Origin of the sequence: Kribbella sp. VKM Ac-2568 (assembly GCF_004345365.1) — a bacterium.
GTDB lineage: Bacteria > Actinomycetota > Actinomycetes > Propionibacteriales > Kribbellaceae > Kribbella > Kribbella orskensis.
In genome coordinates this window covers 55,428-112,243 of sequence record NZ_SLVF01000004.1, presented here as the reverse complement: position 1 = coordinate 112,243, position 56,816 = coordinate 55,428, and the positions used below count along the sequence as shown (strand labels likewise).

Sequence of the window (56,816 nt, the reverse complement as noted above, 5' to 3'; positions counted from 1 at the left end):
GCCGGGGCGGACGTCCGCGGTGTCACCTTCGAGTGCGACTATCCGGCCGACGCACGGACCCGCCGGATCGTGTCGACCAGCAACCTGCCCGAGAACCTCGACCCGGCCGGGATCGACGCCGCGGTCCGGGCCCGGGTGGCCGCCGGCGAGGACCTCTACAAGCTCGACCGCGACGCGCTGCGCGACCTCGATCCCGACCTGGTGATCACCCAGGACCTGTGCGCGGTGTGCGCCCTCGATGTGGCCGACGTCGAGGAGGCGCTGTCCTACCTGGGCTGCACCGCCGAGGTGCTGACGACCGACCCGCACGACCTGGACGAGGTGTTCGACTCCATCGAACTGATCGGGAAGGCCGTCAAGCGCCCGGCCGGTCCCCTGGTCGACGGGCTCCGCCGGCGCCTCGCCGCCGCCCGCACCGAAGGTGACACCCGGGTGATGCTGCTCGAGTGGACCGACCCGCCCTTCGCGCCGGGGCACTGGATCCCCGAGATGATCGAGCTCGCCGGCGGGGTGAGTGTGCTCGGCAGCACCGGTCTGCGCTCCGTCCGGACCACCTGGCCCACGATCGAAGGCGCGCGGCCCGACGTGATCGTGTCCGCGCCCTGCGGATTCGACCTCGAGGGAGCCACCTCGCTGACCCTGGATCTGCTCGATCGCGGCGTGCTGCCCAGCGGCGTACCGGTGTGGGCTGTGGATGCGAACGGGTGCTTCGCGAGGCCGGGGCCGCGGCTGGTGGATGGTGTGGAGGCGCTCGCCGGGCTACTTCACGACGGGACTGTGGATCCCGGAGTGGCCCGGCGTCTCCGCTAAATTCGCCAGATGTCCGCTCTCTTGATGCTGGCCTTCTTCGGGGTGCCGTTCGCCGCGATCATCGGCCTGGTCCTCTGGGTCGCCGGGCGGCGGCGGGACTTCCTCAGGGCCCGAGCGCACGCGGCCGCGCAGTACGGCTGGTTCCATGTGCCGCCGAGCCCGTGGCTGTCCGAGGTGGCGGGCCGGGTGTACCAGCGGGGCAGGCCGGGCGAGATGGTCGCCGGAGACTTCCGCGGCCGCGGGATGTGCGCGCTGGACTACACGTATACGACGACCAGCAGCAACGGGGAGACCACCACCACGACCACCCACCAGGTCCACCTGGTCGCCCTCAACCTGCCGGTGGCGCTGCCGCCGCTGACGCTGACGAAGGACTCTGGGTTCAAGCGGATGGTCGGCGGCCGCGACCTCGAACTGGAGAGCAAGGTGTTCAACGACACCTTCCGGATCAGCTGCGCCGACGACCGGTACGCGCACGCCGTGCTGCATCCCCGGATGATGGAGTGGATGCTCTACAACCCCGGCCTGGAGTGGCAGTTCGCCGGTAATGCGCTGGTCAGCTGGGGCACCGGCTCCTGGACTGTGCCGGACGCCCTGGCCCGGCTGGAGGCGATGAACAGGCTGATCGACCTGATCCCGCCGTTCGTCCTCAGGGACTACGGCCGCATGGTCAGCTGAGCCTGGTCCACACCTGACGCAGCCCGCGGGCGGCGTCACCTTCGAGGCCGGCGGCGTCGAGGGTCTCGGCGAGCTCGTCGAACTCGGGTCCCCAGCGCCAGGCCACGCTCGTGAGGTTCTCGGGCAGCGCGGGGTCCTTCAGCGATTCGGCGTCCTGACGGACCTGCTGAGCCGTCAACGCGTCCGTCACGCCGTGCTTCGCCGCCAGTTCGAAGGCCAGTACGGCGAGCGCCGCCTTGCCCTTGTTGTAGAGCGCATACGCTGATTTGGCTGCGCTCGCGGCGCCGACCTGGTCCCCGACGACCATCGGAGTCACGGCGGTTCCCACCCAAAGGTCAGCGGCCTGCTGCGCGGCGGAGCCCGACAACATCAGATGCGTCGGGCTCGGTCCACCTTTGGGCGGCGGCCCGACCACGCCGGCGTCGATGAACGTCGCCTCGGGCAGTACGGCCTGGGCTTCCTCGAGCGACTTCGGCGACAGCGGGTTGGCCTCGATGTAGAGCCCGGCGAACCCCGCGGCGCCCACCTGCTTGGCGACGTCCACCGCGCCCTGAGGAGCACACGAACACAGCACGACCTCGGCGGATCCCACCGCCTCGGCGAACGGCGTACCGATCAGGCCGGCGGCCTCCGCCCGCTCCACGGACGCCGTACTGCGGCCCTCCGGCACCCAGTGGACTTCATGGCCGGCGGCAACCAACTGCGCCGCGAGCTGGGACCCCATCGCGCCAGGGTGGAAGACAGCGATCCGCATCAGGACATCCGATCCTCGGGACACTAGGTCTGACCAAGATAGGCCAGTACGGCGAGCACCCGGCGGTGGTCCTCGGCGTTCGAGACCAGGCCGAGCTTGGCCATGATGTTGCCGACGTGGGTCTCCACGGTCCGCTCGTTGAGCCAGAGCCGGCGGCCGATCCCGACGTTGGTGCACCCCTCGGCCATCAGCGCCAGTACCTCGCGCTCCCGCGGCGTCAGCGGCCCGAGCCGGTCGTCGGCGTGCGGGCGGCCGATCAGCCGGCCCACCACCTCCGGGTCCAGCGCGGACCCGCCGGCCGCGACCCTGCTCAGCGCGTCGAGGAACTGGTCCACGTCCAGCACTCTGTCCTTGAGCAGGTAGCCGAACCCGCCGGAGCTGACCAGCTCGACCGAATGGCGGGTCTCGATGTGCTGGGAGAGCAGCACGATCCCCATCCGCGGATGGCTGACCCGCAGCCGCCGGGCGGCACGGGCGCCGTCGTCGGTGTGATCGGGTGGCATCCGGATGTCGATCACGGCGAGGTCGGGACCGGTTTCGCCGACCACCGTCAGCAGGGTCTCGGCGTCACCCGCGCGGCCGACGACGTCGTGCCCCGCGTCCACCAGCAAGCGCGCGAGGCCCTCGCGGAAGAGCGCCGAGTCCTCGCCGATCACGATCCGCACGGCAGCACCGCCTCGATCGTCGTACCGCGTCCGGCCGGGCTGTGCATCGACAGGGAGCCGCCGACCGCGGCGACCCGGTCGACCAGGCCGCTCAGCCCGGAACCGGGTCTCGGCGTCGCGCCGCCGCACCCGTCGTCCTCGACCCGGACCCGTACGTCGTCGTCCGACTGCGCCACGCGGACCGCGATCGAGGTCGCCTGCGAGTATTTCGCCGCGTTGGTGACCGCCTCCGCGGCGACGAAGTACGCGGTGGTCGCCAGGTCGTCCGGGAGCCGGCCAGGGCAGATGTGGAGCTGGACCGGGATCGGCAGGGTCTGTGTGATCGCGCTCAGCGCCGCGTGCAGGCCGTCGTCGAGGCTCGTCGGCCGCAGCCCGTGTGCGATCTGCCGCAGCTCGGCGATCGCGGTGGCCAGTTCGGCGACGCCCTGGTCCAGCAGGCCGTTCACGTCGACCGTGCCGTCGTCCAGATGCCGCTGAGCCAGCCGCATCGCCATACCGAGGGACACGAGCCGCTGCTGAGCACCGTCGTGCAGATCGCGCTCCAGCCGTCGCCGCTCCTCGTCCCCCGCCTGGACGAGCCGCGACCGGCTGGCCTCGACCTCCCGCAATGCCCCGGCCAACTCTGCCCGCAACCTGGTCACCTCGACCAGGCTCGCCGCCCCGATCGCAACAGCCTTCAGTACTGCGGGACCGCTCGCCCCGGACGACGCCAGTACTCCGATCTGTACTCCGCCGAGCATGACTGGCACGGCGCCGGTGGTTCCCACGGGGGCGCCGGTGGCGTCGATGAAGCCGGACGAGCCGGGCACGAGCAGACCGACCCGGAGCGACGGATCCCTCAGTGCGATCTGCAGGGCCTTCTCCAGCTCTTCCGGCTGGGCTTGCTCGCTGTGGATCCGCCACTGAAGGTCTTCGATCGCCAGGAGAGCGGCACGACGCGGCGGGTAGAGCCGGCGATCCACCACGCGTTGCAGACGTGCTCGCAACGGTGAAAGGACCAGCGCGCACGCCGCGGTGGCAGCCGCTGCGGCCGTCGCCGAGCCCTTGCCTAGGAACAACCCGAGAGTCAGCGCGGTCACCGCGTAGGTGCCGAGGAGAACCACCATCACGATCCCGTAGGTGACGGTGTCCGCCAGCACGCGGTCCACGTCGTACAGGTCGTGGCGCAGCATGGCGACGGCAACCGACGCGGGCAAGGCGATCAGGGTGGCGATGCCGAAGACGGTGGAGACCAGGCCGGTGTCACCCGTGACCACGATCTCGGTGAGACAGACAAAGGGGTAGACGACGGCGGCGAGACCTGCGAGCGAGAGCCACTTCAGCTGGGCCCTCGGCGCACCGGTGGAGCGGCGGAAGCGCACGAAGAGCGAGATGCCCGACGCCACCAGCAGCGCGATCATCAGGCAGAAGCAGACCAGGCCCAGCGCCTCCACGAGTGGCGAGGGCGGACCGAACGGCCTGGGCAGATCTTGCAGAGGCGCGAGGAACGGGGTGGTCGCCACAGCGCCAAACGCCTGCTGCGCGATGCCGAGCGCCACCATGGCGACCGCGACCACCCGCCAGCGCTTGCTCGGCAGACGGCCGTCCGGGAAGTGCAGCAGGACCATGGCAACCACGATCGGCAGCCACCAACCGCTCTCGTCGAGCACGGCCACCACGCGGCTGTCGAGCGGCAACGCGCCTGGATCGGCGAGCACCACGTTGTAGTAGACGTCCCGGGCCGCGAGGTACATCGCTATCGCGCCGACCAAGGTCAACAGCGGTCCGACGACGTTGTCTGGAACCCGTCGGCTGATCACCAGCCCTAGAACCGCGATCGCAGTACTGATCGCGCCGAGAACGGCGAAGTTCCGGGCGGTGTGCTGGCCGGTCTCATGGGTCATCAGCAGCCAGATGCTGCCCGCCAGCATCGCCAGAACGAGCAGGAAGGTGCCGAGCGTCGCCCATCGCGGCCACCGCATGTCGTCAGGGTAAGACCGTTTGCTGTCGGGCGGCTCCGAGTCAGCACGGAGATGGAAGCCCGGGCTCGCTCCGATGTGCCGGCAGGGTCTCCCGGGCTTTGCTGAGCAGGTCAGATCGAATCCCCGGAGGAGGTTCCCGATGTCCGTCGATACCGTTCGCACCCAGACCGTCACAGACCCGGTCACACGCAACCGTGTGGGGCTGGTCGCGGTCCTGTTCTCCGCAACATCGCTCATCGCTGTGGGCGGCGGGCTGCTGTGGCCCGAACCGGCCGCCGGAGGCGATACCTACGCCTATTCCGACATCCAGCCGGACCGAGCAATGTGGTGGGGGCTGCTGCTGGCCCTCAGCTCGATGCTGGTCCTCAACGTGCCGGCCCAGGCCCTGCTCACGACGTTCCTGGTCCGCCGCCGCGGCGCCCGGTGGGCCACCGTCGGCGGCGTGATGATGTGGATCGGTACCGCGCTGTACGCCACCGGGGTGGCGGGGTGGGCCGCCGCGTACTACTTCGCGACGGCGCCAGGCGTGGATGCCGGCCTGATCGAGAAGATCAACGACGACTGGGCGCACCTGTTCGTGCCGTTGATGATCGGCTCGTTGCTCGTTGCCCTGGGCACCGTCGTCCAGGTGGTCGGGCTGTGGCGCTCCCGGGCCGTGCCGCGGTGGATCCCGCTGCTCTGGCTGACGATCGTGGCGACCTTCGTCGTCCCCGGCAACGGAATCGCCGGGCTGGCCACCGCGGTACCAATGACTGCCGCGGCGCTCGGCACCAGCTACTACGCGTGGCGCCGAGCAGGTCAGTGAGGGTCAGGCGCGGCCGTCGAAGAGCTTGGTGACGGAGCCGTCCTCGAAGACCTCGCGGATCGCCTGGCTGATCAGCGGGGCGATGGACAGGATGTTCAGCTTGTCGAACCGGCGTTCGGGCGGGATCGGCAGCGTGTTGGTGACGATCACTTCGCTGGCCTGGCAGTTCTTCAGCCGGTCGACCGCCGGGCCGGACAGGATCGCATGGGTCGCGGCGATCACGACGCCCGCGGCGCCGGCGTCCATCAGCGCGTCGGCGGCCTTGCAGATGGTGCCACCCGTGTCGATCATGTCGTCGACCAGGATGCAGACCCTGCCCTCGACCTCACCGACGACGCGGTTCGCGACGGTCTCGTTCGGCCGGTCGATGTCGCGGGTCTTGTGGATGAAGGCCAGCGGCGCGTTGTTCAGCCGGGCCGACCACTGCTCGGCCACCTTGATCCGGCCGGCGTCCGGCGAGACCACGGCCAGCTGCTGGTCGCCGTACTTGTCCCGGACGTAGCCGCTCAGGATCGGCAGCGCCATCAGGTGGTCCACCGGGCCGTCGAAGAAGCCCTGGATCTGCGAGGTGTGCAGGTCGACGCAGATCAGCCGGTTCGCGCCCGCGGTCTTGAACAGGTCCGCCATCAGCCGGGCCGAGATCGGCTCCCGGCCGCGGTGCTTCTTGTCCTGCCTGGCGTACCCGTAGAACGGCAGCACCACCGTAATCCGCTTGGCCGACGCCCGCTTCAGCGCGTCGACCATGATCAGCTGCTCCATGATCCACTCGTTGATCGGCGAGGTGTGGCTCTGGATCACGAACGCGTCGCTGCCCCGGACCGACTCCTCGAACCGGACGTAGATCTCCCCGTTGGCGAAGTCGTACGCCGACGTCGGCACCAGGCCGGCGCCGAGCTGCTCGGCGACCTCCTCGGCCAGGCCCGGGTGGGCCCGCCCGGAGAACACCATCAGGTTCTTCTCGGTGGTCCGTTTCATGCCGCTCATGACCGCGCCTCCCGTTGTGCCTCCCCGCCAGTGTCACCCGGCGAGCCGTCCTGCGCAGCCGCTTGCGCATCTTCGGCGGCCTTGGCGGTCTTGGTGCCGGCGCGCTTGCGAGCCACCCAGCCGGCGATGTTGCGCTGCTTGCCACGCGCCACGGCGATCTCGCCCGGGCCGACGGCCTCGGTCAGCGCCGTACCAGCCGCGATGTACGCGCCGTCGGCGATGTTCGCGGGCGCGACCAGCACCGAGTTGCTGCCGATGAAGGAGTGCTTCCCGACGATGCTGCGGTGCTTCGCGACCCCGTCGTAGTTGGCGAAGATGGTGCCGGCGCCGACGTTCGCGCCCTCGCCGATGGTGGCGTCACCGGCGTACGTGAGGTGCGGAACCTTGGCGCCGTCCGCGATCGAGGTGTTCTTGGTCTCGACGAAGGTGCCGATCTTCGCGGCGACGCCCAGCGACGTACCGGGCCTGAGGTAGGCGAACGGACCGACGGAGGCGCCCGCGCCGATCACCGAGCTCGAGCCGTGGCACCGGATGATCGTCGCGCCTTCACCGATCTGTACGTCGGTCAGCGTCGTGTCCGGGCCGATCCGGGCGCCGGAGGCGACGGTGGTCGCGCCGTGCAGCTGGGTGTTCGGCAGCAGGGTGACGTCGCGCTCGATGGTGACGGTCTGGTCGACCCAGGTGGTGTTCGGGTCGACCACGGTCACGCCGTCGCGCATCAGCTGGTCGAGCGTGCGACGGTTCAGCTCGGCGCGGAGGGTGGCGAGCTGAACCCGGTCGTTCACGCCCTCGGTCTGCATCGCGTCCTCGGTGACGTACGCGCCGACGCGCTTGCCGTCGCCTCCGGCGATCGCCAGCACGTCGGTCAGGTACAGCTCACCCTGCGCGTTGTCGGTGGTGATCCGGCTCAGACCGTCGCGCAGGGTCGCCGCGTCGAAGGCGTAGATGCCGGCGTTGATCTCGTCGATCTGGCGCTGATCGGGCGTCGCGTCCTTGTGCTCGACGATGCCCGCCACGCTGCCGTCGTCCGCGGGGATGATCCGGCCGTAGCCGGTCGGGTCCGGGACGCGGGCGGTCAGCACGGTGACCGCGTTGCCGCTGCGGTCGTGCTCGGCGACGAGCTCCTGCAGCGTCTCCGGCTGGAGCAGCGGGACGTCACCCGACGTGACGATGACCGCCCCCTCGAAGCCTTCCGGTACGGCGGTGAGCCCGGAGCGGACGGCGTCGCCCGTGCCCAGCTGCTGCTCCTGGACGGCGGTCCGCACGTCCGGGTCGATCTCGGCCAGGTGTGCCTCGACCAGTTCCCGGCCGGTGCCGACCACCACGACCAGATGCTCGGGCACGAGTGCACGGGCGGTGACCACCGCGTGCCCGACGAGGCTGCGCCCGCCGATCTCGTGCAGAACCTTGGGGGTCGCGGATTTCATCCGAGTCCCCTGACCGGCGGCCATGATGATGACCGCCGCAGGACGGTGGGAAGTCACGCGGTCTTCTCCTCGAGTTCCCGGCGAGTTCGGGTGGAACTTCTGTCAGTGCAACTCTCAGGGCACTCGAAACGGTGCCTGCGCAAGCCTACTTGCTCAGCTCGCGAGGCTTCGCAGTGACTCCACCAGCCGCGCCTCGGTGAAGCCGGTGTACTCCTTCATCAGGCGGTCCCGGGCCGCCTCGTTGTACCCGCGCCGGGCGACCTGCCGGTAGTACTCCGTGACGGGCTTGATGCCGACCAGCTTGATCAGCTGCTCGACCGCGAGCCAGCTGATCCCGTAACTGTCCGTAGCGGTGAACTCGTGACCTGTGGGCAACCTGGTGAGCTCCCCGAGCACCCGGGTGCTGATCTCCTGGCGTTCGCGGGCGACACCGGTGGAATGCCCGGCTCTGACGAGTGCCAGCTTCCCGGCGTACTCGGCCATGCCTTCCGCGAGCCAGCGCGGCGCGCCGTCGCCTAGGCGGACCGGGAGGAGGTGCATCAGGACGTGCTCCATCTGGGCCGAGTCGAAACTGCGCTGAGCGCCCGGCCGGATCACCACCCAGCCACCGGAGGGCCGCTCGTTCCCGATCAGCGAACTCGGCATCGGGCGGACGCTGGCCGGCTCGTTGCCCGCGGCGTTCGAGGTCGCGGTCGCGGTCGTCGTCGCGGGGAGGTCGGTCAGCACCTCCGGGGTCTTCATCGCGACGACGAACGGGACGGTCTGCAGAAGGCCGGGCCACAGCTTGCGGACCTGCTGCGCCGATCGGACGGTCTCCTCGGCCAGCCTCAGGGCGAGTGCGCGCTGCCCTCGGTCCACGATGACGACGACGTTGGTCCGGCGGACCACCTGAATACGGCCGAAGTCCCAGGGCTGCCGGTTGGACCCGATCGCCTCGTCGAGGTCGTTGTCGGCGACCAGGTAGAGGCGGCCGCGCTTCAGCGTGTACGTATACCCGACATCCGTCGACGCCTGCGGCAACCTGCTTCCGGTCAGGACGTACCGCATGGTGACGCGGAACGTGCCGGTCGCGGGACCGAACCGGCGTACGGCCTCGTAGTTGCTCCAAGGCTCGGCTCGGCGGTAGATCGCGCTCATGCCGACGGCCTGGAGGTTCTGGAAGAGCCGCGCCTGCTTCGCCTTCAACGCGGGCGTCACATCCCGCAGGAACAGCGGCAGGTTGTTCGTCTGCACTGCGATCCCCCGCCGCGCCAGACTCGCGTCCACCGCTGCCGCGAGGGTGGGATTCACCTCGCCGGTCCGGCTGGGTCGCACGTCACGCAGGGTGCTGCCGTGCAGGGCCGCGCTGGTCAGGTCGATGTCCCTGCCGACCGGCGTGATGGCAAGGGACAAGCTCCCGACCACTACAGCCACGGCGACCAGAACCGGCCACAAGTCGGGCCCCACAGACGCCACCCAGCGACGTACCGCCGCCCAGACCTCAGGCATCCCACCGCCCTCTCCACGAACGCGGGCCCATCCTCACCCACCTCCACCCCGCTGACAAACTCAGCTGACGGGGAGGGTTCGCTGCCAGCCCTCGAACACGAGGGTCGGGGTGAAGCCGACGGAGAGGTAGAGGTCCAGGGCCGGGGTGGGGTTGTTGGTGTCGACGAGGAGGATCGTGCCGTCGCGGCCGGCTGCCGCGTCGAGGGCGAAGGCGTCCCGCAAGAGGAACTTCGCGAGGCCGCGGCCCCGGAACTCCTCGAGTACGCCGAGCATGCCGACGTGTCCGCAGTTCTCGCCGAGGAAGTCGTCGCTGCAGTCGCGGACGGCGACCGCCCGGCCGTCGATCTCCAGCAGGGTGAGCTGGGACCAACTGGAACTGGCGTCGCGCATCTCCACCCACTCGTCGTGCGGCCTGGGGCTGAAGCCGTACTGGCCGCGGAAAGTGTCGATGATGAGCTCGTGCGCGACCCATTGGGTAGCCGCGTCGGGCGCTCCCCGACGAACCACGACGCCGTCCGGCACCTCCGGAGCCTCGACCGGTCCGGTGTGATCGACCCGCATCCGGTGGTACGTCGTACCGGTGGTGAAGGCATGTTCCGACAGCAGGGCCCGCAAGCTCTCGTCGTCGCGGTAGACGAAGGTGTCGACGGTGATCTCGGCATGCCCGGCCTCACGTCCCATCTCGTCGGCCCGCAGCATCGTGCGATCGAACAACCAGGCCGCGACGCCGGGCACCGTTGAGGTCAGCTGGATCTCGATCGACTGGCGACCGACCCGGCCGAACGTCGTCCCGTAACCCACCGGCGCCCCATCCTCGGCGATCACCAGCCACCCGTCGGCCGCGCAGTCGAACCCAGGATCCGCGATGCCTTCTCCGACCTGCGCCAGGGTGCAGTCGGGCAACCCGACCAGCCCCGTGTTGTACGCCGAGACCAGTCCGAAGATCGCCTCGGCATCACCAACCTCCGGCGCCCGAACCGTCAACCCCTCAGGCAGTACAGCGGTGGTCTGCATGCCTCATGGTGGTCGCGCCCCAGCCTGCTGGCCAGGGCTCGGCTACGGTTTCCGGGTGGCTGTGTTCGAGCGGAGTGTGCAGGTAGAGCAGACGTTGGACTATCAGCTGATGGCCAACGGGTCCGTGACTCTGTTCTGGCAGCCGGAGGTGTTGAACAAGACGACGGGCTGGCTGGCCAAACACGGCTACCAGGTCGTCCGGGTGGACACCTCCGGATGGCGGAGCGACGACGACCTTCACGACGGGTTGTCTCTTGCCCTCGACTTCCCCGAGTACTACGGACGCAACCTCGCGGCGCTGAACGACAGCCTCAGCGACGTTGCCGCCGGCGATCTCGGCTGGACCGACGACGACACCGGCCTCGTCCTGGTCCTGGAGCACTACGACGCCTTCGCGACCGCGGACCCGGCCCTCGCCCACCATCTCCTGGACGTCTTCGCCGTCCAGGCCCGCCACGCCCTCCTGATCGGCCACCGCCTCCTCTGCCTGGTCCAATCAGACAACCCCGACCTGGTGCTCACCCCGGTAGGAGCTACCCCCATCCCCTGGAACCCCATCGAGTGGCTCGACTCCGCCCGGCACCCGTAGTACAGGCCTTATTTGGGGCGGTCGTGGCGGATGTCGTTGATTACTGCGCCTATTACTACTGCGCCGCCTAGGAAGGTGATGAGAGCAAGGACGGCGATCAGAGCGCGCGGGCTGTCGAGGGTGTCGCGGAAGAGCTTGGTGGCAGCGCTGACGCCGATGACGCAGAGAGCCAGGCCACCGAGCAGGAGAACGACCCGCAGAACCCATCTCATCGCCTGCTCCTGACCCCGGACACAACCCAAGCCTTGAGTATCCGCGCTCCCGCTCCCACCCGCCACGACCTCAGGTGCCGGTGACTCCGCAGATTGTGATGCCTGACCAACCGCTGCCAGGCACTCCTCCAGGCCTTCATGACGACAGGCACTCGAGCGGGCGCCACCAAGATGTTCCTGACAACCGGCGCCGAAAATATCGCCGCCCGATCCCTGTACGAAGCAATGGGCGGCGGGCTCGCGTCGCAGGGCCCGACAGTCAACTACTGGTTTTGCTGAACGATCAATAAGTCGCCATCGCGACCTTTGTGAGAGACCTTTCGGATTTACCGGAGAAATGCAGTTGCCAGCGCGACGGCTTATAGCAAAAATGGGACAACAGTGCAAGACTTCAGAAGGGACGACGGGTTCCGCGTCGTCGGCTCCGCCCCTGCCGTCCGGCCCAGCAACCATAGGCCCGCCGTTGATCGCGCACCCGGCAGACAGCAACTTGGGGGAGAGACAGGATGTCCGACGATCCTAGAAATCGGGAAGAATTACTGACGCAGATCGAAGACCGGCGGGCAGGCATCACCGCCTTCCTGCACGAGGTCCGGCCGCGCCGCAACCGGCTCACCAACGTCAGCATCGTCAGCAGTGCGCTGGCGGCCGTATTCGTCGCGGGCCCGGCCCTGGGCGGTGTGGGGTTCACCGACACCATGAAGCAGGAACTGTCCTTGAGCACTGCGGCAGGCGTATGGCGACCACTCTGCATTGCCGCCTTGATCGTTTCACTGGTGTCGGTCATTTCGGCCAATCTGAGCAAGACGCACGACTTGACCGCCCGCATCGCCGCCGCGGAGGTGTGCAATACCGAACTGGAAGCGGTGATGACGTCGCTCCATTACGGCCACCTCTCGATAGACGAAGCCGTCGAGCAATACCACCACTGCGTCAGCAAGGTCCCCTTCGTAGAGGAGGACCACGAAAGAACCGCCGGGCACGCTGCGCACTGACTTGCCGGGAGATTGAGCTGCCGCTGGGGCGGATGAGCTCGCCGAGGTGGAGGCACAGCTCAAGGTCGAGCTGCCCAGCGAGTACCACGCAGTACGACGCAATCGTCTACAAGCCTGCGCATTCGGTCGGGCTGCTGTACCTGAGCCGCCCGCTGCTCGACAACGGGCGGCCGCTCGGATTCGCCCGCTGGTACCGCCGCTGGCTGGACGCGGCCGACGGCCTTCAGCTGTCAACTCAGGCGCCGAGTACACCGAGGAAGCCGGCCAGACCGCCCTGGCCGAAGCCGTCAACCTCGCCCACTCCCTCGGCGGCACCCTCGCCGGCCCTCAAGACCGCCCCGACCTCCGAGTAATCCTCGACCCCGCCGGCCACCCACTCTGCCTCTTCCTGGATTGAGAATGCCAAGTTCAACAGGCGGTGCGCTTGTCCACATCAATCCGATTCTGAACGTCTCTGATCTCCAGGCCAGCATCAGGTTCTATACAGAGGTGCTCGACTTCGAACTGCTTGACACCTTCGGGGATCCGGCCGACTTCGTCATCATCCGCTGGGGCGAGCAGCATACGGGGAGCCCAGCCGATCCCGGGGTTGGCGAGAGGCTTACGAGGGTTCGGTTCTGGGTTCCAGGACTACTACTGCGGTTTCGGTCGAGCGGAGGGAGGCGTAGGCGTCTAGTTTGGTGTCGATTTCGCGCCACTTGGACCACAGGCGGGAGCGTTCTTCGCCCTCGGCGGCGCGGGCTCGTACCTGGCGGGTCTCGCTGGGCAGTTCGACGGATGTGTCGGGGTTCGCCTGGAGGTTCAGCCACCAGGCTGGTTCTCCGTCTGCCCAGCCATTCATGGCCAGGGTTACCACGCTCGGGCCGTCCTCGAAGTAGCCGATGATCACCTGGTGCGTCCGGCCGGAGCGGCGGCCGATCGTCGTCAGCCGAGCTGTGCCCCAGCGACCGGGCTTCGGGCGCCACAACCCAAACCGGCCGCCGCTCACACGACAAATCGCCCGGTGCGTAGACCACGCGAGCCGGACGAACCAGCGTGGCGGTAGCCGCACAGCCCGCTTCCGATCGTCAGACACCATCGGTCCCTCCCCGGCTCGACGAGAGCGAGCCTACGAGGCACCGACGCCGGCGTCCATGAGATGACAGAACCCCCAGGTCAGAGACGTTCTGACCTGGGGGTTTGTGGTGCTCCCCCGCCTGGTTTCGATCCAGATCTTCGAGATTCAAAGTCTCGCGGGCTGCCGATTACCCCACGGGGGATCGCGATGTTCGCCCGGACAGTCTGCCATGGGTGAGGTCGACGACACGCGAGGGGTTCCCTACCTACGGTGCCGTAGGTTACGGTTGCGTAGGTAAGCCGTCCTCCACCCAGAGGGATACCACGATGACCCCACCCGCCGTAGCCGCACCGGAGGCGCCCACCCGCGCCCAGCAGGGCGACGACTTCGACGTCGAGACCGGAACGCTCGGGGGTGAGCAGAAACGGCCCTGGGAGCAGGTCGCGCTCGCGTTGTTCATCGGGATCCCGTTCCTGGCGGTGCTGGCGGCGGTACCGATCGCCTGGGGCGGATTCCTCGGCTGGCGCGACATCGTGATCGCGGTGGTCTTCTACACGATCGCCGGGCACGGCATCTCGATCGGCTTCCACCGGTACTTCACGCACAAGTCGTTCAAGCCGAACCGCCCGCTCAAGTACGTGCTGGCGATCGCCGGGTCGCTCGCGATCGAGGGGCCGGTGGTGCGCTGGGTGGCCGACCACCGCAAGCACCACAAGTTCTCCGACCGCGACGGCGACCCGCACAGCCCGTGGAAGTACGGCACCAGCCTCGGCGCCCTGACCAAGGGCTTCCTGCACGCGCACATCGGCTGGCTCTTCGATACCGAGCAGACCCCGCAGCGGCAGTACGCACCCGACCTGCTGAAGGACCGCGACGTCGTCAAGGTGTCGCGGATGTTCCCCTTCCTGGTGCTGGGCTCGCTGTTCGCGCCGGCCGTCATCGGCGGGCTGTGGTCCTGGTCGATCGAGGGCGCGCTGACCGCCTTCTTCTGGGCGAGCCTGGTCCGGATCGCGCTGCTGCACCACGTCACCTGGTCGATCAACTCGATCTGCCACACGATCGGCGACCGCCCGTTCAAGAGCCGGGACAAGTCCGGCAACGTCTGGTGGCTGGCGATCCTGAGCCAGGGCGAGTCGTGGCACAACCTGCACCACTCCGACCCGACCTGCGCGCGGCACGGAGTACTGAAGGGACAGCTGGACACGTCCGCCCGATGCATCTGGTTCTTCGAGAAGATGGGCTGGGTCTCGGACGTCCGCTGGCCGGTCAAGGAACGTCTCGAAGCGCGGCGGGTGACCGCTGTGGACCAAGCGGCAGCCTGAGCGGGCCGTTAATCTCCCACCCGTCACCCCCTCTGTACGGCATGATGCTGACGTGATCTCGACGTGACGGAACCCAAACCCCGGCGCTCGACCAGGGTCCGGATGACCAGTGCCGAGCGTCGTGAACAACTCATCGTCATCGCCCGGGGGCTGTTCGCCCAGAAGGGCTTCGAGGCGACCTCGGTGGAGGAGATCGCGGCCCGCGCCGAGGTCTCCAAGCCGGTCGTGTACGAGCACTTCGGCGGCAAGGAAGGCCTGTACGCCGTGGTCGTGGACCGGGAGGTCCGCAGCCTGCTCGACACGGTGACCGCGTCGCTGACGGCGGGTCGTGCGCACGAGTTGGTGGAGCAGGCGGCGCTCGCCCTGCTCGACTACATCGAGAACTCCTCCGACGGGTTCCGGATCCTGGTCCGCGACTCCCCCGTCGGCTCGTCCAGCGGGTCGTTCATCTCGATCCTCAGCGACGTCGGCACCCGGGTGGAGCACATCCTGGCCGAGGAGTTCAAGCGCCGCGGGCTGGACCCGAAGTTCGCCCCGATGTACGCGCAGATGCTGGTCGGCATGGTCGCGCTGACCGGGCAGTGGTGGCTCGACGTACGCCGGCCGAAGAAACCTGACGTCGCAGCTCACCTGGTCAACCTGGCCTGGAACGGCCTGTCCGGCCTCGAGGCGAAGCCGACGCTCTCCACCCGGCCGCACAAATAGACCCCGCAGCACAAAGCACAAGCAGATAGGTAGACCGGGGTAGGACGGAGATATCCGCCCGTGGCATGACCCGGCGGGCGGCGGTTCCCCGTACCCTGGCCGACATGACGGGGACCTTGAGCGGAATCCTGACGCCCCGCCGCGTCGCTCAGCACAGCAAGGCGTTCGACCTGTTGCTGGCCGGCGGACTGACACTCTTCTTCGGGTTCCTGTCGCTCGCGCAGGATCAGTACGCCGGCCTCCTCGGGGTGGCGATGCTGGTCCCGCTGATCTGGCGCCGGACCCACCCCGAGCTCGTCTTCTTCAGCGTCTCGGCCGTGGCCGTGCTGCAGTGGCTCAGCGGCGCCCGCCTGCAGGCGGGCAACGTCGGCCTGCTCGTCGCGCTCTACACGATCTCCGTGTACGGCGCGGTCCGCTACAGCCGGATCGCCCTGGGTGTCGGCGGCCTCGGCGTACTGATGGCGACCGCTCGGTACTACGGCAACTCCGACTGGCGTCAGCAGATCACCATGATGGTGGCTCTCGGCGCGCTGGTCTTCGGGGTCTGGGCGTTCGGCGAGCGCCGCCGGACCAGAGGCCTGTACGTCGCTCAGCTGGAAGAGCGCGCGGCCCAACTCGAGAGGGACCGGGATCGCGAGGCCAAGCTCGCCGTGTCGAACGAGCGGACCCGGATCGCGCGGGAGATCCACGACGTCGTCGCGCACGGGTTGTCGATCATGATCGTGCAGGCCGACGGGGGTCTGTACGCCGCGGACGCGTCCCCCGAGCAGGCGAAGAAGGCGCTCGCCACCATCGGCGACACCGGCCGCGCCTCGTTGACCGAGATGCGCAAGATGCTCGGCCTGCTCAAGCAGGACGCGCAACCCCAGGACGGTTCAGCACCGCTCGATCCGAACCAGCCACGCCCGCAGCCCGGCGTCTCCTCCCTGCCCGAGCTGATCGACAACGTCCGCGACGCCGGGCTCTCGGTGGACTACCAGGTCACCGGCACGCCGCGGGATCTACCCGCGCTGCTCGGACTGACGGCGTACCGGATCGTGCAGGAGGGGCTGACCAACACGCTGAAACACGCCGGGCCGGGGGCGCGGACGTCCGTCCATCTGGACTTCGGCCGGGAGATGCTGACCGTCGTGGTCACCGACGACGGCCGCGGTGCCGGCGTCGCGCCGAGCAGCGACCCGGGTCACGGCCTGGTCGGGATGCGGCAACGCGCCTCCATCTCCGGCGGTACGGTGAACGCCGGACCGAAGGCGGGCGGTGGTTACGAGGTGATCGCCAAGCTGCCGTACAACCTTCCCGCTGGAGGAGATCAGTGACCGGCGCCATCCCCGATGCCCCGTCCGACGCCAAGACCGACGACGTGATCCGCGTGTTCCTGGTGGACGACCAGGAGCTGGTCCGGGCCGGATTCACCATGCTGGTGGACTCCCAGCCCGACATGCGGGTGGTCGGTCAGGCCGGTGACGGCGGCGAGGCGCTGGAGAAGCTCCGGGTGACCGCGAGCGACGTGGTGCTGATGGACGTCCGGATGCCCCGGCTGGACGGCGTCGAGGCGACCCGGCAGCTCCAGTCGTTGCCCCAGGCCCCCAGAGTGATCGTGCTCACCACGTTCGACCTCGACGAGTACGCGTTCGCCGCGATCAAGGCCGGGGCGGCCGGGTTCCTGCTGAAGAACACCCCGCCGGCCGACCTGTTGTCGGCGATCCGGCAGGTGCGCTCGGGCGACGCCGTCGTCTCCCCCAGTACTACGCGCCGGCTGCTCGAGCACTTCGCCGGAGCGCTGCCGGACGACGAGCGCGAGCGGCCCGACCTGGCCGCCCTGACCGCCCGCGAGCGCGAGGTGCTCGTCGAGGTGGCCCGCGGCCTGTCGAACACCGAGATCGCCCAGCTCTTCACGTTGTCCGAGGCAACAGTAAAGACGCACATCGGCCGGATCCTGGCCAAGACCGGGCTCCGCGACCGCGTCGCCCTGGTAGTCCTCGGCTACGAGACCGGCATCGTCAAGCCACACAGCTGAGCGGTCAGCGAGCTAGTACGACCCAGGTCGTACGCCGAGTCCATTCTGTGGTCCGACTCTTTCGGGGTGGCTCGTCACTAACTTTCGGAGTGTGGGTGAGAACGTCTCGCCCCCGAGCACTTCGAGGAGAACGATGACGATCCAGACCGGCGACCTGCCTGTCGACGACCTGCCGCTCGGCCGTCTGCCGCAGGACGGCACCCTGCGGACGGCGATCCGCGCCCACGAGCTGCGCAAGGTCTACGGCCAGGGCGATACCGCGGTGGCGGCGCTCGACGGGGTGTCGGTCGACTTCGGCGTCGGCCGGTTCACCGCGATCATGGGCCCGTCCGGGTCCGGCAAGTCGACCCTGATGCACTGTCTGGCCGGGCTGGACACGCCGACCTCCGGTCAGGTGCTGCTCGGTGAGACCGAGCTGACCCAGTTGCCGGACGCGGAGCTGACCAGGATCCGGCGGGACCGGATCGGCTTCGTCTTCCAGTCGTTCAACCTGCTGCCGATGCTGTCGGCGAAGGACAACATCCTGCTGCCGCTGGAACTCGGCGGCCGCAAGCCCGACCAGCAGTGGATGGCTACGCTGATCGACGTACTCGGCCTGCAGGACCGGCTGACCCACCGACCGTCGGAGCTGTCGGGCGGTCAGCAGCAGCGGGTCGCTGTGGCCCGTGCGTTGGTCGGCCGCCCCGAGGTGGTGTTCGCCGACGAGCCGACGGGCAACCTGGACTCGCGGTCCGGCGCCGAGGTGCTCGGCTTCCTGCGCCGCTCGGTCCGGGAGTTCGGCCAGACCGTGGTGATGGTCACCCACGACCCGCTGGCGGCGTCGTACGCCGACCGTGTGGTGATGCTTGCCGACGGCAAGCTCGCGGGTGAGCTGCTGGACCCGACGCCGGAGACCGTGCTCGGCGCGCTGCGGCAGCTGGGGGCCTGACCGTGCGACACTCGATCCTCTCCTCCCTGCGCGCCCACCTCGGCCGCCTGGTCGCCGCCTGCCTGGCGATCGTGCTGGGTGTCGGGTTCGGCACCCTGGCGATGACCGTGCACGCCTCGGCCACGCACGGCATCGACGAGACCATCGGCAAGCAGAACGCCGGGGTCGACGCGGTGATCGCATCAGAACAGGCCTCGATCTCGCCGGCCGACCTGGCCGCGGTCAAGAAGCTGCCGCAGGCCGCCTCCGTCATCGCTGACACCACCGCCTACCTGCAGGTCGCGTGGGCCGGCCAGGTGCGGGCGAACTCGCTCGGCATCGACGCCCGGTACGACACCTCCCGGATCGCCGGCCCGACCACCATCTCCGGGCGGTTGCCGGAGGCAAAGAACGAGCTCGCGCTGCCGGCAGGGCTGGCCGACAAGTACAAGGTCGTCCTCGGCCAGCAGTTGACGGTCACCTCGTACGACGACAAGCACTGGACTGTGACAGTGGTCGGTCTGCTCGACGACAGCTCCTCGGTCGGTGGGGCGAACGCGGTCGCGACGGCCGAGACCGTGCACACCTTCGAGCCGCAGGGCGACATCAACTACATCAAGGCCGCGGCCGCTCCTGGTGTGAGCCAGGCGGCCCTGACCGCTGCGATCGGCGGGGTCGTGAACAAAGGCCTGAAGATCTACACCGGCGACGCCTGGCTCGAGCGCGAGGTGCAGAGCCTCACTCATGGCATCGACGTGCTCGGCGGTGTGTTCGGCATGTTCGCCGTGATCGCCCTGTTCGTCGCCTGCCTGGTGATCGCCAACACCTTCACCATCGTGATCACCCAGCGGACCCGCGAGATGGCGCTGCTGCGATGCGTCGGCGCGTCCCGCCGGCAGGTGTTCTCCTCGGTACTGGCCGAGGCGAGCGTCGTCGGTCTGGTCGCCTCCGGCATCGGTGTGGTCCTCGGCGTCGCGCTGTCCGCGATCGCGCTGACGCTGGCCCGGACCTTCGACTGGGGCCTGCCGCCGATCGACTTGCACCTCGACCTGGCGTCGGTCTTCGTCCCGCTGCTGATCGGCACGATCGCGACGATCGCGGCGGCCGTCGTACCGGCGCGACGGGCGACCCGGGTCGCTCCGCTGGCCGCGCTCCGACCTGAGGCGGCCCCGGTCGCCAAGTCCAGGGCCGGCGTCGTGCGCTTGGTCTTCGGCTTCCTCCTGCTGGCCGGCGGCGGTGCGCTGCTGGCCCTCGGAGCGCAGTCGAACCAGGTGATCGCCGGGGTGGCCGGCGGCCTGAGCTCCTTCCTCGGAGTCCTCGCCATCGGCTCGCTGCTGGTGCCCGCTCTGGTCAGGTTGCTGGGCGCGTTGCCCGCGCGGAGCGGTGGGGTGCCCGCGCGGATCGCTGTCGCCAACGCCGTCCGGAACCCGCGGCGGACCGCCGCGACCACGTCGGCGCTGCTGATCGGCGTCACGCTGATCAGCCTCACCTGCGTCGGGATCGCCTCGGTCCGCAAGACGTTCGACGTCACGATGGACAAGGAGTACCCGGTCGACGTCACGCTCAAGGTGTACGACGAGAAGATGCCGGCCACCGCGGCCAGGCAGCTCGCGGACATCAAGGGCATCACCCAGGTGGTGCCGGTCAGGACCGCGACGGTCAAGTCCGGCGCCGAGACGCTGGAGATCGCCGGGATCGACCAGGCGACCGCGGGTTCGGTGATCCACAGCCTGACGCTGGTCAACCAGTTGCAGCCCGGTACGGCGCTGCTCGACCGCAACACGATGTCCATGCTCGAGGTGCAGGACGGCTCGACCGTCACCATCGTCTCGGGCAAGGAGAAGCTCACCCTCAGGGTCCTCCAGGCCAAGGGACTGGAGCCGATCACCGTCACCCAGACCGACCTGCAGAAGCTCGCACCGAACGCGGAGGTGAAGGGTTACTGGCTCGCCTCCGACCCGAAGGCCGACGGCCCCAAGGTGATCGACGAGCTCAAGCAGTCGCTCCCGACGGTGAAGAGCCTGAGCATCTCCGGCGGTCTGGCCGAGCGGAGCTTCTACACCAAGGTGTTCGACGTGCTGCTGCTCGTCGCGGTCGGACTGCTCGGGGTCTCGGTGCTGATCGCGCTGGTCGGCGTCGGCAACACGCTCAGCCTGTCGGTACTGGAACGGACCCGCGAGAACGCCCTGCTCCGGGCGATGGGCCTGACGCGACGGCAACTGCGGGGCATGCTCGCGGTCGAGTCGTTGCTGATGGCACTCGTCGCGGCAGGCCTGGGCATCGTGCTCGGCCTGATCTACGGCTGGACCGGAACGGCCGCGCTGATGGGTGCCCAGGTCGGCGACGGCGGCATCCAGTACGCCGTACCGGGCCGGCTGCTGCTGACGATCGCGCTGGTCGCGGCCGTGGCCGGTCTGCTCGCCTCGGTCCTCCCCGCCCGGCGCGCCGCCAAGGTCGCACCGGCCGGGGCACTCGCCACCGAGTAGTAGCTAGACGATCTCGATCCGATTCCCGTGGCCGTCGGCGGTGTGGAACCGCCGGCGGCCCGGAATCGTCTCGTTGTCCCACTTCACCGGGTAGCCCAGCTCGGCCAGGCTCTTCGCCAGCGCGTCGAGGTCGTCGACGGCCAGCGCGGGGTGTGCCTTCAACGCCGGGCGGAAGTCCGCCTCCACGCCGACGTGCACCTCAGCCGTCCCCGCCTTGAACCAGCAGCCGCCGCGAGCCGCCAGCAGCGGCGGCTTCTCCAGCTCGGTCATCCCGAGCGCGTCGCGGTAGAAGGCGCGAGCCACCTCCTCACCACCGGCCGGACAGGACACCTGCACGTGGTCGAGTCGCATCAGCTCTCCTTCCGGGCAACAGCGAAGATCCTGCGGAACGGGAGCACCGTGCCGAACGACCGTTGTGGATATGCCTCCGCCAGCCGAGCGCCGTACTCCGTCTCGAACCGTGCGCGCAGGTCGTCCGGCAGGGACTGGAGAACCGGCCGGGCGCCCGTCCCCTTCACCCACTCGAGTACTGCGTTGTCTCCCTGCAGGATGTGGCTGTACGTCGTCTCCCACGCGTCGACCGAGCACCCCTCAGCGCTGAGCGCGGCCACGTACTCCGCCGGGCCGGGCACGTCCGCTCGCAACGACGACCCGGCCGCGTACTGGGCGTACGGGTCGGTGCCGGCGAGTTCGCGCAGGATCGCGTGCGACGGGGCGTTGCCGTTGCCGGGGATCTGGATCGCGAGCCAACCACCGGGCTTGAGCGCGCGGACGAAGCCGGGCAGCAGGTCGAGCTGCTCGGGGATCCATTGCAGGGTGGCGTTGGTGACGATCACGTCGATCGACTCCGGCGGCGCGGTCCACTCGCGCAGATCGCCGACCTCGAAGGTCAGCCGGTCCGAGGCCAGCGGCTGGGCGGCCTCGATCATCTCGGCCGAGCTGTCGACGCCGTGCACAACCGCAGCAGGCCATCGATCCAGCAGGGTGGCGGTGAGGTTTCCGGGGCCACAGCCGAGGTCGAAGACCACCAGCGCCGCACCTCTCCCGCCGCTGGCTCCACCGGACATCTGACCCAGGGCAGCTTCCCCCGCGTTGCCGAGCTGGACTCGTGCGACCAGGTCCGCGAACGGGCGGCCTCGTTCGTCGGCGTATTTGCCGTACTGCTGGGGGTTCCAGACCGGTGAGGTCCGCATCGGGACGCCCTTCTCTCGTGATCTCTTGATGTCGAGATACTTTACGCTCGCGAGTTGTCTTGATGTCAAGAGTCTTGATGGCATAGTCTCGAAGCATGAGAGACGAGGTCGACCGCCTGATCGAGGCCTGGCGCCGGGAACGGCCTGACCTCGACGTGGCGCCGATGGAGGTGCTCTCCCGGGTCAGCCGGCTGGCCCGGCACCTGGACCGCGCCCGCAGCCAGGCGTTCGAGACCCACGGACTGGAGTCCTGGGAGTTCGACGTGCTCGCCGCGCTGCGCCGGGCCGGCAAGCCGTACCAACTCTCCCCCGGGCGGTTGCTCAAGGAGACCCTGGTGACATCCGGGACGATGACGAACCGGGTGGACCGACTGGCCGCCCGCGGCCTGGTCGAGCGACTCCCGGACCCGGCGGACCGCCGCGGCGTCCTGGTGCAACTCACCGACGCAGGCCGCGACTCGGTCGACGCAGCGATGGCCGATCTGCTCGCGCACGAGCGGCGGCTGCTCGGCTCGATCAGCGAACGCGACCAGGCGAAGATCGCCCGGGTACTGCGCGAACTGGTCGGTCCGTTCGATCTCGAAAAGCAGTGATCGGGCATTCCGGCGGGGCGTGAAGAAATCCGCCCGAATTGTGGCGGAATAATCCGAAAAGACGGCGCGTCACTTAATGCCCCCGACGATCGTTGCAGGTTGCAACGAGATCGAGAGATTGCTGTAGCGGACGACTATCGACACTGAGTGACGGCCGGACTAGTGTCCTCACCATCGGTGCTTGATCAGCTACAGAATGTTCTCATCCGGTGAACTTCGGCGGCAAGAGGTGGTCCGCCGAGGAAGGTCGGTGGTGTCCGGGGCTCGGGGCCCGGACAACAGCGACACAACGGGGCCCGCTCACCCGGTAGTCGTGGCATACCCTCCCAATCACAGGGGATCGGAGGGTGTGCCGCGACTCAGTTCCAGCGGGATTTGATCATGTATACATTCTGCGAATTACACTGCTATTCCGCGCGCTCGGCCGCTTCGAACCACGCGGTTTCCAGCTCGGCCCGTTCTTCCGCGAGCTTGCGCAGCTCCGTGTCGAGCTCGGCCAGCCGCTCGTAGTTGCTCGCGTTCGCCGCCAGTTGGTCGTGCAGCCTGGCCTCGGACTCGGTGAGCTTGCTGAGCTGCCGCTCGATCCGGTTCAGGTCCTTCTTCGCCGCCCGGGCCGCGGCCGCGTCGACGACCGGCTCAGGTTCCGCAGCTGCCTCGGTCGTCGCCTCGACCACCGGCGTGGCGGCGACGCGGCGCGGCGCAGTACCGGATTCGAGTTCTTGCAGGTACTGGTCGACGCCGCGAGGGAGGTGCCGGACGTTGCCGTCGCCCATGATCGCGTAGACCATGTCGCTGACCCGCTCCAGGAAGTACCGGTCGTGGGTGACGACCACGACGACACCCGGCCAGCCGTCGAGGAAGTCCTCGAGCACGGTGAGCGTCTCGACGTCCAGGTCGTTGGTCGGCTCGTCGAGGATCAGCACGTTCGGCTCGTCGAGCAGGATCCGCAGCAGCTGCAGCCGGCGACGCTCGCCACCGGACAGGTCACTGATCCGGGTGGTCAGCTTGTCGCCGGTGAACCCGAACCGCTCGAGCAGCTGCGACGAGGTCATCTCCCCGCCACGGCCGGCCAGGGCCGCAGTACGGCGGATGTCGCTGATGTGTGCGAGCACGGTGACCGAGCCGTCGAGGTCCTCCAGCGTCTGGGAGAGGTTCGCGATGCGGACCGTCTTGCCCTGCTTGACCTTGCCGGAGTCCGGCGGCAGCAGTCCGGTGAGAACGTTGAGGAAGGTGGTCTTGCCGGCGCCGTTCGGGCCGAGCAGACCGATCCGGTCGGCCGGGCCGAGGCGGAAGGTGACGTGGTTCAGCATCACCCGGTTGCCGAACGACAGGCTGACGTCCTCGGCGTCGAATACGTCCTTGCCGAGCCGCGAGGTCGCCAGTTGCGCGAGGGCGAGCTTGTCGCGCGGGGCGGGCTCGTCCTCGATCAGGGCGTTCGCCGCCTCGATCCGGAACTTCGGCTTCGACGTCCGGGCCGGGGCGCCGCGGCGGAGCCAGGCGAGCTCCTTCTTCATCAGGTTCTGCCGCTTGCCCTCGACGACCTGCTCGTTGCGCGACCGCTCCGCCTTCGCCAGCACGTAGGCGGCGTAACCACCCTCGTACGAGCTGACCTTGCCGCCCTGGACCTCCCAGGTGTTGGTACAGACGGCGTCGAGGAACCAGCGGTCGTGGGTCACCACGATCAGCGCGCCGGCACGATCCACCACGTGATCGGCGAGCCAGTTCACCGCCTCGATGTCGAGGTGGTTGGTGGGCTCGTCGAGGATCAGCAGGTCGACGTCGGTGAGCAGCAGCTTCGCCAGGGACACCCGGCGCCGCTCACCACCGCTCAGCGTGCCGACCTGTGCTTCGTGGGCGACGCCGCCGAGCAGGTGCTCCATGACGGACCGCGCCCGCGGGTCGGCGGCCCAGGTGTAGGTCTCGGCACCACCCAGTACGGCGTGCGCGACGGTCTGCGTCGGCTCCAGGTCGTCGCTCTGCCCGAGGTACCCCAGCCGCAGATCCCGGTTGTGCGTGATCCGCCCGGCATCCGCCGTCTCTCGCCGCGCGAGCAACCGCAGCAGCGTCGACTTGCCGTCGCCGTTCCGCCCCACCACGCCGATGCGCTCACCCCGGCCGACGCCGAGACTCACCCCGTCGAGCAGGGTCCGGGTTCCGAAGCCCTTGGAAACGGCTTCCAGATTGACAAGGTTGGGTGCAGGGGTAGCGGCCATAACTCGCCCAGCCTAGTTGAGCCCCGGTAACAACTCCGACTAGGTCTGGTTGAGGTGGAGGAGGTATTGCTTCTGGTTGAGGGGGTTGCCGTCGGTTCGGGGGTGGTGGGGTGGGGGGCCGGGGACGGGGTGGAAGCCTTCGAAGGTGGTGAGGAGGACGCCTTCGCCGTGGGTGAGGCCGGGGAGGTGGGACTCGAAGGCGTGCAGGCGGCCGGCTGGGATGAGGCCGGTCAGGTGTGCCTGGTCCGGGGCGACGGTGGTGTCCTCGACCGTGGCCAGGGACTCCGCGAGCTTCGCCAGCACCGGAGCGACCGCGTCGGGCGGCACCTCGAGCTCGAAGCGGTTGACCGGCTCGCACACTCGCGTCCCGGCTTCCTGCAGCGCCTGCATCAGGACCAGCGGAACCAGCCGCCGGAAGTCCGCGGCCACGGTCATCGGAGCGATGTACCGCGTGTGGATGAGGTCCACCCTGCAGTCCGGGACCTCCCAGCCGTACAGACCTTGCTGCAGGCATTGCCGGGCGGTCTCCTCGATCGCCGTGTGGAACGCCCTCGGCAGTCCGCCGAGTTCCACCTCCAGCCGGTAGTCGATCCCAGGACCACCGGGTGAGACGCGGAAGCCGACTCCCGCGTACCAGAGGTTGTCCGGTTCGCCGATCATGCGCACCGCAGTACCAACGCCGACCGGTCGCTCGATGTGGATCGGCTGCGTCTCGGCGAAGGTGACAGACAGCCCGTACTCCGTCTCCAGCAGCGACGCGATCACCTCCTTCTGGACCTCGCCGTACAGGTGGACCGAGATCTCCTGACCGACCGGGTTCTTGCGGACCTGGATCAGCGGATCCTGCTCGGCGAGTTGCTGCAGCGCGACGTACAACTTTGTGCGGTCGGCCGACTCGACGACGGTCTCCAGCGTCGGTGGGGAGAAGAGCTGCCCGGCTCGCTCCACCGGACGACCGAGCTGATCGCCGATCTGGATCTCTTTCAGACCGCGCAGCGCCACGATCCGCCCGGCCTCCGCCGCGTCGACCGGGATCGTCCCGCCGCGCTCGAAGACCCGCACAGACGTCGGCTTCGCGGTGTACGACGTTCCGCCGCGTCGCAGGTCGACGTACTCGCGCGAGCGCAGGGTGCCCGCGAAGACCCGAGCGGAGGCGATCTTCTCCCCGGCCGGACCGCGTTCGACCTTGAACACCGTGCCCTGCAACAGATCCGCCGGAGAGCCCGTTGCTCGCGGCAACCACTGGCGGATGCCCTCGATCAACTCGGGAACACCGTCACCGGTCATCGCCGAGCCGAAGTACACCGGATGGGCGAGGCACTCCCCCACCTGCCGGGCGAGCTCGCACGGGTAGTCCTCCGAGGCCAACGTGCCGTCAAGATACCGCGCCAGGAAGGTGTCGTTGTGGTCGGCAAGCAGTTCCCCGAGGCTGTCCAACGGAACAGGATGACTCCGGGCGGCACGAGTCCCGAGGTCGCTCACGGTCGACAGCGGCGCCGCGCTCGGTGTGAGGAGCCGCCTGATGTCGGCGAGCAGGTCGTCGTACCTGGCGCCCATCCGGTCGGTCTTGTTCACGAACAGCAGCGTCGGGATGCGCAGCCGGCTCAGCGTGCGCATCAGGAGCCGGGTCTGCACCTGGACGCCCTCGACCGCCGAGATCACCAGCACGGCGCCGTCCAGGACGGACAGCGCGCGCTCGACCTCGGCGATGAAGTCGGAGTGGCCCGGGGTGTCGATCAGGTTCACGGTCAGGTCGCCGAGTTCGAAGGAGACGACCGCCGAGCGGATCGTGATGCCGCGCCGGCGCTCGAGGTCCATCGAGTCGGTGCGGGTGCTGCCGTCGTCCACGCTGCCGACGTGGTCGATCACACCGGCCGCGTGCAGCAGGCGTTCGGTCAGACTGGTCTTGCCGGCGTCAACATGCGCCAAGATGCCCATCGTCAGGGTGTTCAAAGGTCCTCGCGGGTGCGTCGCAGCGATCAGGAGTGATGGCGTAGATCGACACCCGGCGCATCTGGAACTCCCTCTCACTGGCTCTCGCGGGACAAACGTTTGTTGATGGTAATGCGGTTCATTACCGGACGCACCTGTTTTTATCCACCCCTTCCAACGGCGTCCGCCCGCCCAGTAGCCTGCGCCCCACGGCGGCCCAGGTCTTGCTCGAAAACTTCGCGGAACAAGGGATTCCGGGCGCCGTGGGGAGAAACAAGGAGCTCCTATGTCACTGACGGACGACTACCTCGCCGCTGCTGCCGAACGCGGGCCAAAAGCCAGTGCGATCCTCTCGGCGGCCGCACCGAAGCTCGATGCGACCACCTTTCTCGGCCGATGCCTGAGCCGCCCAGCCTTCCTCGGCGCGACCGAGTACCGGCAGCTCAAGGCCGATCTCGACCTGCTGCACTCCGCTCTGACCCGGCTGCCCGAGCGCGTCTTCGGCGGCGACCTCGCCGAGTTCGCCCGGTACGTCGGGCTGACCGAGCCGCAGGTCCAGGCCGTCTCCCGCGGCCGCGGGCCGGCGCCCAGCCGGATGGGCCGCGCGGACATGTACCGCGACGAGCAGGGCTTCCACCTGCTCGAGATCAACATGGGCAGCACCGTCGGCGGTGTCGACAACCCGGTGCTGAACGCGGCGATGCTCGAGCACCCGTTCATCGCCGAGTTCGTGGCGGCGAACCAGTTGACCAACGCCGAGACGATGGAGGACGTCGTCCGGACCATCCTGACCGAGGCGAAGGTGCCGACCGGCGTACGGCCGGTGATGGCGATCGCCGACTTCCCGGACAGCTACCCGGACCTCGAACGCCAACTGCACAAGAGCGCGGAGATGCTCGCCCCGCTGGGGATCGACGCGCTGCCCTGCCCGGTCGACGCGCTCGAGTACCGCGACGACCGGATCTGGCTGGGCGACCGCGCGATCGACGTGGTGTTCCGGCTGTTCATGATCGAGGACGTGCTGAAGCCCGGCGCGGTCGAGATGCTGGAGCCGGTACTGCAGGCCTCCGAGCGGGGGCACGTCTCGATCTTCACGCCGCTGGACGCCGAGCTCTACGGCAGCAAGGGATCGCTCGCGCTGCTGTCGGACGAGGCGTACCGCGGCCGCTACCCCGCGGACGAACTCGCTGCTCTGGACCGGATCCTGCCGTGGACCCGGATGGTGCGCAGCGGCCCGGTCACTGTGGACGGGCAGCAGGTGGATCTGCTCGAGCACGCCATCGCGAACCGCGAGGAGCTGGTGCTCAAGCCGACCGCCCTGCACGGTGGCGACGGCGTACTGCTGGGCTGGCAGACCGACGAGGCCACCTGGGCCGCCCGGCTGGCCGAGGCGATGGACAACCCGTGGGTCTTGCAGCGCCGGATCCGGCCGGTGCCGGAGGAGTTCCTGACCGACGACGGCAGCGAGCAGTGGCTGCTCACCTGGGGCGCGTTCCTGGTTTCCGGCGGGCTCGGCGGCTTCCTGATCCGCGGCTCCCAGGAGCTCGACGGAGGCGTTGTCAACATGGCCACCGGGGCCACCGCCACCTGCTGTTTCTACCAGCTGTGAGCCTTCAAACGTTCGTTTACACCAGCGGGATGAGAACCCCTTGTTTGCAAGGGTTTTCCGTCTGGCGGAGGGTTCCGGCGGAGGAGTAACGTCGCGGACTGCGACCGATCCGGTGGCAAGCGTCACCGGGTCGGCGCATGTCCACCGACCGTTATCGCCGCTCGGGCAGGAGCCGCCTCGCATGACCACCACGACCGCCACCGGCGTCACCGTTGTCATCGTTCCCCCCGCCACCGCCAACGGGCCGATGCATGTCGGCCACCTCTCCGGTCCCTACCTGGCCGCCGACATCGCCGCCCGGGCCGCTCGCGCCCGCGGTGAACGCGTCGTCACGACCGCCGGGTTCGACGTACACCAGAACTGGGTGCTGACGCGGGCCGAGAAGGAAGGCGTCGACGTCGAGAAACTGGCCGCCTCGTTCCGCGAGGAGATCGTCACCGCGCTGGATGCCGCCAGGATCCAGTACGACGTGTTCCTCGATCCGCAGAGTCCGGAGTACCAGCGCGGTGTCACCACCCTCGCCGCCGATCTCACCACCGCCGGGTGCTTCCCGATGCGCGAGCTCACCCTGCTCGCCTGCGCGGACTGCGACCGCACCCTGCACCAGTCGTACGTCGTGGGCAAGTGCGCGTGGTGCGGCTCGGAGGCCGCGGGAGGTGGTTGCGAGGGCTGCGGCGGTTACACCTCGGCCGAGAACCTGATCGACCCACACTGCAACCGCTGCGGCGGCGAACCCCGGCCCTTCGCGGCGACCGTGCCGGTACTGCCGATGGAGGACTACCGCGAGGAACTGATCGAGGTCTGGCTGCGCGCCGAACTGTCGGACCGCGCTCGCCAGATCGTCACGCACTACCTGGAGAACCGGCTCCCCGACGTCCCGATCGCGTATCCCACCAACTGGGGACTCGCCGGCACCGGGCCGCACTCGGGTCTGCGGCTCGAGGTCTACGCCGAGGTCGGCCTGAGCAACCTGTACGGCGTTGCGGAGTCGCTCAAGCCCGGGTCGCTCGGGCTGGAGGACACGACCGAAGCGTGGTCCGAAGTTGCCGGACTCTGGCACTTCAACGGGATCGACAACGGGTTCTACTTCGCGTTGTTCTGGCCGGCCGTCTACCTGGCCGCGGGGGTTCCGCCCGAGGCAATCGGTGGCGCGCAGGTCAACGAGTTCTACACGCTCGACGGAGAGAAGTTCTCGACCAGCCGCAACCATGCGATCTGGGCGAACGACTTCCTCGACCAGGAGGACGTCGACATCGTCCGCCTCTACCTCGCCTGGGACCGGCCGGACCGATTCGCCAGTGACTTCACGCTCTCGTCGTACCGCGAGTTCGAGGCCTACGTGCGTCCGCTGCTGGATGGTGCCCGTGGCAACAATGTCGGCGAGGTGGCGCACGACGGCACGATGCCGCCGACGATGGCCGAGGCCGACGTGACCCGCGGGGTCGCCGCGTTGAAGCCGCGCGGCTTCGACCCGGCGCTCGCAGTACGAGCGGTGCTGACAGGCATGGCCGCGAGTGCGCCCGGCGCGGAGATGCTCCTCCAGATCCTGACCGGAAGGTGACCGTGGAAACCCCCAACTACGACGGCCGCATCTTCCGCCCGGTCGGCAATCCGCCCGGCGCGCCGACCGGCCGCTACCACCAGAACGGCAAGCTGATCTGGGCCGAGTTCGGCGGCGGAAGGCTCCACTTCGGCCGCCTGGTAGGCACTTGCGACGCCGACGGCACCATCGACGCCAGCTACTGCCAACTGGCCACCGACGGCGGCGTAACAGCCGGCCGAGTTCTCAGCATCCCCGGCTACACCGACGACGGCACCCTGACCCTCACCGAAAACTGGCGCCGCCTGGACGGCTCCTCCGGCATCTCCGTCATAGAAGAAGTAGACCCCGCCCTAGCACCACCACCCCCCGAATCCCTCACCGGCTGACCACGTCTCAGCTCCACCGGCACGATGGCGCTCACCCAGGGCCGCACCACCACGAGCTCTCCGATCCTGCAGCGCCTTGGGTTTGTCTCGTACGGCCATGAGCACTCTTATCGACTCCCATTGGGATGACTCGCAAGGTTGCCGGCGCGGATAGAGCGACCGCTCCCGCCCGCTATCGATCGACAGGCACACGCCGCGCGACGATGGCGGCATGGGGTCGTTTCCCGTCAGCGCGGCTCTCCGTCGCTTCGACCTGAAAGCCCGATTCCGCCAGCCGCTGTGACATCTCTTCGATCGACCAGAAGTAGGCGGTCGTCACGGCATGCGAGAACGGCTCAACCTGCGCGCCTTCGAACATGCCGAGAAGCAAACTGCCACCGTCGCACAGGCAACGTGCGAACTCGCCGAGGATGCGGGGCACGTCGTCAGGCTCGGTGTGGATGATCGAGTACCACGACAGAATCCCCGCCAACGAGCGATCGGGCACGCCAAGGTTCTGCAGCTCCGCAACGCGGTAGGAGACAGCGGGAAACCGCGATCGGGCGATGTCCACGAAGCGCGGCACAAGATCGACACCCTCGACGTCACAGCCCTGGCCGCTCAGAAAGTCAGTCCACTGCCCAGGCCCGCACCCGGCGTCGATGATGCGGCCCGTGATCCCGCCGGCCCACTGGGACACCAGCTTGCGGTCGAGTTCGTGCATCGCCTCCGTCGAGGCGAACAGGTCGGCGTATTCAACCGCCCGTCGGCCATAAGCATCCCGCACATCATCCACAGACACTGGCAACCCCTAGCAACCCGGCATTCGATCGTTGCCGACATCACGACGCCGCCATCAGAGCGGCGCCGACCACAACTCGGCACGACATGCTCCCATGTCCGCGAGCCATCGCCGCTGCCGATCCGAGGGAGATTGTGCACGGCTCGGACAACGCCTGCTCCCAGCGCAGCGTTCCAACCTCGCTCCCGGCGACGTCGGTACCCTCCTTGCCGACTCACCTGAGTCGGGTCGACGATCGCGGACAGCTGGCTCTCAGCCTCTGGACGCCGCACTGCCGCAAGTGGAGGAGCGGCGTGGGCGCGGTAGTCGCGGTTGGTGCGGAGTTAGTCGGGGCTGGGGTGGGGGTGGGTGCCGGTGTGGTCTACGAGGAATTTGTAGCCGTGGGGGGTGATCCATTCGAGGGCGTTGTCGTTGAGGTGGCGGACTTTCCAGAGGCCGTGGGTTTTGACCCGGTGGCTGTAGCGCCGCAGGGGTGCGAGGTTGGTTGTGCTGGTTTGGCCTGGTGGGCCGGTTGGGTTGAAGGGGTGTATGTGGTCGATGTCGGTGCTGTAGGTGGTGTCGCCTGTGCCGAAGGGGAACTGCTCTACGGGATGCATGAGCTTTATCCGTTCGCGGATCCGGTCGGGGATCTCGTAAGCGTCGACACTGACCTTGTCGTTCAGATCGATGACTGGACGCAGGACGATCTGGTCGTGTCCGAGTAGTTCGCTCAACCGGGCCGCGAGCACCGGGCCGAACCCTTCGACTCGCGCGACGCCTTCGCCCGCGAACAGAGTCTCGCCGGCCACGTGCACATAGAGGTTTGTCCGCCCGGGTTTGCGAAGGTCTGCGCCAGCAGAGCCGGCGGCGTACGCCGCTTGTCTGATCGCTGCCACCTTCTCGGCCAACATTCGCCATTCCTGCTCGGGCCGCTCGGACTGCTCGGGTCGCTCGGACTGCTCGGGCCGATCTCCCTGCTTGGCCTCTGCAGGCTCGGCCGTCCTTACTGGACCCGCATCTTTGGCACCGCTTGCGGCCGAAGGTGCGTCATCGTCCGCGCGGTTCGCGTCGGAGGTGTGGCTGGCGGACGCGATCGGCTGGGGTGAGCTCAGGTTGGCATCGTGCCGGGCACCGGCGTAGTCGCTCCGCTTCGCAACCTCACCGCCGTGGTTCGCGTCGGATGCCTGGTCGGGTTCGGGCGCTGCCGTTGTGGTCGGTATGGGGTTGGTCTTGGTGAGGACGTGGGCTACATCCAGCAACTGGTGGGCGAGTTTGGGGTCGGCGAGGATGCCGATTGCCTTGGCTCGGCGACGGTCCAAGGGAGAGGTGTCGCCGAGGGCGGCGAGTGCGTCGGCGAGCTGGGTGAGGGTCGCGTCCAGGCGGATCACGTCACCCGTTGCTGCGCGGACGAAGAGGGTAGTGGTGCCGTGGTCGTCTGTTCGGCCGGTCCACACGCCACGCTCCCGGGCCTTCTCCTCGGCTGCTTTGCGGGCGGCTTCCGGATCGGCCTGCCAGGTAGCGGCTTTGACGATGAGGCTCAGTCGGTACGGCGTGACCGAGTCGATGATGCCGGCCACTCGCCGGTCGACGATCGCCGCGGCTTCCATCGAGAGCGTCACGCAGGCGGTTGCGACCTGACATGCCTTCCAGGGTGTTGCCCGGTCGGACTGCACTTCTTCCCAGACCTTCGGGAGACGGTGTCGCAGGGAGAGCGCCTGACCGATGAACCGGGCTGAGGCTGCTGCTGATCGACCGGTCACGGCGCCGAACTCGGCGGGAGCGAATTCGGCGATACTTGGGCAGCCGGGACCGCCGTACACCTTGTGACGTTCGCTTCCGGGGATCGTCTCGTCGCCGGGAATCATCGACGTCCCCGGGAACAGGTCAGCGTAGTGCGCGGCGAGCTGGAGCAGTTGAGCATCAACCTGGCGCTGCATGGCATGCAACCGTGCCGCCGCGGCGAGGGTCTCGGCGGCATCGAGGTCGGCTACATCCATGTCGAACATGCGTTCGATTCTATAGCAGCAAAACGGGCCGCCACGAACGTTCGTCATCCGTTTTTCCCTTATCCACAACGGAAAACGTCACACAGCCCAGGACTCTCGGACGAGATATACAGAGGGCCAAACCCGCTGATGGTAACCGCTGCTGTGGTGCCGGTGGAGTGAGCCAAACTTTCCGGCATGGGGCGAGTTGAGGGTCGAGAAGGATGGCTGGGTGAGCAGACAGCAGAGGCCGTCACGGCAGCTGTCGGTGGACAGCAGATCCAGCTCGTGTAGGCCGTGTTGAAGGACGAGTTGTCGCTGGCCGAGGCAGCACGTCGGCATGGGGTGTCCTCGGCGACGGTGGGCAACTGGCGCGACCGGTTCGTCGACGCTGTCCCTTCGTCGAGCTCGAGGCCCTGAGAGCGGCACATGGCGTGTCGGTCTCGAGGTCCGCGCCGGCGACCCTCCGAACGGGCCATGGCCGGCGCCGAGAGTGGACGCGATCGAGGCAGTCGCCGCGAAGTACGCAGCGGGTTGGCCCCTCGGGGGCACCCCAAGATCGCCGCGATGATGCGTGCCGAAGGTCACCCGGCGTCCACCTCCACCGCTCAGCTGGGCCTTCCGCCGTCGAAGTCGCCCTGTTCCGCCGCATCTACAATGCTCTGCGACCCCGCCAGGCCCTCGAACGAACGCACACCACGTGCGGCTTACCTCGCCGTTCGGATACTGCGATCAGCGTGTGGCCATTGGCGGACCCGCTGGTTGACTGGGAGGTCCTGACATGACCAGTAAGTTCACCGAGCTTGCGATCGACTGTGTCGATCCCAACGGTCTCGCCCGGTTCTGGTGCTCGGTTCTTGACTACGAGGTGCAGGGCGAGGACGACGGAACTGTCATTATTGGCTCCCCTCTGGTGCCTGAAGGCAAGAACCACCTTGGCCCAGTGCCACCGACGTTGACATTCGCGCGCGTGCCCGAGGGCAAGACCATCAAGAACAGGCTCCACCTCGACGTCAACCCAACCGACAGGGAGCAGGACGAAGAGGTTCGTCGCCTGCTCGACCTAGGTGCCCGACACGCCGACGTCGGCCAAACCGGCGATGAGAGCTGGGTCTGTCTTGCCGACCCGGAGGGGAACGAGTTCTGCGTCCTTGCTGGCCGCCGCCCCTGATCGGAGTCCGCACACCACGCCAGACCTACCAAACTTCTTGACTCATGACGCCGCAGGAGCGGAGCCCCACGACTGAACCAACGCACTCATCTTCCTTTATCCACAAGGGAGAACATCACACCACCCGGGACCCTCAGACGAGATATGCAGCCTCGCATCGACATCCACACAGCCAAAACGACGACTAGCGGTTGATGGGAGCCGGGTGGATTCGGGCGCCGGGGACTGGGCCTTCGGCTTGGCGGACCATTCGGCAGAGGCCCGATTCGGCTAGTTCTACGGCCAGATCGACGGCTCGGCGGCTGTCGGCGGCGAGGAAGAGGCAGGTGGGGCCGGAGCCGGAGATCATTGCGGCCAGGGCGCCTTGGTCGAGGCCGAACTGGAGGGTGTCCGCGAGCTCCGGGCGCAACGACAGCGCCGCGACTTGCATGTCGTTGCTAAGGGCAATCGCGAGCGCGGTGGGCTCGCCGGAGAGAAGCGCGGAGAGAAGTTCCGGCTGGACCTCGGGCTGCTCCACCCGGCGCAAGGGGCGGAGGCGGTCGAGTTCCTGGAAGACAGCAGGGGTGGAGAGGCCGCCCTCGGCGATGGCGAAGACCCAGTGGAACGTACCGCGGGACATCACCTCCGTGACCTGCTCACCGCGGCCGCGTCCCAACGCCGTATGCCCGACCAGGCAGAACGGTACGTCGCTGCCGAGCTCCGCGCCGACGTGCTCCAACTCAGCCTGGGACAACCCGAGTCCCCACAGCCGGTTGCACGCCACCAGCGTCGCGGCGGCGTCGGTGGATCCGCCCGCCATGCCGCCGGCGACCGGGATGGTCTTGCGGATGACGAGGTCGACGCCTTCCTCGACGTCGTACTCCGCTTGCAGCAACCGGGCCGCCCGGACCGCGAGGTTCGAGTCGTCGGCCGGGACGTCGTCCGCGAAGTCGCCGACCACCTCGACCGTGACACCGTCGTCGTCCCGCAGCGTCGCGGTGACGTCGTCGTACAGCGCGACGGCCTGGTAGACGGTGGCAAGCGGGTGGAACCCGTCCGGACGCGGCGGGCCGACGGACAGGCCGAGATTGATCTTGGCCGGCGACCGGACCGTGACCTGGGCTTGAGGTGGCACTGGCACAGGTTAGTGCCCTTCGGAGGCCGCGCCCGCGATCCGAGCGAATTCGGTGATGCCGAGCATCTCGCCGCGCAGCTTCGGGTCGATGCCCGCGGCCCCCAGTACGGCGTCCAGCCGGTCGCGGTCCGGCATCCACCGCGACAGTGCCGAGCGGAGCGTCTTCCGGCGCTGCGAGAAGGCCGCCTCGATCACCGCGAACACCTCCTCGCGCGTCGCGGCGGTGGCGGGTGGCTCACGCCGCTCGAAGGCGACCAAGCCGGAGTCGACGTTCGGGGCCGGCCAGAACACGTTCCGGCCGATCGGCCCGGCGCGGCGGACGTCGGCGTACCAGGCAGCCTTGGCGGACGGTACGCCGTACGTCCGGGAGCCGGGGGGCGCCGCGAGCCGGTCGGCGACCTCGGACTGGACCATGACGAGGCCGTGCCGTAGCGACGGCGAGATCGCGAGCAGATGCAGGAGCACCGGTACGGCGACGTTGTACGGGAGGTTCGCCACGCAGGCCTCGGGGGTGCCGATCTGCGCCGGCAGCACGTTCATCGCGTCCGCCTCGACCACGGTCAGCCGGTCGGCCTGGTTGGGCGCGTACTTCGCGATCGTGCCCGGCAGCGCCTCGGCCAGCACCGGGTCGATCTCGACCGCGGTGACCCGATGGCATTCGGCGAGCAGAGCCAGCGTCAGGGAGCCGAGTCCGGGGCCGACCTCAAGCACGGTCTCGCCGGTGTCGGACAGGTCGGCGGCGCGGACGATCCGGCGAACGGTGTTCGGGTCGATGACGAAGTTCTGGCCGCGCTGCTTGGTCGGGCGGACGCCGAGCGACTCGGCCAGCGAACGCACTTCCGCCGGACCGAGAAGCCTCGGTCCGGCGGAAGTGGATGATGAATCAGCGCTGGTCACACACGCCAGTCTGTCAGGCTCAAGCCCTCTGGCCGCAGACCGGCCAGGCGCCGTAGCCACCGCGGTCGGCCTTGACCTTCTCCGCGATCGCGATCTGCTGCGCCTTGGAGGCCAGGTGGGCGTTGGCCGCGTAGGCGTCGCCGCCGTAGGCCACCCAGGTGCCGTGGTCGAACTGCAGGCCGCCGTAGTACCCGTTGCCGGAGTTGATCGACCAGTTGCCGCCCGACTCGCACTCGGCGATCCGGTCCCAGGCGCCGGTGTTACCGCTCGGCGGCGGGGTGGTGTCGGTGGTCGGCTCTTCGGGCTTCGGCTTGGTGCCGACCGTGACCAGCTCGTCGACCGGCTGCTTCACCACGGTGGCGGTGACGAGCTTCTTGCTGGTCAGCTTGCCGTCCAGGTAGGTCAGCACGTACTTGACCGACTTCGTCCCGAGGGCGCCCTTGGTGGTGGTCTTGGTCTCGCCCTCGGTCAGCGTGGCCGACTTGGTCTTCTTCGTGGAGAAGGCGATGGCCTGCCTCTCGGCGACGGTCCTCACGTCGACCTTGACCACGGTGATCCGGTTGACGCCCGGCTTGAGAGCCGTCGTCGGCACCGGCACGACCCGGTCGTCACGGTCGAAGGCGACCTTGGCGCCGGTCAGCGCCTCGGCGACGGTGGAAGCCATCGACTTCACGGCCACCACCTTGCCCTGCCGGACGATCTGGACGGTCTTCGGAGTGCGGACCACGAGCTCCAGGCCCTCGCGCCCGATGGGGGCGCTGCGGCTGGTGGAGAACACGGCTCCGTCGTACCGCAGGCCCAGGTCGGCCAGCGCCTCGTTCACGCTGTCGGCCGTGGTCCAGAAGCTTCTCTTGGTGCCGTCCGCGTTGACGGTCAGCTGGCGGCCGTACTGCACCGCGATCTCCTGACCCTCCCGCAGCTTGGAGTCCAGCGAGGGCGCGACCACGTCACGCTCACCGACCTGGATCTTCTCCGCCTTCAGGGCGTCCGCCACGGTGGAGCCGAAGGTGTGAACCTTCTGCACCTGGCCGTCGACGGAGAGGCTCACGGTCTTGCTCTTGCTCGCATAGGCCACAGAGCCGCCCACGACGGCGAACACAGCCGTGGCGCCCACGACCGCGATGATGGACTTACGCACTAACGCTCCCAGGTAGAGCTACCCGGGCACGGGGTGGGACAGCACTGGCAAACGCCGCGAATGCCGGGTTGCAGGGCCCGGAAACCACGGTCTTCGCCGAGGGGCGTGCTCTCCAGGACCTTCCCCGATCCCGGCCAACATCACGAGACAGTAACGAAGAAGTCCCGAGAGTGCCAATCCCCTCGCCGGGAAAGCCGGAAAAGGTGTAATGGGGCGCTTACGCTTCGTGTTGTCCCCAGTGGCCCCGATGGACCACTTCGGCGGTCGTCCGGCGCCCTCTTTTCAGCGACGGGGACCGCCGGTCCGGAGCCCGGTAGCCGATCGAGATGACCCCGATCGGATCGAACCCGTCGGGTACTCCGAACTCCGCCTTCAGCCGGCCGACCTTGTCCGCCGGAGGCCCGAAAAGGCAAGCACCCAAGCCTTCGTCGACCACCGTCTGCAACATCAGCAGAGCCGCCATGCCGGTGTCGACGTACCAGTACGGCGCGGTCCAGTGCGACTCGTCCCGGTCGGTCCAGCCCTTGTCCGGCTCGGTGTACCGATCGAGGTACGCGTCCTTGTGCGCGAAGGCGAAGATCAGCAGCGGCGCCCGGCGCAACCCTGTGATCCACTCCACATACTTCTCGTCCGGGTTCTCGGCCGCGATCGACCAGTAGCGCTCCCGGTCGTCGCCCTCGAGGGTGAGGAACGCCCAGCCCTGGCTGAACCCGCCGGAGGGGGCCCGCAGGCCGTTCTCGAGGATGCGTTCCCGGATCTCCACCGGCACCGGCCGGTCGGCGTCGTAGTTGCGGACCATGCGCCGGCGGCGGACCACCTCACTGAACTCCATGCCGGACTGTCTATCAGCCGAGTAATCGAGCCAGCAGGTAGGTCTCGGTCCCGGCCAGCCCGACCGAGCAGAAGATCACCGTCTGGTCCGCCGACGTCCGCCCGGGCGCCTCCCCCGCCAGCACCGCGCCCAGACTGGTCAGTCGATCGTGCTGCTCGGTTCCGGTCAGGATGAAGGGCGGGTCGTACGCCGACGTCTGGGCGACCGAGTCCGTCACGGCGACGTCCGCGCGAGCGACCAGGTCCGGCCCGAACTCGGCGCGCCCGACCTGCTTCGGCCCGAGAGTGGTGACATAACCCCCCGGCGCGATCCAGGACGCCTCGACCACGGGCACCGGGCTGTTCGTCGCGAGCACCACCAGGTCCTTCCCCTCGACGGCCTCCCGCGCCGAGTCAGCGGCGGCCACCGGAAGCCCCAGCTCGGCGGAAACCCTTGCCACGAAGGCGTTCCGGCGTACCGGATCGCGGCTGAAGACGGACACCGAGGTGAGCGAGCGGACGGTCGAGATCGCCCAGAGCTGGTTCCACGCCTGGGTCCCGGTGCCGACCAGCCCCAGGCTGCCGGCGGTCGGGGCGGCGAGCGCGTCGAGGGCGACGGCGCCGATCGCGCCCACCCGGCGGGGACCGAGTTCGTTGCCGACGGCAAGCCCTCGGACAGCGCCGGTGTGCCACTCGTGCACGACGACCAGCTGAGCACCCGGGTCGAAGGAGAAGGAGTCGTAGGAGCGGTACCCGTACCACTCCCCCGTCAGGGCGCCGGTGGTGAAGACGAGTCGCCCGTCGCCGAGCTCCGTACTGACCCGAGGCGGGGTATGCAGCGCACCCGAGTGGGCGGCCAGCACGGCCTCACGCATCCAGCCGACGGCCGAGCGCGCGTCTAGGCGCTCGGCGATGTCGGCGTCGGTGAGGACTGTTACCACGAGCCGCCGAACGCCCGGTCGGCGTTGTCGGACAGGGCGCCGCACAGCTCGGCGACCGAGATGTTCAGCACGCCCGCCATCTTCCGGACCGTGTGCGGGATCAGGTACGACGCGTTGGGCTGGCCGCGGTGCGGGGACGGCGTCAGGTACGGCGCGTCCGTCTCGACTAGGACCCGGTCGAGCGGCGTGACGGCGAGAGCGTCCCGCAGCGACTGGGCGTTCTTGAAGGTGACCACGCCGGCGAAGCTCAGGAACGCGCCGCGGTTGACGCACTCGCGGGCGAACTCGGTGTCGCCGGAGAAGCAGTGCATCACCAGCCGGTCCGGCACGCCCTCGCGGTCCAGGATGGCCAGGATGTCGTCGTGTGCGTCGCGGTCATGGATCATCAGCGTCTTGTCCAGCCGCTTCGCCAGGTCGATGTGCGCGGCGAACGACTCATGCTGCGCGGCCTGGCCGTCCTGTCCGGTGCGGTAGTAGTCCAGCCCGGTCTCGCCGATCACCCGGACCTTGTCCGAGCTCTTCGCCAGTCGCTCGATCTCGGCCAGCGCATTGTCGAGCTCGCCCGCCGCCTGCAGACGCGGTGCTTCGTTCGGGTGCAGTGCTACGCCCGCGATGAGATTCGGGTACTGCTGGGCGGCTTCTACCGCCCAGAGCGCGCCGGGGAGGTCGCAGCCGACCTGGACGATCCGGGTCACCCCGACCGACGAGGCGAGCTTGATCGCCTCGGCCGCGCCCAGCCAGTTGCCGTCCTCGCCATCGGCGATGTCCAGATGGCAGTGCGCGTCGACGACGCTCATCGGCAGCGGGTCCGGCAGAGCGGGCCGGCTGCGGTCCCTGGATCGGCCGTCCTCTCCGATGGCAGCACGTTCCCGCGTCGGGCGTTCGACCTCCACACCGTCGGTAGACATGGTGCCCAGCCTACTTACCGCGGGCGGTGGATCCGCACGCGATCACCGCAGCCGGTAGATCCGGACGTCCTCGTTGCTGAAGACGCGGTCCGCGAGCTGGTCGAGCTTGGGCGACACCGGCCCGGCGCGCAGATCGCCGATGATCAGGGTGACGCCGACGTCGCCCGACAGGTTGGCGAGATGCTGCTTGGACGGCTTCTCGACCGCCATCCGGCTGTCCAGGACCCGATCGGGCCATGGCGACGGCTGCAGCAGGAAGCTCGTCTTGTGGTTGGTGGCCGCGAGGTTGGCCGGCGCATATGCCCAGCCCTCGATCAACAACTGCACCCCACTCAACCCGGAGATCCAGTAGGCATCATCCGGGCACCCCGGCCGATAACGGGCCGGCATGCAGAACACGTTGCTGACAGCCACATCATCGGGATGGGCGTGGTCGCGCAGCCAAAGCATCGCGCTCTGCTCGGCCGCGGTGAGATACGTGCGGTACCCGATGCCCGGCGACGCCAGCGGCTGGGTGGCCTTCTCCAGCGCCTGACCGAACACGATCACCTGCACAGGCAGGCTGGCCGCGACCGTCAGCACGATCACCTGTACTGCGATCGTCGCCGGCCGCCTCGCCCAGTTGATGCCCAGGATGACGACCGCTCCCACCACAGCCAGCACGGCGAACGGCCCGAGCAAACCGGCGGCAGCCCGGGCCACCGTGTGAGTGTTCGGGTCGGTCGGCCAGTAGAGATAGACCGTGACCGCCGTGAGAATGCCCGCCACACCGACGACGACGAGATCCCTGGTCCGCGTCCCGGGTGACAGGTTGACGCCGACGGCAACGACTCCGACCATCCCGAGCGCCAGGATCGCGCCCAGGAAGTGGTACTCCGAGTAGCCGGGGTGCGAGAACACCAATGTCACCCCGGTCCCCGCAGCCACACACCCACCGATCCACCAGTACGCCGGGTCTCGGCGTACCGGGTCCAGCTTCAGACCGAGCAACGTCAGCAGCCGGGGAGCGTCGATCAGCAGGTAGTACGCCAGCAGGGTCGCGCCGAACAACAGCATCCGGGGATCAGCTCCGGCCAGCGACTGGAGCACCCAGCCTCCGGTGGCCGGGTAGGTCTTCTCACCGCTCACGGCCTGGTAGTACGGCTGGACCCGCATCGACGCGAGCAACTGGACGCGGCTCCCGCCCGTACTACCGATCAGGGCGAAGGTGGAGGCCAGGAAGAATCCCGCGGCAACGCCGCCAAGAGCAACGAGTCGCCAGGGCGGCCGGCGTTCCGCGACCCAGCCGGCGACACCGGCGAAGGCACAGCCGACCAGCATGATCGGGAGCAGGGTCGGCTTGGTGCCGGTGGCCAGCGCCAGCAGCAGGATCATCGCGGCCCAGACACCCGGGCCGGCTTGTCGCCGCAGGATCAACACGGTCGGCCCGACCAGACCGAGCATCACCACGCCGGCCATCGTGCCGGTCGGACCCTGCACGGCCTGCGCGGCGGACATGTTGACCGAGGGGCTGTCCGCCAACTGCAGCGCACCCGGTAGTACTCCCGTCAGCGCGGCGGCGAGCGGCCCGGCCCAGGCGCGCTCGCTCAGCAACTCCCCCGCGGCCCAGCCGACGAGGACGAGCGTGATCGCCATGGTGAGCGGCCACTGATGCATCAGCACCTGCGGCGGCGGCACATCCGACATCACCGAGCCGCTCGCCATCGTGGCGTTCGCGAACCAGTGGTAGATCAGTGGCTCGCCCAGCACCGACGGGTCGGCCGGTGTCATATCGCGGATGAGTTCCTGGACGAGGCCCAACTGGTACCAGATGTCCTGGTGCCGGGCCGCCGCGATCGGCGGCAGAGGGATGGGCCGCAACACCACGACCACGGTCCGGACGATGGCCACCAGCAAACTCGTCGCCAGCAGCACGTGCCACCACAGCGGCGGCGCCACGCTGGTGCCGCGCCAGCTGAAGTGCGGCCGGAGAGCCGGGGTGAAAGCGAAGACCAGGAGCAGCGCCGCGACGGCGGCCCACTGGAGCAGCGGTACGCCGATCGCCGTGCAGGCGGCCCAGATCGCCAACTGCCAGGCCAGGCCGAGCACCGCGCCGAACCCGAGGTCCTGGGCAACCGACCGCCCGCCGGCCAGGACCCGCCACAGGAGCGTGCCAGGCAGCAGGACCGCGATCGACCAGGTAAACAGGTAGCGGATGCTCTCGCCACCGGAGTCGCCGATCCAGGCGAGCAGCAGGACTGCGCTGACAGGCACGAACAGCCACCACCACACGGTCGGCCCGGATCCGGATTCCGACCGTGTGGTGGTGGCTGAAATACCTGGTGAAGTGACCCCGATCACCCGCCAATGATGACGGATCGTAAGTGCTCAGCCGCGCTCGGCTGCTTCCTTCACGCCGTTCACGAGCATCTCCCACATACCGCGGGAGTGCTCCGCCTCCTCTTCGCTGGCGTTGTTGTCCTGGCTCAGCGACAACCGGGTGGTGGTCCCGCTCTCTTCCAGCTCGTAGGTGAGCGTGTGGTAGTTCTCGGGCGTGTCCGGCTGACCGCTCAGCGGGCTGTAGTGGGTCACCTTGAGCAGCCGGCCGGGCTCGACCGCGAGGATCTCACCCTTGTCCTCGTACTCCTTGCCCTCGTACACGCCTTTCCAGATGATCGGGCTGCCGGGCTGCCAGTCGGTCTCCACGTCCGCCCCGAACATGAACTTCTTGATCTGCTCGGGGTCGGTCAGTACCCCCCAGACCTGGGTCGGTGACGCGCTGATCTCGGTTTTCGCGGTGGCCACGTAGTCGGCCATGGTGTTCAGCTCCCATCGGTTCTGTCTCTTCCGACGGTACGGCCGGACAGCCTCTGGGTCTTGTAGAAAAGCGTCACCGCGCGCCGTAGCGGCCGAGTCAGCAACCGGGTCGATAGGGAACGCCGGGCAGGTACTTGCCCCACTCGTCCGAAGAGACCGAGTCGCCGCCCGCCGAGCAGATCAGGTCGATGGCTCGGACGGGATCGATCTCCCACAGCCTCACCGTGCGGTCGGATCCCCCGGTGGCGACGGTGTGGCCGTCCGGGCTGAACCCGACAGACCAGATCGCGACGTCCGACGCGCTGAGGATCGCGATCGTCGTCGGCTGCCCGGGCTTCGCCACGTCCCAGAACCAGACCTGTCCGCTGCGCGTCGTCGCGGCCAGGGTGTGCCCGTCCGGGCCGAAGGCAACGGCTGCGACAGTGCCGTCCGGTCCGCTCAGTGGCTCACCGATCGGGGTGAGCGCCGACGGGTGGGTGGTGTCCCACAAGCGCACCGTGCCGTCCGCGCTGCCCGTGGCGAGGATCTTGCCGTCCAGACTGAAGGCGGCAGAGAACAGCAGGTCGACGGAGCCCTTCACCGACGGCAGCGCGCGCAACTGCCGCGGATTGCTCATGTCCCAGACCCGGATCACGCCATCCGCGGTCACTCCCACCAAGGTCCGGCCGTCCGGGCTGATGGCGACCTGGTAGATGTAGTTGCTGCCGGCCCCTGGTGCGTCCGGCAGAGCCGTCGGCCGGTGCCGATCGCTCAGGTCCCACAGATGGACCAGGCCGTCGTCGCCGCCCGCCGCCAGAATCCGGCTGTCCGGAGTGAAGGCGAGCGACTCCACGATCGCGCTCGGACCGGTCAACGCCGGCCCGAGTGGCTTCGGTCTGGCCGGGTCGGTGGTGTCCCACAGCAGCACCGAGGTACCCGTTGTCCCGGCAGCGAGAATCTGTCCGTCCGGGCTCAGGGCGCCGGCGCCGGTGACCGGCTCGTTGCTCAGCGGCGACACGAGCCCCGGCGCGAGAGCAACCGGCGCGCGCGGTTGTGAGACGTCCACCAGGAAGGCCTGGCCACCGAAGGTTGCCAGCGATCCGTGCGGGCCGAAGACCGTCGATGCCACCGTCGCCGTCGCGCCGGTGATCACCGGTCCTGGGATCGACCACAGCCGTGCGACCCCGTCGGACCCACCGGTGAGAAGCGACCGATCACCACTGGCGAAGGCTACCGACGAAACCGGCTCCGCGTGCGGCAAGGACGAGACGAGTCGCCCGGTAGCGACCTCCCAAACTTGCGCCACATTGTCTGAGCTGCCGATGGCCAGCAGCCTGCCGTCCGGGCTGAACGCGACCGCGTTGACCCAGTTCTCCGGCACCTGGATCTGAGAGGCCATCCGGGTAGCGGCTTCGGGCTTCGTCAGGTTCCACAGCTGGAACAAGCCCTTCGTTCCGCCGACAGCCAGCACTCTGCCCTGCGGAGCGAACTTCAAGCTGTTGATCTGGTCGGGACCGGTCTGCTGCCGACCTGCCAGCCTGATGTTCCGAACCTCTCTGGCATCCCAGACGGACAGATACCCGGAGGCATCCCCTGTCACGAGGACGCTGCCGTCCGGGCTGAACGCCACGCTCTGGACGAAGCCGGTCGCCGGCGGAAGCGACCTCAGGACGGACACGCGAACCGGGTCGGTGACGTCCCACAGCTTCACAGTCTTGTCGGAACTGCCTGCGGCCAGGGTTCGGCTGTCGGGCGTGAAGGCCAGTGAATACACGGTGCCGCTCGGACCGGCGGGCAGGACGCCGAGAGCAACGGGCCGTCCCGGGTCAGCGATGTTCCAGAGCCTGACCTTCTGATCGCGGCCACCGGTGGCCAGGAGCCGGCCGTCGGGACTGACTGCCAGGCCGAACACCGGCATCGTGTGATCCGCCAGCGGTTGCCCGATCGCTCGTGGCCGGCGAGGGTCGCTGAGGTCCCAGGTCAGGATCGCCGTGTCACTCGGACCTGTACCGGCGGCGAACATCGTCCGCCCGTCGGGGCTGAGGATCACGTTCTGCGCGCCCTTCGACGGCCGCACGATTCGCGTGACCGGCGGCGTCCCGGTCGCGTCGAGGAGGCTCGACCGGGCCTCCATCGTCGGGGCGATCTGGTAGGCAGCCAGCGACAGCCGGGCCGCCAGGGCGGGATCGGTCGCTCGCAGACGGTTCGCGGTGACCGCCACCTGGCGCGACATCGCCAGGTCGCGGTCCTTGTTGGCCGTGTCCCGTTTCCAGAACGAGTAACCGGCCAGCCCCGCCGTGGACAGCGCGAGCACTGTCAGGGCTGCCACCATCCGCTTCAGCCTCAGCGTCTGGCGGCGGGCGACCGCGCGCTCGGTCTGCTCAGCGGCGACGCTGGCGGTGAGGAAGTCCACCTCGAGCGGATTGAGGTCCCCCTTCGCGGCGCGACCGTCGGTCCAGTCCCGGACGCCGTCCAGCTTCCCGCCGCGATAGAGGGATCCCGGCTCACGACCGAGCTCCCGCCACTGTCTGGCGTCGTCGGCGAGTTGTCGATGCCGCCGCAGGCCGTCGCGATCGCTGTCGATCCACCCTCGCAGCCGGGGCCAGGCGGTCAGCAGTGCCTCGTGGCTGATCTCGATGGTATCGGCGTCCATCGTCAGCAGGCGAGCGCCGACGAAGTGCTCGATGACGTCGTCGAGTGCCGCTTCGTCCGTGTTGCTGATGCCCTCCAACTCGTTGCGGACGACCTTCCGGCGCGTGTCGGCGGTGTCCTCACCGAGATTCACGAGCCGGAGGAATACCCGCCGTGCAACGATCTTCTGGGCGTCGGTGAGGTCGCCGTACACCTCCTCGGCGGTTTCTGCGACAGCACCCTTGATCCCGCCGGTGGACAGATATCCCATGGTCGTCATCCGGCCCCGCTCGGCGCGTTGCCAGGTCGCGAGGAGTGCGTGGGACAGCAGCGGCAGAGCGCCGGTCTCGGACTGCGCCGCCCCGGCCGGACCGGCTCCGGGCGCCGCTTCCCGGATCAGAAGCTCGACGAGACCCTCGTCGATCTGGATATTGGCCTTCGAAGCCGGCTCGACGATCGCTCGGCGAAGATCCTCCTCGTTCAGGGGGCCGACCACGAACTGGGCGTTCTGGAGGACGCCGGCGATCTCGGCGTACCGCAAGGCCTGCGGATAGAAGTCCGCGCGCAGGCCTAGGAGGACGACGGTCGCCACCGGTGGTCCGGAGTCAGGATCGCCGCGCTCTGCCGGCGAGTGAGCCGCTGCGACCAGCGCGGCGATGAACGCGCGACGATCCTGCTCGTCCAGGCACATCGTGAAGAGTTCCTCGAACTGATCCACCACGATGAGCAAGCGGTCGGCGAGATCCGCGGGAGGCCTACCGTCCGGCTGGGCCGGGCGAGTCGCGCCGGCGGTGAACTTGCTGATCTGTTCGACCATCCCCGCCGCCGGATCGGCTTTGATGATCTCGGCCAGCTCTGCCGGCGACACCCCGGTACCGACTGCGAGAGCAGCTGCCAACTGCTCCAAGGGCTCGGCGCCAGGCGTCAGCAGAGCCACGGGCCAAGCCGGCCGACCAGGCGCCGCCAGCGCACCCAGCGCCGGCACCACGCCCGCTCTGAGCAGCGAAGACTTCCCGGAACCGGAGGCCCCGACGACGACCTGCAATCCCCCGCCGCCGGCATGCAGAGTCATGATCTGACTTGCCACCTGCTCGCTCAGCGCCTCACGGCCGAAGAACCATTCGGCATCCGCCGGCTGGAAGCTGGCCAAGCCGCGATACGGCGCTGATCCACTCCTCGGCCCCGGAGCCCGCTGGACCCGACGCCAGGCCTCGAGCCAACGCTCGATGTCGTCCTTCTCTGTGACGCCACACTCCTCCAGGACCCGGACGAGCAAGGCCCTCGAGGACGTGGACGGAACACTGCGCCCGGCGAACCAGTCGCCCAGGGTGCTGTGTGGATGCCGTCCGATGCGGGTCGACAGATCGCGGACGGTTCGGCCCGCCCTGTCCCGGAGCAACCTCAGCTCGGCGGTGAACTGGGTCCGGGTGTGAATCCGGTCCGGAGATGCTTCACGCGGTTCGACTGAACGTTCGTCCATCGCGGCCCCCTCAAGCCAACTCCCACAGGGAGTAGTCATGACGCTACCCGAATGAACGAACGGACGCTGTACGCCGGCAGTACGGGGTTGTACGGAGATCTCCAGCGACGTTCATGGCCACCCTTCGAGGGGCGACTGTGGTGCTGACAGAGCTGTGCTCAGGACTGGGCCTCCGACCCGGCGATCCCGGATCGGACCTGGAGGGGAACCATGATCACCAGCCGGCCACCCGGACGCCGACCAGCGTCCACACCGATCCGACCGCGGCGCTATCCCGCCGCCTACCTGGAACCCGCTGTGGTGCGTCCTACCGGACGCCCTATCCGCCTGACAGTCGGGCCACTGCCGATTCGGGTCCTTCGAGCAGTCCGGGCATTCGCCCTCTGGATGTTCGGAGTACCACCCGCGCCGCCACCCAGCTGTGTACCCACAACGGGACCGCAACGCGTCGCTCATCCTTCCCGGAGGCCGAACTCACGTCTCCAGTCCGCTGGGCGCGTCGGGCAGCAGACCGCGCCACGCTGTCTGCACTGCAAGCTCGTGATGGTGGAGAAGCATCGGGAGCTGCCCGAGCCGTACGGCGTGTGGACCCGCTTCGCCTGTCGCTCCAGCGCCTGCCCGGTCTGCCGGGGAACGTGCCGGAACGAGGCCAGGGTCTTCTTGCCGCCGCACTGGCAGTCGGGCCGGCCGGGCGGGATCACCCGCCTCTGATCGACCTGGGTCCGGAGGGGGACCCAGGTCGCCGGTGAGGCGGCCTGCCGCCCCCACCGCCACTCCTGTCGGTCAGCTCTCGGGATCGGTGAGGCGGGGGAAGAGGGAGTCGCCCTTGACCAGGATCGAGCCGGTGGGGAGTTGGGCCCAGGTGCCGGCGTCCTGGATGCGCTGGTCCTTGAGGGGACCGAGTTTGGCTTCGGCGCCGAGGAGGGTCCAGAGCTTGGCGGCGGTCTTCGGCATCGTCGGGTTGTGCAGGACGGCGACGGCTCGCAGTACCTCGGCCGAGGTGTAGAGGATGGTCGCCAGGCGGGCCTGCTGGGACTCGTCCTTCGCCACCTTCCACGGCTCCTGCTCGGAGACGTAGACGTTCACCGCGCCGACCAGGTCGTTGATCGCCGCCAGCGCGTCGTGGAACGCGATGGTGTCGATCGCCTTGTCCGCGGTCGCGACGGTCTCCGCCAGCTTGTCCGCGAGCGCCTGCTCGGCCGGGCCGTGGTCGGTCGCCTCGGGCAGTTCGCCGTCGAAGTACTTGTTCACCATCGCCGCGATCCGGCTGGCCAGGTTGCCCAGGCCGTTGGCGAGCTCGGAGTTGTAGACCGCGCTCAGGTGCTCCCAGGAGAACGAGCCGTCCGAGCCGAACTGGATGGTCCGCAGGAAGTAGTAGCGGAAGGCGTCGGAGCCGAAGTGGTCGGTGATCTCGTGCGGCGCGATCGCGGTCAGCTTGGACTTGCTCATCTTCTCGCCGCCGACCAGCAGCCAGCCGTGCGCGAAGACCTGCTTCGGTACGGCGACCTCCGCGGCCATCAGCATGGCCGGCCAGATCACCGCGTGGAACCGCAGGATGTCCTTGCCGACCAGGTGCACGTCGACCGGCCAGAGCTGCTCGAACCGCTCGGGGTCGGTGCCGTAGCCCGCGGCGGTGACGTAGTTCAGCAGCGCGTCGATCCACACGTAGAGGACGTGGTTCTCGTCCCACGGCACGGGGATACCCCAGTCGAAGGTGGACCGGGTGATCGACAGGTCCTGCAGCCCCTGCTTGACGAACGAGATCACCTCGTTGCGCGCGCTGGCCGGCGCCACGAAGTCCGGCTGCGACTCGTACAGCTCGAGCAGGCGGTCGGCGTACGCGGAGAGCCGGAAGAAGTAGTTCGTCTCCGAGACCGTCTCCAGCTCGGTGCCGTGGATCATGCACCGCTGGGTGCCGTCCTCGTCGGTGCGGATGTCCGCCGGCAGCTTGAACTCCTCGCAGCCGACGCAGTACAGGCCCTCGTACTCACCCTTGTAGACGTCGCCCTTGTCGTAGAGCGTCTGCCAGAAGTCGCGGACCCGCTCGGTGTGGCGCTGCTCGGTGGTGCGGATGAAGTCGTCGTAGTCGATGTCCACGTCGGCCCAGGCCGGCTTCCAGGCCTCCTCGACCAGCTTGTCCGTCCACTCCTGCGGAGTCATGCCCTGCGCCTGAGCGCTGCGCATCACCTTCTCGCCGTGCTCGTCGGTACCCGTCAGGTACCACTTGCGCTCGCCGCGCTGGGCGTGCCAGCGGGTCAGGACGTCCCCGGCCACCGTCGTGTAGGCGCTGCCGATGTGCGGCGGGGCCGTGACGTAGTAGATCGGGGTGGTGACGTAAAAGGCCTTCTCGGACATAGGAAAAGGGTAGTGCTCCGGACCAGGGCCGATGACCAGGGTCTCAAGCGGCTACTTCGCGGCGCCCCGGGCGGCCAGGACGGCGTCGTACACGGTGCGTTTGGGGACGTTGAAGCGCTTGGCGACGTCGGAGATGGCCTGCTTGCGGGGTGTGCCGGCCTCCTCGTCCGCGGCGACCTCGGCGGCGAGCTCCTCCGGCCCGAGCTCACGGGCGGAGGGATCGGCGCCGCTGACGACGACCGTGATCTCCCCGCGGACTCCCTCGGCGGCCCACTCGGCCAGTTCGGCGGCGCCGCCTCGCTTGACCTCTTCATAGGTCTTGGTCAGCTCGCGGCACACCGCAGTACGGCGGTCTGCTCCGAAGGCGTCGGCCATGTCCTTGAGCGACGCGGCGAGCCGATGTGGCGCCTCGAAGAAGATCATCGTGCGCTGTTCCCTGGCGAGCTCCTGGAACCGCTTCGTCCGCTCCCCCGACTTGCGCGGCAGGAACCCCTCGAACGTGAACCGGTCCACCGGCAGCCCGCTCAGCGCCAGCGCGGTCAGTACTGCGGACGGCCCCGGTACCGCGGTGACGTCGATGCCCGCCTCGATCGCGGCGGCCACCAGCCGGTACCCCGGGTCGGACACGCTCGGCATCCCCGCATCGGTGACCACGACCACGGTCTGCCCCTCGACCAGCGCGGCGACCAACTCGTCCGTCCGCTGCCGCTCGTTCCCCTCGAAGAAGCTGGTCACCCGCCCGTTGACCGCGATCCCCAGCTCCGACGTCAGCCGCTTCAACCGCCGCGTATCCTCCGCGGCCACCACGTCGGCCTCCCCCAACACCCGCGCCAACCGCGGCGAAGCATCCGAAAAGTCCCCGATAGGAGTCCCCGCCAGCACCAATCGCCCGGTCACGGCAGCAGAGTGAACGCGTTGACGTGATGGGGCCGGACCACGCTGAAGTGTCGCCTGTCCAATGTCGCGATCTCCTGAACTCCAAGCTGCTCTCCAAGAGCCACCACGGACGCGTCGACCAGCCCGAGCGGCAGGTCGGCGTACTTGCTGATGAGCTCCGCAATCCGATCGAGTGCCGTCGCGTCCGCCTGCGCGACGACGAAGTCACCGGCCGCGAGCGACCGGACGAAACCCGCCTCCAGTTTCGGTCCGCCCTCCCGCTCGAGCAGGAAGTAGACCTCGGTCACCACGAACGCCGGAACGACCAGTTGCTCGGCGTTCAGGTGCAGGGAGGTAAATAGTTCTACGCAGCGGTTGTGGTTGGTGTCACCGGAGAGGGCGGCTGCGACGAGGGGGCCGGTGTCGACAACGATCACGCGGGGCGACGACCGAACTCGGCGCGCAGGATGTCATCGATGTGCTCGGACAGATCCGGGCGGCTGCCCTCGACGGCACCGAACCAGGACGGCGGCCAGGCAACTGAAGGCTGATCAGCCGGCTCCTCCGCACCGTCCGGGCGAAGCCGCTGCAGTCGAAGCTCCGCCAGCAGATCGGCCGCCGCGCTCTCGGGCAGCGAGTCGATCAGCGCGTGCAACTCCTCTCGTGGCGTGCTCATGTCACAGAGTGTAGAAGGTCCGCGAGGCGAATTCTCGTTATCCACAGCCGGTGCCCGGCGCGCGGGGGGTGGAGTCGGGGGGCGGTGGTACGGGGGGCTCCGTACGATGGCCAGCGTGACTGCCGTGATCGATGACGACACCGCGAAGCCGGCCGAGGCCGGGACGGGTGCTGACGACCAGCGTGAGACGCTCGGGCGCGACGTCCTCGGAAGACGGTTGCCACCGCTGAAGGAGCGGCTCTACCCGCCGATGCCGCGGGACTTCGAGGGCGGCTGGATCGCGACGCTGGCGATCACCGCGATGGCCGCGCTCCTGCGGTTCTGGAACCTCGGCAACCCGGTGAAGTTCGTCTTCGACGAGACGTACTACGCCAAGGACGCGTACTCGCTGCTCAAGCACGGGTACGCACTGCAGTTCATCGACAAGCCGGAAGGTGCCGCGGACAAGGCGATCCTGGCCGGCAACCTGGACGTCTTCAAGGACACCCCGAGCCTGACCGTGCACCCCGAGGTCGGCAAGTGGATGATCGCGGCCGGTGAGCAGTTGTTCGGGATGAACACGTTCGGCTGGCGGTTCATGCCGGCCTTGTGCGGCACCCTGACCGTGCTGCTGGTGATCCGTACCGTGCGCCGGATGAGCCGGTCGACCCTGATCGGCTGTATCGCAGGTGTGCTGCTCGCCGTCGACGGCCTGCACTTCGTGATGTCCCGGGTCGCGCTGCTCGACGTGTTCCTCGCGTTCTGGCTGGTCGCGGCCGTCTCCTGCCTGGTCGCCGACCGCGACTGGACCCGCCGCCGGCACGCGAACTCCCTCGACAAGGCGGGGCCCGAAGGGCTGCAGGGCAAGGTCGGCCGCTGGCTGCTGATCCGTCCGTGGCGCATCGCCGCCGGTATCTGCTTCGGCCTCGCGCTCGGCACCAAGTGGTCCGCGGTCTGGGTGATCGCCGGCTTCGGCATCCTCGCCTTCGCCTGGGACCTCGGTGCCCGCCGCGCGCTCGGCGTACGGCACGCGTTCTGGAAGTCCGTCTTCGTCGACGGCATCCCGGCGTTCCTCAGCATCGTGCTCGTCGCGGTGGTGACCTACACGGCGACCTGGACCGGCTGGCTGCTGCACGACAACGCCTACGACCACGACTACGCGTCCAAGAACCCGGCGCACGGCGTGATGAAGGTGGTCCCGGACGACTTCCGCTCGCTGATCCACTACCACCAGGAAGTGCTGGCGTTCCACACCGGTGACTACATCAAGAACGCCACCCACCCGTACTCGTCGCACCCGGCCGGCTGGCCGATCATCGCCCGTCCGATCGGCTTCGACGCGGTCAACGACATCAAGCCCGGTACGGCGGGCTGCAACACCACGGACGGGACGAAGTGCCTGTCGGTGATCTCCGCCCTCGGTACTCCGCTGCTGTGGTGGGGCGGCGCACTCGCGCTGATCGCCGCGCTGGTGCTGTGGATCGGCCAGCGGGACTGGCGATTCGGTGTGCCGATCGTGGGTTATCTGACCTGCTGGGTCCCCTGGTTCGCCTTCGACGACAGACCGATCTTCTTCTTCTACGCCGTGACGATGATCCCGTTCACGGTGATGGCGCTCGCGCTGGCACTCGGCAAGATCCTCGGCCCGGCCAGACAGGCGATGCAGCCGTCCACCCCGCGCCGGTTGATCGGCAGCGCGGTGGTCGGGGCGTTCGTCGTCCTGGTGGTGCTCAACTTCGCCTACATCTGGCCGATCCTGACCGACGAGGTGCTCCCCCACCCGGCCTGGCTCAGCCGGATGTGGTTCAAGTCCTGGATCTAGTGTCCTAGGCCGAGATGGCCGTTGCCCTCGTTGCCACCCTTGCGCTTCTTGGGCTTCGCGGCCTGGCCGCTGACGCCGCCGAAGAGCGCGAGGCCCTTGACGATGACGACGGGCGCGGCCGGGTCGATGTCCGTGGTCCCCCGGCCCCCGAAACCACCGAAGATCCCGACGCCCTGGTTGCGGACCTCCACGCCCTCCGGCACGGTGATGTCGATCCCCCCGAAGACGGCGAACGCGTAGACGGTGACCTCGCGACCCTCGAAGATCGCGTCCCGCATGTCCAGGTCGCAACCGCCGAAGAGCGCCAGCGCGTTCGTCCGGCGCTTCACCCGCCAGCGGCCCTTGCGCTCGCCACCTCCGAAGATGCCGATCACGGTGTCGAAGCTGTCCTGCGGGTTCGCCGGCTCCTCGATCGGCACCCGGCTCGTCGACGGCACGGGCGTGGCGGCGGCCGGACGGAACGGCTGACCCGGTACGGCGAGGTCCTGGGTGATCGGCTCGAGCTCGCCGAGGGTGCGCGCCTGGAGCGTCTGCTCGAGCCGCTCGGCATGCTCGTCCTGCGTGAGCCGGCCCGCCATCAGCGCATCCCGCAGCACCTCGACGACCTGGTCGCGGTCGGTGTCGGAGGCGCGTAGGTGGGCGTGCGGGTTCGATCGCTCGGGCAGGTTCTCCATGGGACGCAACGATAACGCGGACCCCCGGTCCTGATCTCCAGGGTTCCTCCCCCGAGAACCCTGGAGATTCACCCGGTCAGCGGGAGGGACGCAGCAAGGGGTTCGGGCGGAAGGCGGTGAACGCCGGCGGCCGGACCGCGTCACCACCGGCGGCGAAGTCGAAGACCTTGCTCCAGGTCTCACCGAGCGCTGCCGCCGCGCCGTTCAACCGCGCCGGATCCGTGCTCGGCCAGCTCCCGGTCTCGATCCGCGTCAGCAGCGTCCGCAGGGCAACCGCCTCCTCGGCAACGCTGAAGGCACAGTGCGTCGCGCGCTCGGCGAACAACTGCCGCACGCGGCCGGGATCACCGTGCTCACGGACCTGCCCGGCGTACCAGTGCTCGTGGTCGGCGACGGCCACGTCGACCGTGTTGTGCAGGGTGACCACCGGCGAAGGCGTCGTACCGCGCAGCACGGCGTACCGCTGCATCCATCGCTTCGCGGCCGGGTCGGGGCTGATCCGCGGCGCCGCCGCCAACCGGGCGAGGTCCTTGTCCAGATCGAGGCCGGCGTCCCGGTATGCCTTCCGTACGAAGTCCTGCTGATCCGACTTCGCCAACTGCCGCCGGTAGTCGACGCCGACGTTGTACGACGGGTTGCCACCCGCGTGTTCGGCGAGATCCGCCTGGCCGACCGCGCCGAAGACCCCGATGGTGCCGAACTGGTGGAGCTGCGCGAGCGCTCGGGCCTGGTCCTCGACCGAGCCCGGCATCGGGTCGTGGGCCGAGTTCCAGCCGGTCACGTTGCCGAAGGAACTCGCCAAGGCGATCCGGGCCCGCCCGGCCCGGGTCTCGGCCGCCTCGGCCAGCACGGCTTGGAGCCGCCGTACGCTCTCGGCCGGGTCCTTCGCCCGGACGAGGTCGATGTCAGCATCGGGTGCGAGCAACATCTTCAGCGCGAAGTTGATGTCCAGCGACTGGTTCAGCTGACCGTACAGGTCGATCGGCGCGCACATCGCCAGCACGCCGTCGATCCGCCGCGGGTACCGCTCGGCGAGCAGCAGCGAGATCGCGCCGCCGCCCGACGAGCCGGTGGCGACGGTACGCCGGGGTTTGCCGACGTGGTCCTCGAACCAGCCGAGTACTCCGATCTGGTCCTCGACCGCCTCCTTGACCACGAACCCGGTCCGGCCTTTGAAGTCCGAGGCGGCGAGCGCATAGCCCTGCTCGAGCAACCAGGTCTGGCTGTCGTCGCGGTTGCCGTGCCCGGGCGGGAACACCGGCATGCCCGCCGGGTAGTAGGGGTGGCTGAAGATCAGCAGCGTGCCGTTCCAGCGCTCGGGCGTCTCGACCTTGAACTCGGCGCCGTCGATCACGCCGGTGTAGGTCTGCCGCCCTGGCTGGGGTTTCGTCCCCGCGGCCGCGCTGCCGGGGAATGCGAGCAGCCCGGTCAGCAGGGCTGCTGTGGTGAGGGCTCCGGTGGCTCGTCTCATGGTCGTCTCCTTGGTCGGTGGGGACCTTTCACCCACTGGTCGGAGCCGCCCGGGCGGCGGGGACACCGGCCCGAAGAGATTCCGGCGCCAGGAAATCTGCGCAAAGATGCTGCCGAGCTGTCCCTGCCGCGGATCGGGCTCCGACTACTGGACAAATCAACTGGCAAGGGAGCGCGTCATGAAGTTCATCATGCTGGCCTACACGAACGCCCAGACCTGGGTCGAGGGAACCTGGGACCCCGAGGAGTTCCAGAAGGCGTGCGATTTCTACGAGCAACTCGGCAAGGACCTGGCCGAGACTGGCGAGGGCGTCTACACGGCCGGCCTCGGTGATCCGTCGCTGACCCGGACGATCCGCGAGACCCCGACCGGCACCGTCGCGGCCGACGGCCCGTACGCCGAGGTCAAGGAGGTGCTCGCCAGCTTCGGCATCGTCGACGTGGTCAGCGCCGACCGGGCGTACGAGATCGCCCACCGGATCGTCGACGCGGTCGGCGACATCGTCGAGGTCCGTCCGCTGATGGACGGTTCGGCGGATTCCTGACCATGCTCGATACCGGCGCCGAGCACCTGCTGCGGGAACTCACGCCGCAGGTGCTCGGCGCGCTGGTCCGCAGGTACGGACACTTCGACGCCTGCGAGGACGCCGTACAGGAAGCGCTGCTCGCGGCCAGCCAGCAATGGCCGCGCGACGGACTACCGGACCAACCGCGGGCCTGGCTGATCACGGTCGCCGCGCGCCGGCTGACCGACGAGTTGCGCACCGAGGAAGCCCGGCGGCGGCGCGAGAACAACGTGGCTGTCGAGGTCCCGCTGACTACACCGGCCGCGGATGCCGCTGGACCGCGGGACGCCGACGACACGTTGCTCTTGTTGTTCCTGTGCTGCCACCCGTCGCTGAACCGCGCCGCGCAGATCGCCCTGACGTTGCGGGCGGTCGGCGGTCTCACCACGGACGAGATCGCGCGGGCCCTGTTGGTGCCCGAGGAGACGATGAAGAAGCGGATCACCCGGGCCAAGCAGGGGATCCGCAACTCGGGGGTACCGTTCCGGCCGCCGCCTCCGGCCGAGCTGCCCGAGCGGCTGGCCGCTGTACTGCAGGTGCTGTACCTGATCTTCAACGAGGGCTACACCAGCACCGAGCGGGTCGACCTGGCCGAGGAGGCGATCAGGTTGGCCCGGCTGACCTACCGCCTGCTGCCGGACAACGGCGAGGTCGCGGGCCTGCTCGCACTGATGCTCCTCACCCACGCCAGACGAGCGGCCCGTACTACGGACGCGGGCGACCTGATCCGGCTGGACGAGCAGGACCGGGCTCTCTGGGACCGGGACGCGATCGCCGAAGGCACTGCGCTCGTCACAGAGGCGATGACCCGCACCGCGCTCGGCCCGTACCAACTCCAGGCCGCGATCGCCGCTGTCCACGACGAGGCCGCCCGGGCGGAAGACACGGACTGGGTGCAGATCCTGGCGCTCTACGACCTGCTGATCCGGTTCGACGACAGCCCGGTCGCGCTGCTCAACAGAGCCGTGGCCGTCGCCATGGTTCAGGGACCTCGTGCGGGGCTGTCGCTGGTGGAGGACGCCGCCACCGATCCTCGCCTGGCGCGGCACCACCGCGTCGATGTCGCTCGGGCCCATCTCCTCGAACTCGCAGGCGACGTGGCTGAAGCCCGGGAGGCCTACCTGACTGCCGCCCGCCGTACCACCAGCACGCCCGAGCAGCGCTACCTAAACGCCCGCGCCGCTCGTCTCCGCTGACCGGACTCGCCAGGCCAGGAAGATCCCCGCCAGAAGAACGCGGCGGACATGGCGAGGGAGATCACCGACGCCGCGAGCAGGTTCCCCCGCCATCCCCACAGCAACCCCGGTACTGCGAGGACGGGTGCGGCGAGCATCGCCATCATCGAGGTGGTCGCCGAGACCAGGGTGGCTGCCCGGCCGGCCGCCGCGGCGGAGGTGAACCGGTCCGCGGCGGTGGCTCCGATCGACGGGCCGAGGATCGAGG

52 protein-coding genes and 1 pseudogene (2 of these 53 cut by a window edge) are annotated in these 56,816 nt (G+C 68.7%); 21 read left to right on the top strand and 32 right to left on the bottom strand.

Annotated features, from left to right (window positions below; all coding sequences use genetic code 11):
- Both EV648_RS11705 and EV648_RS11700 read left to right on the top strand, forming a co-directional pair.
- Nucleotides 1-810, top strand: the 3' portion of a protein-coding gene (locus tag EV648_RS11705; protein WP_132289082.1) for a cobalamin-binding protein. It extends 54 nt beyond the left edge of the window; only the last 810 of its 864 coding nucleotides appear in the window; the start codon falls outside the window, past its left edge; it ends in the stop codon at nt 808-810.
- Nucleotides 811-819: 9 nt separating this feature from the next.
- Nucleotides 820-1,488, top strand: coding sequence for a hypothetical protein (locus EV648_RS11700; protein ID WP_132289079.1), 669 nt, complete (start codon nt 820-822; stop codon nt 1,486-1,488).
- On the opposite strand, the gene EV648_RS11695 is transcribed toward EV648_RS11700, so the two are convergent.
- The 3 genes from EV648_RS11695 to EV648_RS11685 are packed head-to-tail and all read right to left on the bottom strand — an operon-like array spanning nt 1,481 to nt 4,868.
- Nucleotides 1,481-2,242, bottom strand: a complete 762-nt coding sequence (locus tag EV648_RS11695) for a DUF1932 domain-containing protein (RefSeq protein ID WP_132289076.1) — start codon at nt 2,240-2,242, stop codon at nt 1,481-1,483. The genes EV648_RS11700 and EV648_RS11695 overlap by 8 nt on opposite strands.
- Before the next feature lie 23 nt (nt 2,243-2,265).
- A complete protein-coding gene (locus EV648_RS11690; RefSeq protein WP_132289073.1) occupies nt 2,266-2,907 on the bottom strand; it encodes a response regulator transcription factor in 642 nt (213 codons plus the stop codon).
- The gene (locus tag EV648_RS11685; RefSeq protein ID WP_158293969.1) at nt 2,895-4,868 is read right to left on the bottom strand and encodes a sensor histidine kinase; all 1,974 of its coding nucleotides are present in this window, start codon (nt 4,866-4,868) and stop codon (nt 2,895-2,897) included. Before EV648_RS11685 ends, EV648_RS11690 begins: the two co-directional genes overlap by 13 nt.
- 139 nt (nt 4,869-5,007) lie before the next feature.
- Here EV648_RS11685 and EV648_RS11680 point away from each other — a divergent pair, with 139 nt between their 5' ends.
- Nucleotides 5,008-5,673, top strand: coding sequence for a hypothetical protein (locus tag EV648_RS11680; protein WP_158293968.1), 666 nt, complete (start codon nt 5,008-5,010; stop codon nt 5,671-5,673).
- 3 nt (nt 5,674-5,676) lie between these two features.
- Here the strand turns inward: EV648_RS11680 and EV648_RS11675 are convergent, their stop codons facing one another.
- From EV648_RS11675 to EV648_RS11660, 4 genes are all read right to left on the bottom strand, one after another.
- The gene (locus EV648_RS11675; protein ID WP_132289064.1) at nt 5,677-6,657 is read right to left on the bottom strand and encodes a ribose-phosphate diphosphokinase; all 981 of its coding nucleotides are present in this window, start codon (nt 6,655-6,657) and stop codon (nt 5,677-5,679) included.
- Entirely contained in the window at nt 6,654-8,141 is a 1,488-nt protein-coding gene (gene glmU, locus EV648_RS11670) for a bifunctional UDP-N-acetylglucosamine diphosphorylase/glucosamine-1-phosphate N-acetyltransferase GlmU (protein WP_132289061.1), read from the bottom strand. The genes EV648_RS11675 and glmU overlap by 4 nt, the downstream gene beginning before the upstream one ends.
- A gap of 96 nt (nt 8,142-8,237) precedes the next feature.
- Nucleotides 8,238-9,530: a hypothetical protein gene (locus EV648_RS11665; RefSeq protein ID WP_241995062.1), complete on the bottom strand. Its 1,293-nt coding sequence runs from the start codon at nt 9,528-9,530 to the stop codon at nt 8,238-8,240.
- 102 nt (nt 9,531-9,632) lie between these two features.
- A complete protein-coding gene (locus EV648_RS11660) occupies nt 9,633-10,586 on the bottom strand; it encodes a GNAT family N-acetyltransferase (protein ID WP_132289058.1) in 954 nt (317 codons plus the stop codon).
- 55 nt (nt 10,587-10,641) lie between these two features.
- On the opposite strand from EV648_RS11660, the gene EV648_RS11655 reads away from it, so the two are divergent.
- Nucleotides 10,642-11,175, top strand: a complete 534-nt coding sequence (locus tag EV648_RS11655) for a barstar family protein (RefSeq protein WP_199234554.1) — start codon at nt 10,642-10,644, stop codon at nt 11,173-11,175.
- An 8-nt stretch (nt 11,176-11,183) separates the two neighbouring features.
- Here the strand turns inward: EV648_RS11655 and EV648_RS11650 are convergent, their stop codons facing one another.
- Nucleotides 11,184-11,387, bottom strand: a complete 204-nt coding sequence (locus EV648_RS11650) for a hypothetical protein (RefSeq protein WP_132289055.1) — start codon at nt 11,385-11,387, stop codon at nt 11,184-11,186.
- A gap of 506 nt (nt 11,388-11,893) precedes the next feature.
- On the opposite strand from EV648_RS11650, the gene EV648_RS11645 reads away from it, so the two are divergent.
- Complete coding sequence (locus EV648_RS11645) at nt 11,894-12,382, top strand: hypothetical protein (protein ID WP_132289052.1); 489 nt, start codon at nt 11,894-11,896, stop codon at nt 12,380-12,382.
- Nucleotides 12,383-12,617: 235 nt separating this feature from the next.
- Here EV648_RS11645 and EV648_RS42555 read toward each other — a convergent pair whose 3' ends face one another.
- Complete coding sequence (locus tag EV648_RS42555) at nt 12,618-12,788, bottom strand: hypothetical protein (protein WP_158293967.1); 171 nt, start codon at nt 12,786-12,788, stop codon at nt 12,618-12,620.
- On the opposite strand from EV648_RS42555, the pseudogene EV648_RS45175 reads away from it, so the two are divergent.
- Nucleotides 12,782-12,892, top strand: a pseudogene (locus EV648_RS45175) (VOC family protein); the annotation flags it as partial. The gene EV648_RS42555 and the pseudogene EV648_RS45175 sit on opposite strands and share 7 nt — an antisense overlap.
- 91 nt (nt 12,893-12,983) lie before the next feature.
- On the opposite strand, the gene EV648_RS11635 reads toward EV648_RS45175, so the two are convergent.
- On the bottom strand, nt 12,984-13,370 hold the full coding sequence (locus EV648_RS11635) for a nitroreductase/quinone reductase family protein (protein WP_241995061.1): 387 nt from the start codon (nt 13,368-13,370) through the stop codon (nt 12,984-12,986).
- Nucleotides 13,371-13,765: 395 nt separating this feature from the next.
- On the opposite strand from EV648_RS11635, the gene EV648_RS11630 reads away from it, so the two are divergent.
- The 6 genes from EV648_RS11630 to EV648_RS11605 all read left to right on the top strand — a co-directional run bounded on the left by EV648_RS11630 (nt 13,766) and on the right by EV648_RS11605 (nt 20,876).
- A complete protein-coding gene (locus EV648_RS11630; protein ID WP_132289046.1) occupies nt 13,766-14,761 on the top strand; it encodes an acyl-CoA desaturase in 996 nt (331 codons plus the stop codon).
- A 102-nt stretch (nt 14,762-14,863) separates the two neighbouring features.
- A complete protein-coding gene (locus EV648_RS11625) occupies nt 14,864-15,466 on the top strand; it encodes a TetR/AcrR family transcriptional regulator (RefSeq protein ID WP_370452711.1) in 603 nt (200 codons plus the stop codon).
- A gap of 104 nt (nt 15,467-15,570) precedes the next feature.
- A complete protein-coding gene (locus EV648_RS11620) occupies nt 15,571-16,782 on the top strand; it encodes a sensor histidine kinase (RefSeq protein ID WP_132289040.1) in 1,212 nt (403 codons plus the stop codon).
- The gene (locus EV648_RS11615) at nt 16,779-17,483 is read left to right on the top strand and encodes a response regulator transcription factor (protein ID WP_255512842.1); all 705 of its coding nucleotides are present in this window, start codon (nt 16,779-16,781) and stop codon (nt 17,481-17,483) included. Before EV648_RS11620 ends, EV648_RS11615 begins: the two co-directional genes overlap by 4 nt.
- A 133-nt stretch (nt 17,484-17,616) precedes the next feature.
- A complete protein-coding gene (locus EV648_RS11610; protein WP_132289037.1) occupies nt 17,617-18,411 on the top strand; it encodes an ABC transporter ATP-binding protein in 795 nt (264 codons plus the stop codon).
- Between the two features lie 2 nt (nt 18,412-18,413).
- Nucleotides 18,414-20,876 carry an ABC transporter permease gene (locus EV648_RS11605; RefSeq protein ID WP_132289034.1) on the top strand — a complete coding sequence of 821 codons (2,463 nt, stop codon included), beginning with the start codon at nt 18,414-18,416 and terminating at the stop codon, nt 20,874-20,876.
- A gap of 3 nt (nt 20,877-20,879) precedes the next feature.
- Here EV648_RS11605 and EV648_RS11600 read toward each other — a convergent pair whose 3' ends face one another.
- Together EV648_RS11600 and EV648_RS11595 are read right to left on the bottom strand one after the other, a co-directional pair.
- Nucleotides 20,880-21,227, bottom strand: a complete 348-nt coding sequence (locus tag EV648_RS11600; RefSeq protein WP_132289031.1) for a VOC family protein — start codon at nt 21,225-21,227, stop codon at nt 20,880-20,882.
- Nucleotides 21,227-22,069 (bottom strand): methyltransferase domain-containing protein, encoded by an 843-nt coding sequence (locus tag EV648_RS11595; RefSeq protein ID WP_132289028.1) that lies wholly within the window; start codon nt 22,067-22,069, stop codon nt 21,227-21,229. Before EV648_RS11595 ends, EV648_RS11600 begins: the two co-directional genes overlap by 1 nt.
- A 95-nt stretch (nt 22,070-22,164) precedes the next feature.
- On the opposite strand from EV648_RS11595, the gene EV648_RS11590 reads away from it, so the two are divergent.
- On the top strand, nt 22,165-22,662 hold the full coding sequence (locus EV648_RS11590) for a MarR family winged helix-turn-helix transcriptional regulator (RefSeq protein ID WP_132289026.1): 498 nt from the start codon (nt 22,165-22,167) through the stop codon (nt 22,660-22,662).
- 407 nt (nt 22,663-23,069) lie between these two features.
- Here EV648_RS11590 and EV648_RS11585 read toward each other — a convergent pair whose 3' ends face one another.
- Entirely contained in the window at nt 23,070-24,875 is a 1,806-nt protein-coding gene (locus tag EV648_RS11585; RefSeq protein ID WP_132289023.1) for an ABC-F family ATP-binding cassette domain-containing protein, read from the bottom strand.
- Nucleotides 24,876-24,914: 39 nt separating this feature from the next.
- Nucleotides 24,915-26,813, bottom strand: coding sequence for a translation factor GTPase family protein (locus tag EV648_RS11580; RefSeq protein ID WP_199234553.1), 1,899 nt, complete (start codon nt 26,811-26,813; stop codon nt 24,915-24,917).
- A 280-nt stretch (nt 26,814-27,093) separates the two neighbouring features.
- On the opposite strand from EV648_RS11580, the gene EV648_RS11575 reads away from it, so the two are divergent.
- The 3 genes from EV648_RS11575 (at nt 27,094) to EV648_RS11565 (ending at nt 30,345) form a co-directional block, all read left to right on the top strand.
- Nucleotides 27,094-28,416 (top strand): hypothetical protein, encoded by a 1,323-nt coding sequence (locus EV648_RS11575; RefSeq protein ID WP_132289017.1) that lies wholly within the window; start codon nt 27,094-27,096, stop codon nt 28,414-28,416.
- 181 nt (nt 28,417-28,597) lie between these two features.
- Complete coding sequence (locus EV648_RS11570) at nt 28,598-29,977, top strand: class I tRNA ligase family protein (RefSeq protein ID WP_132289014.1); 1,380 nt, start codon at nt 28,598-28,600, stop codon at nt 29,975-29,977.
- Nucleotides 29,974-30,345, top strand: a complete 372-nt coding sequence (locus EV648_RS11565) for a hypothetical protein (RefSeq protein WP_206751938.1) — start codon at nt 29,974-29,976, stop codon at nt 30,343-30,345. Before EV648_RS11570 ends, EV648_RS11565 begins: the two co-directional genes overlap by 4 nt.
- 172 nt (nt 30,346-30,517) lie before the next feature.
- Here EV648_RS11565 and EV648_RS11555 read toward each other — a convergent pair whose 3' ends face one another.
- Nucleotides 30,518-31,126 carry a class I SAM-dependent methyltransferase gene (locus EV648_RS11555; RefSeq protein WP_199234552.1) on the bottom strand — a complete coding sequence of 203 codons (609 nt, stop codon included), beginning with the start codon at nt 31,124-31,126 and terminating at the stop codon, nt 30,518-30,520.
- Nucleotides 31,127-31,449: 323 nt separating this feature from the next.
- Nucleotides 31,450-33,159 (bottom strand): hypothetical protein, encoded by a 1,710-nt coding sequence (locus EV648_RS11550; RefSeq protein ID WP_132289008.1) that lies wholly within the window; start codon nt 33,157-33,159, stop codon nt 31,450-31,452.
- A gap of 228 nt (nt 33,160-33,387) precedes the next feature.
- Between EV648_RS11550 and EV648_RS45170 the strand changes: the two genes are divergently transcribed.
- Together EV648_RS45170 and EV648_RS11540 are read left to right on the top strand one after the other, a co-directional pair.
- Nucleotides 33,388-33,510: a helix-turn-helix domain-containing protein gene (locus EV648_RS45170; protein ID WP_132289006.1), complete on the top strand. Its 123-nt coding sequence runs from the start codon at nt 33,388-33,390 to the stop codon at nt 33,508-33,510.
- Between the two features lie 361 nt (nt 33,511-33,871).
- Nucleotides 33,872-34,261: a VOC family protein gene (locus EV648_RS11540; protein WP_132289003.1), complete on the top strand. Its 390-nt coding sequence runs from the start codon at nt 33,872-33,874 to the stop codon at nt 34,259-34,261.
- A 184-nt stretch (nt 34,262-34,445) separates the two neighbouring features.
- Here the strand turns inward: EV648_RS11540 and EV648_RS11535 are convergent, their stop codons facing one another.
- The 13 genes from EV648_RS11535 to EV648_RS11475 form a co-directional block, all read right to left on the bottom strand.
- Nucleotides 34,446-35,381 carry a 4-(cytidine 5'-diphospho)-2-C-methyl-D-erythritol kinase gene (locus EV648_RS11535; RefSeq protein WP_132289000.1) on the bottom strand — a complete coding sequence of 312 codons (936 nt, stop codon included), beginning with the start codon at nt 35,379-35,381 and terminating at the stop codon, nt 34,446-34,448.
- 3 nt (nt 35,382-35,384) lie between these two features.
- Nucleotides 35,385-36,212, bottom strand: a complete 828-nt coding sequence (rsmA, locus tag EV648_RS11530) for a 16S rRNA (adenine(1518)-N(6)/adenine(1519)-N(6))-dimethyltransferase RsmA (protein WP_241995153.1) — start codon at nt 36,210-36,212, stop codon at nt 35,385-35,387.
- 79 nt (nt 36,213-36,291) lie between these two features.
- Nucleotides 36,292-37,410: a resuscitation-promoting factor gene (locus tag EV648_RS44925; protein ID WP_132288994.1), complete on the bottom strand. Its 1,119-nt coding sequence runs from the start codon at nt 37,408-37,410 to the stop codon at nt 36,292-36,294.
- A 217-nt stretch (nt 37,411-37,627) separates the two neighbouring features.
- Nucleotides 37,628-38,242: a nitroreductase family protein gene (locus EV648_RS11520; RefSeq protein WP_132288991.1), complete on the bottom strand. Its 615-nt coding sequence runs from the start codon at nt 38,240-38,242 to the stop codon at nt 37,628-37,630.
- Nucleotides 38,243-38,255: 13 nt separating this feature from the next.
- Nucleotides 38,256-39,161 carry an ornithine cyclodeaminase family protein gene (locus tag EV648_RS11515; RefSeq protein ID WP_132288988.1) on the bottom strand — a complete coding sequence of 302 codons (906 nt, stop codon included), beginning with the start codon at nt 39,159-39,161 and terminating at the stop codon, nt 38,256-38,258.
- The gene (locus EV648_RS11510) at nt 39,155-40,069 is read right to left on the bottom strand and encodes a TatD family hydrolase (protein WP_132288985.1); all 915 of its coding nucleotides are present in this window, start codon (nt 40,067-40,069) and stop codon (nt 39,155-39,157) included. Before EV648_RS11510 ends, EV648_RS11515 begins: the two co-directional genes overlap by 7 nt.
- A 42-nt stretch (nt 40,070-40,111) precedes the next feature.
- Nucleotides 40,112-42,322 carry a hypothetical protein gene (locus tag EV648_RS11505; protein WP_241995060.1) on the bottom strand — a complete coding sequence of 737 codons (2,211 nt, stop codon included), beginning with the start codon at nt 42,320-42,322 and terminating at the stop codon, nt 40,112-40,114.
- 114 nt (nt 42,323-42,436) lie between these two features.
- Complete coding sequence (locus EV648_RS11500) at nt 42,437-42,865, bottom strand: SRPBCC domain-containing protein (RefSeq protein WP_132288979.1); 429 nt, start codon at nt 42,863-42,865, stop codon at nt 42,437-42,439.
- Nucleotides 42,866-42,962: 97 nt separating this feature from the next.
- A complete protein-coding gene (locus tag EV648_RS11495; RefSeq protein WP_132288976.1) occupies nt 42,963-46,955 on the bottom strand; it encodes a hypothetical protein in 3,993 nt (1,330 codons plus the stop codon).
- Nucleotides 46,956-47,738: 783 nt separating this feature from the next.
- Nucleotides 47,739-49,310 (bottom strand): methionine--tRNA ligase, encoded by a 1,572-nt coding sequence (gene metG, locus EV648_RS11490; RefSeq protein ID WP_132288973.1) that lies wholly within the window; start codon nt 49,308-49,310, stop codon nt 47,739-47,741.
- A gap of 51 nt (nt 49,311-49,361) precedes the next feature.
- Nucleotides 49,362-50,207 carry a 16S rRNA (cytidine(1402)-2'-O)-methyltransferase gene (gene rsmI, locus EV648_RS11485; RefSeq protein WP_132288970.1) on the bottom strand — a complete coding sequence of 282 codons (846 nt, stop codon included), beginning with the start codon at nt 50,205-50,207 and terminating at the stop codon, nt 49,362-49,364.
- Nucleotides 50,204-50,623, bottom strand: a complete 420-nt coding sequence (locus EV648_RS11480; RefSeq protein ID WP_132288967.1) for a type II toxin-antitoxin system VapC family toxin — start codon at nt 50,621-50,623, stop codon at nt 50,204-50,206. The genes rsmI and EV648_RS11480 overlap by 4 nt, the downstream gene beginning before the upstream one ends.
- The gene (locus EV648_RS11475; RefSeq protein ID WP_132288964.1) at nt 50,620-50,862 is read right to left on the bottom strand and encodes a hypothetical protein; all 243 of its coding nucleotides are present in this window, start codon (nt 50,860-50,862) and stop codon (nt 50,620-50,622) included. Before EV648_RS11475 ends, EV648_RS11480 begins: the two co-directional genes overlap by 4 nt.
- 106 nt (nt 50,863-50,968) lie before the next feature.
- Here EV648_RS11475 and EV648_RS11470 point away from each other — a divergent pair, with 106 nt between their 5' ends.
- A complete protein-coding gene (locus EV648_RS11470; RefSeq protein ID WP_132288961.1) occupies nt 50,969-52,663 on the top strand; it encodes a dolichyl-phosphate-mannose--protein mannosyltransferase in 1,695 nt (564 codons plus the stop codon).
- On the opposite strand, the gene EV648_RS11465 is transcribed toward EV648_RS11470, so the two are convergent.
- Nucleotides 52,660-53,337 carry a DUF1707 domain-containing protein gene (locus tag EV648_RS11465; RefSeq protein ID WP_132288958.1) on the bottom strand — a complete coding sequence of 226 codons (678 nt, stop codon included), beginning with the start codon at nt 53,335-53,337 and terminating at the stop codon, nt 52,660-52,662. The genes EV648_RS11470 and EV648_RS11465 overlap by 4 nt on opposite strands.
- A 76-nt stretch (nt 53,338-53,413) precedes the next feature.
- The gene (locus EV648_RS11460; RefSeq protein ID WP_132288955.1) at nt 53,414-54,808 is read right to left on the bottom strand and encodes a S9 family peptidase; all 1,395 of its coding nucleotides are present in this window, start codon (nt 54,806-54,808) and stop codon (nt 53,414-53,416) included.
- A gap of 178 nt (nt 54,809-54,986) precedes the next feature.
- On the opposite strand from EV648_RS11460, the gene EV648_RS11455 reads away from it, so the two are divergent.
- Both EV648_RS11455 and EV648_RS11450 read left to right on the top strand, forming a co-directional pair.
- Nucleotides 54,987-55,352 carry a YciI family protein gene (locus tag EV648_RS11455; protein WP_132288952.1) on the top strand — a complete coding sequence of 122 codons (366 nt, stop codon included), beginning with the start codon at nt 54,987-54,989 and terminating at the stop codon, nt 55,350-55,352.
- A 2-nt stretch (nt 55,353-55,354) separates the two neighbouring features.
- The gene (locus EV648_RS11450) at nt 55,355-56,569 is read left to right on the top strand and encodes an RNA polymerase sigma factor (RefSeq protein WP_132288949.1); all 1,215 of its coding nucleotides are present in this window, start codon (nt 55,355-55,357) and stop codon (nt 56,567-56,569) included.
- Here the strand turns inward: EV648_RS11450 and EV648_RS11445 are convergent.
- A protein-coding gene (locus EV648_RS11445) for a hypothetical protein (protein ID WP_241995059.1) crosses the window boundary here: on the bottom strand, nt 56,536-56,816 show its 3' portion. It continues 43 nt past the right edge of the window; only the last 281 of its 324 coding nucleotides appear in the window; the start codon falls outside the window, past its right edge; it ends in the stop codon at nt 56,536-56,538. The genes EV648_RS11450 and EV648_RS11445 overlap by 34 nt on opposite strands.

Excerpts from the sequence above, each read along its gene's own strand:
- EV648_RS11455 (WP_132288952.1), top strand. The coding sequence starts at position 54,987 with ATGAAGTTCATCATGCTGGCCTACACGAACGCCCAGACCTGGGTCGAG.
- EV648_RS11680 (WP_158293968.1), top strand. The coding sequence starts at position 5,008 with ATGTCCGTCGATACCGTTCGCACCCAGACCGTCACAGACCCGGTCACA.
- EV648_RS11630 (WP_132289046.1), top strand. The coding sequence starts at position 13,766 with ATGACCCCACCCGCCGTAGCCGCACCGGAGGCGCCCACCCGCGCCCAG.
- EV648_RS11550 (WP_132289008.1), bottom strand. The coding sequence starts at position 33,159 with ATGACGAACGTTCGTGGCGGCCCGTTTTGCTGCTATAGAATCGAACGC.
- EV648_RS11650 (WP_132289055.1), bottom strand. The coding sequence starts at position 11,387 with ATGAGATGGGTTCTGCGGGTCGTTCTCCTGCTCGGTGGCCTGGCTCTC.
- EV648_RS11700 (WP_132289079.1), top strand. The coding sequence starts at position 820 with ATGTCCGCTCTCTTGATGCTGGCCTTCTTCGGGGTGCCGTTCGCCGCG.
- EV648_RS11500 (WP_132288979.1), bottom strand. The coding sequence starts at position 42,865 with ATGGCCGACTACGTGGCCACCGCGAAAACCGAGATCAGCGCGTCACCG.
- EV648_RS11540 (WP_132289003.1), top strand. The coding sequence starts at position 33,872 with ATGACCAGTAAGTTCACCGAGCTTGCGATCGACTGTGTCGATCCCAAC.
- EV648_RS11600 (WP_132289031.1), bottom strand. The coding sequence starts at position 21,227 with ATGCGACTCGACCACGTGCAGGTGTCCTGTCCGGCCGGTGGTGAGGAG.
- EV648_RS11520 (WP_132288991.1), bottom strand. The coding sequence starts at position 38,242 with ATGGAGTTCAGTGAGGTGGTCCGCCGCCGGCGCATGGTCCGCAACTAC.
- EV648_RS11460 (WP_132288955.1), bottom strand. The coding sequence starts at position 54,808 with ATGAGACGAGCCACCGGAGCCCTCACCACAGCAGCCCTGCTGACCGGG.
- EV648_RS11580 (WP_199234553.1), bottom strand. The coding sequence starts at position 26,813 with ATGGGCATCTTGGCGCATGTTGACGCCGGCAAGACCAGTCTGACCGAA.
- EV648_RS11620 (WP_132289040.1), top strand. The coding sequence starts at position 15,571 with ATGACGGGGACCTTGAGCGGAATCCTGACGCCCCGCCGCGTCGCTCAG.
- metG (WP_132288973.1), bottom strand. The coding sequence starts at position 49,310 with ATGTCCGAGAAGGCCTTTTACGTCACCACCCCGATCTACTACGTCACG.
- EV648_RS11595 (WP_132289028.1), bottom strand. The coding sequence starts at position 22,069 with ATGCGGACCTCACCGGTCTGGAACCCCCAGCAGTACGGCAAATACGCC.
- EV648_RS11475 (WP_132288964.1), bottom strand. The coding sequence starts at position 50,862 with ATGAGCACGCCACGAGAGGAGTTGCACGCGCTGATCGACTCGCTGCCC.
- EV648_RS11510 (WP_132288985.1), bottom strand. The coding sequence starts at position 40,069 with ATGTCTACCGACGGTGTGGAGGTCGAACGCCCGACGCGGGAACGTGCT.
- EV648_RS11570 (WP_132289014.1), top strand. The coding sequence starts at position 28,598 with ATGACCACCACGACCGCCACCGGCGTCACCGTTGTCATCGTTCCCCCC.
- EV648_RS11645 (WP_132289052.1), top strand. The coding sequence starts at position 11,894 with ATGTCCGACGATCCTAGAAATCGGGAAGAATTACTGACGCAGATCGAA.
- EV648_RS11685 (WP_158293969.1), bottom strand. The coding sequence starts at position 4,868 with ATGCGGTGGCCGCGATGGGCGACGCTCGGCACCTTCCTGCTCGTTCTG.
- EV648_RS11450 (WP_132288949.1), top strand. The coding sequence starts at position 55,355 with ATGCTCGATACCGGCGCCGAGCACCTGCTGCGGGAACTCACGCCGCAG.
- EV648_RS11590 (WP_132289026.1), top strand. The coding sequence starts at position 22,165 with ATGAGAGACGAGGTCGACCGCCTGATCGAGGCCTGGCGCCGGGAACGG.
- EV648_RS11585 (WP_132289023.1), bottom strand. The coding sequence starts at position 24,875 with ATGGCCGCTACCCCTGCACCCAACCTTGTCAATCTGGAAGCCGTTTCC.
- EV648_RS11465 (WP_132288958.1), bottom strand. The coding sequence starts at position 53,337 with ATGGAGAACCTGCCCGAGCGATCGAACCCGCACGCCCACCTACGCGCC.
- EV648_RS11625 (WP_370452711.1), top strand. The coding sequence starts at position 14,864 with ATGACCAGTGCCGAGCGTCGTGAACAACTCATCGTCATCGCCCGGGGG.
- EV648_RS11695 (WP_132289076.1), bottom strand. The coding sequence starts at position 2,242 with ATGCGGATCGCTGTCTTCCACCCTGGCGCGATGGGGTCCCAGCTCGCG.
- EV648_RS11660 (WP_132289058.1), bottom strand. The coding sequence starts at position 10,586 with ATGCAGACCACCGCTGTACTGCCTGAGGGGTTGACGGTTCGGGCGCCG.
- EV648_RS11470 (WP_132288961.1), top strand. The coding sequence starts at position 50,969 with ATGGCCAGCGTGACTGCCGTGATCGATGACGACACCGCGAAGCCGGCC.
- EV648_RS11675 (WP_132289064.1), bottom strand. The coding sequence starts at position 6,657 with ATGAGCGGCATGAAACGGACCACCGAGAAGAACCTGATGGTGTTCTCC.
- EV648_RS11610 (WP_132289037.1), top strand. The coding sequence starts at position 17,617 with ATGACGATCCAGACCGGCGACCTGCCTGTCGACGACCTGCCGCTCGGC.
- EV648_RS11495 (WP_132288976.1), bottom strand. The coding sequence starts at position 46,955 with ATGGACGAACGTTCAGTCGAACCGCGTGAAGCATCTCCGGACCGGATT.
- EV648_RS11575 (WP_132289017.1), top strand. The coding sequence starts at position 27,094 with ATGTCACTGACGGACGACTACCTCGCCGCTGCTGCCGAACGCGGGCCA.